Genomic DNA, 55,038 nt, shown 5'->3' with positions numbered 1-55,038 from the left:
AGCGCGGCAACAGCCTCGCCACCGCCGTGGCAGCGGCTTCGGAGGAGGCGTCCGCCAACGTGCAGTCGGTGTCGTCTGCAAGTGAAGAGCTGACCTCCTCAGTCTCCGAGATCAGCCGCCAGGTGCAGGAATCGGCGCGCGTCGCCGACGTCGCCGTCGGGCAGGCCCAGCGCACCAATGCGCGCGTCGCCGAGCTGACCAAGGCCGCTTCCCGCATCGGCGACGTCGTCGAACTGATCAACACCATCGCCGCGCAGACCAACCTCCTGGCGCTCAACGCGACGATCGAGGCGGCGCGGGCGGGCGAAGCCGGCAAGGGCTTTGCGGTGGTCGCGACCGAAGTGAAGGCTCTTGCAGAGCAGACCGCGAAAGCCACCGGCGAAATCGGTCAGCACATCGGCGCGATCCAGTCCGCGACAGACGAATCCGTCGGCGCGATCAAGGAGATCGGCGACACCATCGCGCGGATGTCGGAGATCTCGTCGACCATCGCTGCTGCGGTGGAGGAACAGGGCGCCGCCACGCAGGAGATCTCCCGCAACATCCAGCACGCCGCGCAAGGTACTTCCGCGGTTTCGTCGAACATCGCCGACGTCCAGCGCGGCTCCGGCGAGACCGGGGCTGCCTCGGCGCAGGTGCATTCGGCCGCGCAGTCGCTGTCGCAGGAGAGCAACCGGCTCAAGAGCGAGGTCGCGCGCTTCCTGGAATCGGTGCGGGCGGCCTGAGGCGGCCGCCGCCCGGTGAATGTGGCGGCGCGTCGTGTTTCGCGTCGCAGCACGGCTGCGGAGAAAATAGCGTCCGAAGAGGCCGACCCGTAGTTTTACGTAGGCTCCTGTTAACGCCTGCTTGCAATTATGGGGCGCAATCTTACGGGATAAGAACCAGCCAGCATTGTTGAACTGACCTCCGCCCGGTCGTCCGTCGTGACGCCTGCGGCGCGGGTGACGTGCGTGCTGCCAGGATATCATCGGGATTTGTGTGATGTCGAAGTTGTCGATCGTCTTCAAGCTTCTGGCCGTGTTATCGGTCCTCGTGCTGTCACTCGCCGGCGTCGGCGTGACGGCGATCGGCACCATGCAGAACATCAATGCTCATACCGTCGAGATCGCGGAGAGCTGGCTGCCGAGCGTGCGTGCGCTCGGCTCAATGCGCGCCGACATCAACGAGCTGCGCGTCGCGCTGCGTCTGCACCTGATGCAGGACACCGCCGAAGGCAAGGAAGCCGCCGAGAAGCGCCTCGGCTCGTTGCGTGAGCGCATCGAGAAGACGCGCAAGGTCTACGAGCCGCTGATCACGGCCGCCGAAGAGCGCGCGCTCTATGAGCAATGGAGCAGGGCGTGGGGCGAATATCTGAACGGCGTGCAGGAGACCATGGCGCTGTCGCGCAAGAGCGTCGGCCGCTTCCCGACCGACGCCAACGAGATGTTGCAGACCAAGGTCGCCAAGATGGCTCAGGCCGCCGATCCCCTGCTTCAGAAGGGCATCGAGCTCAATAACCAGGGTGCCGAGCTGGAGACCAAGCAGGCGGCCGACAGTTACGCCACGATCTTCCGCGTCCTGGTCGGCATCATCGTGCTCTCGGTCGTGATCGCGATCGGCGCCGCCTATTATCTCGTGCGCGACGTCTCTCGCGGCATCGCCTCGATCATTCGTCCGATGCAGTCGCTCGGCGAAGGAGACCTCTCGGCCGAAGTGCCGCATCGCGGCGAGAAGACCGAGATCGGCTCGATGGCGGATGCGCTTCAGATCTTCAAGGAGGCACTGATCGCCAAGAAGGCCGCCGATGAGGCGGCTGCTCGCGACGCCGAGGCCAAAATCGAACGCGGCCGCCGCGTCGATGCCATCACGCGCAATTTCGAGGCCATGATCGGCGAGGTCGTCGAGACCGTGTCGTCGGCCTCGACCGAGCTCGAGGCCTCCGCGGCCACGCTGAGCGGCACGGCGCAGCGCGGCCAGGAACTCGCAACCGTCGTTGCGGCAGCATCGGAGGAAGCCTCCACCAACGTCCAGGCGGTGGCGTCCGCCTCGGAAGAGCTGTCGTCCTCGATCACCGAGATCAGCCGCCGCGTGCAGGATTCGGCACGGATGGCCGCGGAAGCCGTCGAGCAGGCGGCGCGGACCAACGATCGCGTCAACGCGCTGTCGCAGGCGGCCTCCCGCATCGGCGACGTCGTCGAGCTCATCAACACCATCGCCGGCCAGACCAACCTCCTGGCGCTCAATGCGACCATCGAAGCGGCGCGCGCAGGCGAAGCCGGTCGCGGCTTTGCCGTCGTCGCCTCCGAGGTCAAGGCGTTGGCCGAGCAGACCGCGAAGGCCACCGGCGAGATCGGCGCGCAGGTTTCCGGCATCCAGTCGGCCACACAGGAATCCGTCAGCGCCATCCAGGAGATCGGCGGCACCATCGAGCGGTTGTCCGAGGTGTCCTCGGCCATCGCCGCCGCCGTCGAGGAGCAGGGCGCCGCGACGCAAGAGATTTCGCGCAACGTCCAGCAGGCCGCGCTCGGCACGCAGGAAGTCTCGTCCAACATCACCGACGTGCAGCGCGGCGCGATCGACACCGGCTCGGCCTCGGGCGAAGTGCTCTCGGCGGCGAAATCGCTGGCGACCGACAGCACCCGCCTGAAGGTCGAGGTCGCGCAGTTCCTGGAATCGGTCCGCGCGGCCTGATCTTCAGGAGCATGATCCGGAAAAGTGTGAAGCGGTTTTCCGAAAAGATCATGCTCAAATTATTCAGCTGCTCGCCTGCGGAGCCGGCGGCGGTGCGACCTGCCGCCGGAACAGGATGCGCTGGTAGAGCCAGCCGATCGCGACCAGCACGACGCCGAGGCACATGAACGACAGCGCGCGGTAGACGCCTGTCAGTGTCGACATGTCGATGACGAAGGCCTTCAGGATCGTCAGTGCGATGACGGCAGCCGAGGCCAGCCGTGCACGCTCCGAGTTGACGAGAATGCCGACGCCCAGCAACAGCACGCCGAAGGCGAGCCAGCCGATCGAATAAGTGTATTGCTCGGCGCCCGTCGTCCCGCCGGTCGAGAGGATCGGGCCGTGATAGAAGCGGCGGATCTCCAGCGTGACATAGGCGAGCGCGAACACGAGCGCGCCACCGGCGATGGTGTTGGCGTAGACCTTGCCACGCTCGCCGACCACCGCGTAGGACAGCAGCAGCATCAGCACCGCCGGCAGCGCATAGCCGAGCAGCAGCAGGTTGAACACGGCGCCGCCGACGTCGATGCGCCAGATCAGCGGGTTCTCCAGGATCAAGAGGCCGAACACGCTGATGAGCCCGCCGATCGCCGTCAGCACGACCGCGCCGACATTGTGCACGATGCTGCGGCTGCGCAGCCGCAAGCGCTCCAGCCCGATCGCCATCGCGAGCGTGACGCAGACTTGCAGCGCGAATTCGAGCAGCGACGGCGGCGAGGTCATCCGGCCGTTGGTCGCAAAGTGCCGGATCTCCATGAAGGCGAGCAGGGCGGTGAAGAGGATCGCCGCGGTCTCGACCATGCGCAGCGGCGCATCGTCGGCGCGGCGGCGCAGGAAGATGCTCGCGGCCCAGAACGAGGCCGCCGGCAGGCCATAGCCCCAGAGCAGCCAGTTGAAAATCGGCGTGGTCCCGACGGCGTCGCCGACGATGCGCGGATCATAGCCGATGCGCGCGGTGACGATGCCGGCGAAGATGGCGGCGAGCCAGCGCAGGAACGGGATCGGCCGCTGCATCGAGATCCAGGCGGTGCCGAGCGACATCAGCGCCAGCGCGATCGTCAGCCAGCCCTTCTCCAGCGCGAAGGTCAGCGCCAGCGCCAGCGCTCCGAGCGTGCCGGTCGCGAACAGGGCCGTGGAGACGGCGACGCCCGGCCGGGTTTCGCGGCGCGTGAGCGCTTCGGTCGCAGCACCAAAGGCGGCTGCGAGCAGCACCGCGAGGATCGCGAACGGGATCGAGCGGTCGAGATGGGCGATGCGGGCGTAGAGCGCGATGAGGATCGCGATCGGCGTGGCGACGGCTGCGGCCGACCACACCACGGGAATGATTGCCGAGTTCGAGCGGCCCTGCGCGAGGAAGCCGGCAACGCCGAAACCGATGGCGAAGATCGCGGCCATCAGCAGATGCAGCGTCACGGAGCTGTCGATCGCGGTCGGTCCGATACCGGACATCGCGCCGCCCGGCAGCACCAGCATGTCGGGATTAGCGCGCACCGCCCATTCGGCGAACACGATGAAGACGGTCGCTGCCGCCGCGCCGAGCGCGCCGGTGGCCGCCGGCGCACGCCAGGCGACGAGAAGCGTCGCGCCAACGAGAAGCGTGAACGCGATCAGGGCCAGATCCGCATGTGCGCTCGACAGTACGATCAGCATGGCGCCGAACAGGTAGGCGCCGAGCGAGCTCGACGAGACCGGCTCGATCTCGCCGTCCTCGATGCTGGGGCCGAACATGAAGCCGCAGACGACGAGCAGCGCGGCGAGCACGAAGCCTGCGATGACGTGGAAGGCATGCGGCGCGACTTGCAACTCTTCGCTATCCAGACCCGGGAAGATCCAGAGCACGGCAAAGGCGATCGTCGTGACCGCGAGCCAGCGCCACAGCCGGATGCGCGCGAGGCCGAAGCTCGCGGCGGTGACGATGGCGAGATAGATGTAGAGCGCCCAGTAGTCCGGCTTGCCGCTGGAGACGAGGAGCGGCGTCACGAAGGCGCCGACCACGCCGAGGCCGGCCAGCGCCGGCCCATGCAGCAGCGCCGCGGCGAGCGTGCACATGGCCACGATGCCGAGCAGCACGAAGGCGGTCGCGGGCACGAGGAAGCCGTAGAGCGCATAGGCGGCATAGATGGTCGCGAACGCCACCGCCGTACCCGCGGCGGTGAGAATCGCCGGGATGTTGGCGATCGGCAGCGCCTGGATGTTGGAAATGCTCTCCTTGCGCCGCGACCACTCGCCGGCCCCGAGCAGCGCAGCTGCGAACAGGCCACCCAGGAACACGCGCACGCCGGGGCCGAGCAGGCCGGCCTCGATCGAATAGCGCACCATGAAGAAGCCGCCGAGCGCGAGCGCAAGGCCGCCGATCCACACCACCCAGCGGGTGCCGAGCTGCTCCTCGAAGCCGGGCGCAGCGGCCGGCACGGGAGGTGGTGCGGCAGCCGCAGGGCCCGCTTCGAGCGGCGGCGGTGAAAGCTCTTCGGTGACGAGTGGAGGCGGTGCCGCTTCGGCTTCGGGTGCAAGCGGCGGCGGCTCGGCGGCCGTCGTCGCGGGCGCAGGCGCTGGCTCCTGCACCGGCATGAGCGGCGGCGGCTGCACCTGCCGCTGCGCGTAGAACATCTCCTCGAGCGAATTCAGTCGCCGGCGCAGCTCGGCCGCCTGGCTGGAGGCCTTGATCGCGATCAGGAAGGCGGCGATCGCAATGATCCACGCAAAGACGTCAAACGGGCCGTCGAACATAAAGCCTCCAGGCGACCGGCGGGCAGGGGCCGGTCACGTAGTATGTCGGGTTAGCGCCGGGAGCGCACGCGCAAGCCCGGCGCGGGCCGCTCCTGGAGCACGTCGCGGCGGAAGCGATAGAGTGCCGCCGGCCGTCCGCCCGTCTGTGTCGACATCACCCCGGTCGGTTCGACCAGGGCTTCCATTTCGACCAGGCGGCGGAAATTCTGCTTGTGCAGGTGCCGGCCGGAGATTGCCTCGACCGTATGCTGCAGTTCGGTAAGTGTGAATTCGGGCGGCAAAAGTTCAAAGACGACAGGACGATACTTCAGTTTTGCACGCAGCCGCGCGATCGCCGTGGCGAGAATCCGGCGGTGATCGAACTGCATCGAGGTCCCGAGCGGGGGAAGCGTCTTGCGCGCTAATGCCGCAGGGCGGCCGTCGCGCCGCGCCTCCTCGACCAGCCCGGCCTCATACAACAGCTCGTAGCGGTCGAGCACGCGCTCCTCGTCCCAGGCCGCCCCGTCGAGGCCGAAATAGAACCGCACGCGATCCTTGCGCGGGAGTGCGCGCGTCGTGTCCGGGGTCTCCTCCGCCGCCCATTCGGTCAGCGCCGGAATGATGTCGCGGGCGATGATCGCGGGCGGCTCCTCGCGCCGGTCTTCCCAGGGAAAGAAGCGATACCATGGCGCGAAGCTCGCCGCATTGGCTGCAAGCTCGCCGTCGACCGCGCGCGTCAAGGCGAGATAGCCGATCGACACCATATGCGCGCCGGTGTCGCCGGCCTCGGCATGGCGGCCGCGATCACCGAATGTGTAGAGCTGCTCGACATAGCCGAGCCGCAAGCCCGCCTGTTCCTCGACCCAGGCGCGCAGGCCGATGTCGAAGGTGCGATGCGCGAGCGCGTCGAACGGGCCGAACGGCAGACCGGCAAGCCCGTCACTGCCGCGCGCGGTGAGGATGAGGGGCTCATGCCCCTCGATCGCGACGATCGCCGCGGTCAGGCCGATCTCGATCGGCGTCAGCAGCTTATCGCTCATGCGATGATGATCGAGGAAGTTGCCACAAACTCGTCATGCCCGGGCTTGTCCCGGGCATCCACGTTCTTCGTGTCGCGAGAAAGTTCGTGGATGGCCGGGACAAGCCCGGCCATGACGACGTGGATGCGCCTGCGCATCAAAGTGAGCGCGGCGTTGCGGCTGCTATCCGACTCTCGCCTCATTCGAGCTCGATCACGAAGGGACGGCCTTCGACCATCATCGCGCCCGGGCCGATCTCGTCGAGCGCGCGCAGCATGCGGCCGTTGCGTCCCAGGGCGCGGTCGGCAAGGCCGACGATGCGCCGGTTCGGCGAGGCGATCGGCGAGGCCGCGCGGATCTTCCTGGCGATCTCGAGCTCGTCGCGGTTCGGATTGAGCGCGCAGACCGCCGCGAACGCGCTCGCGGTGGAGCGGCTGATGCCGGCATAGCAATGCACCACCAGCGGCGCGCTACGGTCCCAGCCGCGCACGAAGTTCAGCACCTGATCGATATGGGTCTCGGACGGTGCGGTAAAACCATCCATCTCCTCGGTGATGTCGTCCATCGACACCTTGAGATGGTTGGCGGGCAGCACGGACACCGGCCGCGCCACCTGCTCGACATTGGCCATCACGGTCAGCACGTGGCTGGCCCTGGTGAGGCGGACGGTTTCGGGAAGCGCGGCGAGGGAACAGACGTGGATCATGGCGGACCTTTTTGCCGCGATTATAGCCGGTGCCGTAGGGTGGGCAAAGCGAAGCCTCACCGTCGTCCCGGACAAGCGCAGCGAAGCGGAGCGCTGATCCGGGACCCATAACCCCCAGGAGCGGTTTGACGAAGACTCGTGGTTGCCAGTTTTGCGCCGCAACCGCACCCCGTGGTTATGGGTCCCTGCTTTCGCAGGGACGACACCGGAGTTACGGGCGCCACCGATTCACGACAATGCCTACGCAAACACCGCGCCAAACCGCTCCAGAAACTGCTTCTCGGCTCGCGCCGCCGTCCAGGGCGTAAGGTAGTCGCGCCGGACGCTGTCGGAGAGGCCGGGATCCTTGCCGAACAGGCGCCGCGCCTCGCTCTCGCTGAAGCCGGCAAGCTCGGTCGCTTCCAGATAGGCTGCCCCGCGATCGGCGGCCTTGATCGCCAGCGTGACCTCCTCAGGCAGCACCGGCGGCAGGCCGAAGCGGATGTGGATGGCGCCGAGCAGGCGTTTCTCCACCGCCTTGTAATGGCCGTCGAGCACCGCCTTGAACGGCGAGATCATGTCGCCGATGACATATTCGGGCGCATCATGCAGCAGCGCCGCGAGCCGCATGCGCTGGTCGACCCGCGGCATCTCGTGCCGCATCACGGTCTCCACCAGCAGCGTGTGCTGGGCGACCGAGAAGATGTGCGTGCCAACGGTCTGCCCGTTCCAGCGCGCGACGCGCGCCAGCCCGTGCGCGATGTCGGCGATCTCGACGTCGAGCGGGGAGGGATCGAGCAGATCGAGCCGCCGGCCCGACAGCATGCGCTGCCAGGCGCGGGACGCCACGTCGCGTGCAGTCTTCTTGGCCGTCATTTGACCTTGAGGCGCGGCTGGCGCTGCGTCTTGCTGCAGCTGGCGTGACAGTGGCAGTCGACGAGGTGGTCGTTGACCATGCCCGTCGCCTGCATGAAGGCATAGACGATGGTCGGGCCGACGAACTTGAAGCCGCGCGAGGACAGCTCCTTCGAGATTTGCACCGACAATGGCGTCGAGGCCGGCACGCTCGCGGTGGTCTTGAAATGATTGACGAGCGGCTTTCCGCCCATGAAATCCCACAGCAGCTGCGAGAAGCCCGGGCCTTTCTCCATGATATCGAGATAAGACTTCGCGCTCGCGATCGTGCCGTCGATCTTGGCGCGGTTGCGTACGATGCCGGCATCGTTCATCAGCGCGTGGACCTTCTTGGCATTGTAGCGCGCGATCTTTTCCGGCTGGAAATCGTCGAAGGCTTTGCGGAAATTGTCGCGCTTGCGCAGGATCGTGATCCAGGACAGGCCGGCCTGGAAACCGTCGAGGATCAGCTTTTCGTACAGCGCGCGGTCGTCATATTCCGGCACGCCCCATTCGGTGTCGTGATAGGCAACGTAGAACGGGTCATCGCCCGGCCAGGGGCAGCGGGTCTTTCCGTCGGGATGCAGGCGAGGGGCTCGGCTCATGCGGTGGGCTGCTTCGCAGGAATACGGACGACGTCAGGTTCTGCCAGCTTCAAGGCGAGGCCGCCTGCGGTGAGGGGTTGGCCGGCATCGAGCGCGTCGGCGACACGGTCGATGCGCACCAGGGCAATGCCCTTGCCGCCGGATGTCGAGCCGATGGTGCCGACCGGCTTGTCGCCGGCGAGAATGGTCGCGCCGGCTTCGGGCGAGGGACCGTCGAGCAGTACCTTCACGCTGCGGGTGCGCGCGGTGCCGCGATGCTGCATGCGCGAGACGACCTCCTGGCCGACATAGCAACCCTTGTCGAAATCGACGCCGGCAAGGCGGTCCATGTTGGTCTCGTGCGGGAACGCATCGCTGTACATGAAATCGAGCCCGCCGCGCGGCACGCCGAGCGCGATGCGGTGCGCCTCGTAGTCGGCCGCATCGACCAGCTCGGCGCCGATGAGGTCGGAGAGCTTCTGCTTGAGATCTTCGGGGATCAGGATGCGATAGCCGAGCGTTTCGTTGCGTGGATCGGCGAAGGCAAGATCGGGCTGCGCCGCAGGCTGGCCGTCCCAGGCGGCGAGCACGCCGAAATCGAGGTTTTCCACCGTGACCTTGGCGCGCAGCTTGTAGAATTTCAGCTTGGTGGCGAAGCTCTCGGCCAGCGCCTTCGGGCAGTCGATCAGGAACCCGCCGCCGTGACCCGCGGGGACTTCCGTAATCAGGAAATCCACGATGATCTTGCCCTGCGGCGTCAGCAACGCGCCGAATCGCCCCAGCCCCGGTTTCAGCCTGTCGAGGTCGGTCGTGACCAGGCCGTTGAGGAAGTTGCGCGCATCCTCGCCCGCGACCTTGACCACGCCCCGGTCGGGAAGAAACGCTGATTTCATGCGAAAATCTCTTGCGACATGTTGCTCCGGAACGTAAGCCCGCGAGGCATAAACGACAAGACCTCGAGCCCTGCGCTTGGGGATGACAAGGGCCTTCAGCCATGACCCAGCGTTTCGATGTGATCCTCAAAGGCGGCACCGTCGTCAACCAGGACGGCGAGAATGTTCGCGATATCGGCATCACCGGCGGCCGCATCGCCGAGCTGGGGCCGTTGTCGCAGGCCTCGGCCGCGGAGGTCATCGACTGCAAGGGCCTGCACATCCTGCCCGGCGTGATGGACACGCAGGTGCATTTCCGCGAGCCCGGGCTGGAGCAGAAGGAAGACCTCGAGACCGGTTCGCGCAGCGCCGTGATGGGCGGCGTCACCGCCGTGTTCGAGATGCCGAACACCTCGCCGCTCACCGTGACTGAAGCCACCTTCACCGACAAGGTAAAGCGCGCCCATCACCGCATGCATTGCGATTTCGCCTTCTTCATCGGTGGCACCCGCGAGAACGTGCAGGACCTTCCGGTACTGGAGCGCGCGCCGGGCTGTGCCGGCGTCAAGGTGTTCATCGGCTCCTCGACCGGTGCGCTGCTGGTGGAGGACGATGAGAGCCTGCGTCGCATCTTCCAGGTGATTCGCCGCCGCGCGGCCTTCCATGCCGAGGACGAATACCGACTCAACGACCGCAAGTCGCTGCGCATCGAGGGCGATCCGCGCTCGCATCCGGTGTGGCGCGACGAGACCGCGGCGCTGATGGCGACGCAACGCCTCGTCAAGCTCGCCCACGAGACCGGCAAGCGCATCCACGTGCTGCACATCTCGACCAAGGAAGAGATCGAGTTTTTGCGCGACCACAAGGACGTCGCCTCCTGCGAGGCGACGCCGCACCATCTCACGCTGGTTGCGCCCGAGTGCTACGAGCGGCTCGGCACGCTGGCTCAGATGAACCCGCCCGTGCGCGGCGCCGATCACCGCGCCGGCATCTGGCGCGGCATCGAGCAGGGCATCATCGACGTGCTCGGCTCCGACCACGCCCCGCATACGATGGAGGAGAAGCAGAAGACCTATCCGGCTTCGCCCTCCGGCATGACCGGCGTGCAGACGCTGGTGCCCCTGATGCTCGATCACGTCAACGCGGGCCGGCTTTCTCTGGCGCGCTTCGTCGATCTCACCAGCGCCGGCCCCGCGCGCCTCTACAACATGGCCTGCAAGGGCCGCATCGCCGCCGGCTACGATGCCGATTTCACCATCGTCGATTTGAAGCGCAGCGAGACCATCACCAACAAATGGGTGGCGTCGAAAGCCGGCTGGACGCCTTATGACGGCGTCCGAGTCACCGGCTGGCCCGTCGGCACCTTCATCCGCGGCCGCCGCGTGATGTGGCAGGGGGAGCTGGTGACGGCCTCGCAGGGCGAGCCGGTGCGGTTTCTGGAGACGCTGAAGCAGTAGGAGTAGGTCAAGCCTCTCCCTCTGCTGTCATGCCCCGGCTTGACCGGGGCATCCGCGGCGATAGTTGGCTGATACGGCTGCTGCCTCTGGAACACTGGATTGCCCGCCTTCGCGGGAAATGACAGTGTGCCACGACGCACAAGCTCAAATTGGGAGAGGTCCAATGTCCCAGCCAGCCGCTCTCATATCGACCGAGCAGCTCGCCGCCATGCTCGGCGATCCCAACCTGCGCCTCTACGACTGCACGACCTACAACGAGCCTGTTCCGCCCGGCAGCGACGTGCCGTACCGCGCAGTCCCCGGCGACAAGACGTTCGCGGCCGGCCACATTCCGGGCGCCGATTTCCTCGACCTGCAGGGCGAGTTCTCAGACGCTTCAGCGCAGCAGTTCTTCATGATGCCCGATGTCGCCCAGCTGGAGGCCGCCTTCGGCCGCCACGGCCTCGATGCGAGCAAGACCATCGTGCTCTACAGCATCGGCACGATGATGTGGGCGACGCGGTTCTGGTGGATGCTGCGCTCGCTCGGCGTCGATGCCCATGTGCTCGACGGCGGTCTCGACAAATGGAAGGAAGAGGGGCGGCCGATTGAGACAGGCGCGCCGAGGGGATATCCGGCCACCGCCTTCAAGGCCGCGCCGCGCGCGGGCTTCTTCGTCGGCAAGACGACGGTGAAGGCGCGGATCGGCGATCCCTCGACGGTCATCGTCAACGCGCTCGGGCCGCAGTTTCATCGCGGCCTCGAGCCGAGCCGCTACGGCCGGCCCGGCCGCGTTCCCGGCAGCGTCAACGTATCAGCCGCAACGCTCGTCAACGCCGACAAGACGCTGACCAGCCTGGCGGACGCCGAAGCGAAATTCACGGCCCAGGGTGTCACGCGCGACAAGAATGTAATCTGCTATTGCGGCGGCGGCATCTCGGCGACGATCGACCTGTTCCTGCTGACGCAGCTCGGCTACGACAGACTGACGCTCTACGACGCCTCGATGGGCGAATGGGCGAGGGATCCGGCGCTGCCGATCGAAACGGACTAGGTTTGGGAAAAGTCTGGAACCTTTTCCCCCGGCCGGCATCCAATGTCCGGAACCAATGGAGATAAGGTGCCCGCCATGCCAGGGACCGCAGCCGGCCTGTCCGCCGGCCTCAGTACGTCGGAATCCGAGCTGATCGAGCGCGCGCGGCGCCGTGACGAGGCTGCGCTCCGCGAGATCATGCAGGCCAACAACCGCAGGCTCTATCGCCTCGCCCGCGGCATCCTGCGCAGCGACAGCGAGGCCGAGGACGTGGTGCAGGAAACCTACGTCCGCGCCTTCACACATCTCGACGGTTTTCTGGGTGAAGCCGCGCTGTCGACCTGGTTGTCGCGCATTGCGATCAACGACGCGCTCGGACGCTTGCGCAGTCGGAAGCCGCAGGTCGAGCTGGGATCGGTGCCGGAGGCAACGCTGGAAGCACAGATCATCCAGTTTCCCCTTTCGTCCGCCGCAACCGATCCGGAAAAATCCATGGCCCAACGCGAGATCCAGCGCGTCGTCGAACACGCGGTCGATGAATTGCCCGACGTCTACCGCATGGTCTTCATCGCGCGGGTGATGGAGGCCATGAGCATGGAGGAGACGGCCGGGCTGCTCGGCATCAAGCCGGAGACCGTCAAGACGCGGCTGCACCGTGCGCGTACCCTGCTGCGCGAGAACGTCGAGAAGAAGATCGGCCCCGTCGTGATGGACGCGTTTCCGTTCGCCGGACAGCGCTGCGAGCGCCTCACCGAGGCGGTGCTCAGGCGCCTTGGCGTCGGGGCGTAATTTTTCGGGGAACGTTTGCTCGAAACTCGCATCCAATCCCTGTGAAGCAACGCGCCGGCCAGCGTCCGGCACCACAGGAGTATCGAGCCATGTTCACCCGACGGAGCGCGGCGATCGCCGCGGCAATTCTGTTGTCTGGCCCCGCGCTGCTGCAAAGCGCCGGCGCAGCCGACAAGCCCACCGATCCCCAGATCGCCCACATCGCCTACACCGCCGGCGTGATCGACATCAACGCCGCCAAGCAGGCGCAGAAGAAGGCACAGAACAAGGACGTCAAGGCGTTTGCCGAGGACATGCTGCGCGACCACGAGGCGGTCAACAAGCAGGCGCTCGCGCTGGTCAAGAAGCTGAACGTCACCCCTGAAGACAACGACACCAGCAAGTCGCTGTCGAAGCAGGCGAGCGACAAGCTGGCCGAGCTCGACAAGCTGGACGGCGCCGCCTTCGACAAGGCCTATGTCGCCAACGAGGTCGCCTACCACAAGGCGGTCAACGGCGCGCTGGAGACCCAGCTGATTCCGTCCGCCAACAATGCCGAGCTGAAGAGCCTGCTGCAGACCGGCCTGAAGATCTTCCAGGGACATCAGCAACACGCCGAGCACGTTGCGGCCGAGCTGAAATAGGGGAGGCAATGATGCCGGAGCGACTGGCTTCGATCGCCATAGCACTTGTCCTTGCGGCGATGGTCGCCCCGGCGCGCGCCGCGACCATCGAGATCACGATGGAGAACCTCGAGATATCTCCGGCCGATGTGTCGGCCAAGGTCGGCGACACCATCAATTGGATCAACAAGGACGTCTTCGCCCACACCGCCACGGCGAAGAATGGCGATTTCGACGTGACATTGCCGCCGAAGAAATCGGCGACATCGGTTCTGAAGAAGGCCGGAGTGATCGACTATTACTGCCGCTATCATCCCAACATGAAAGCGACGCTCAAGGTCGAGCCGTGAGGGGAGGGAGCAGGTTCCTGATCGCCGCGGGAACATCTCCCGGCCGCCGCGAGACTAATGCTTGTCCGCGGCAAGCGGCTTCCGTGCGATAAACGCGGCAGACTTCGCGAAGGCTTTCGCCAAATCCGTTCGCAAAGTCATTCATCCGTTGACTGGCCCCGCCCGCGTGGCGGGGTCATTTTCGTGACGAGGGATTACTGCCTTGCGAGCGTGACCGAGAACTCGCCGTTGCGGATGCGGCCGGGAAAACCCTCGACGAACTTGGCGACCGCGTCCTCGCCGTAGGTGCCGACGAGTTCGGCGAAGGCCGCAAACAGGCTCGCCTGTGCAAGGCAGTCGCCGTCGACGCCCTCATGGCGCGCTTCGGCCCAGGCCTCGTTGAGATAACTCAGTGCGGCCTGCTTCTGCTCGTGATCGGGCAGCGGCGCGCGGTCGGGGGCGTAGGAAATCGGCTGGCTCATGAAACTCGATCGGGGCTGGGGCGCGATCCACGGCGATGCGCTGTGCGAGAGGTGTAGCACGCGCATTAACGACCGCTAGGCCACATCTTTAAGAACGGTTAACGGCTGTGTACAAAGTCGATGACAGGGTTCCAGCCACGCTGTCATTCCGGGGCGCGCGTAGCGCGAACCCGGAATGACAGTGGAGAGAACCTAGTTCGCGTAGCGCGCCGTGAGATCCCGCGAGATCTTCGAGCCTTCCTCGATGTAGCGGCGGATCGCGACGGTGGCGGCGGGCGTGCAGCTCCGATAGGTCTGCTGAAAGCCGTTATAGCCGCGGTTGAAGCCGGCGATCATGCGGGTGCGGCGCTCCCCGGAGGGGGTTTCGGCATCGATCAGCGCCTGCATCTCGTTGCGCCATTTGTTGCCCTCGTTGGACCCGCAGATGCCGCGCAGATAGTGCAGGCCGCCGAGAATCTCGGCCAGCCGCTGCAAATCGGCGTCGAACGGCGCCGCCACGTCCTGGGCCCTCGTGGGCCCGGAGGCGCAGGCGAGAATCAGGGCAAAAATGGCCAGAAATCGCGTCGACATCGGCGGGGTGTATGCCCCGTCGGGGCCGGGGAAGCAAGGTGAGCCACACGGGCGGTGCACTCCCTCCTCCGCTCGCGGGAGAGGTGGAGCTCGCGGCGCCAGCTAGGCTCCAATCAGCCGCGCAGCGGACTGAATGACCTCTTCCAATCCTCCGGTCAGCTTGAGGTCTCCGAGGTCCGCCAGAGCGTCGGGGGCGATCCAGCGGTAGTCGTCGAGCTCGTCGTTCAGGACCGGCTCCCGGGCCACCCAGCGGGCGGCAAACGACATGATCAGATAATGGCCGGCGCCGGCCGCCGCCGGCAGCACCTCGCGCCAGCCGGCGAGGCCGACGATCGCGATGTCGAGCCCGGTCTCCTCGTCGACTTCGCGGCTCAGGGCCTGGTGCAGCGATTCGCCGAATTCGACCCGGCCGCCCGGTAGCGAATAGAAGCCCTTGGCGGGCGAACGGGCGCGGCGGGTCAGCAGCACCTTGCCGTCGCGGAAAATGGCGGCGCTGACGGCGAGCTGGGGATGGGTGGGCTGGACGACGGCAACCACAGCTCAGTTCGCCATGATGGTGTCGACGTCGGCTTCCGCCCCGCCATTGATGATGCCGCCGCAGGCGGCGATCAGCGGCTTGACCCAGAGCGTGGCCTGCTCGGCGAGGCGGACGCGGGTCGTGTCCTTCTCGACCTCGCGCATGGCCGAGCCGACCGCCGTCAGGATCGAGGTCATGGTATCGGTGATGTGGTCGAACTGGGCGCGCACGTTGGGGTTGGCCTTCTCATAGGCCTCGATGGCCAGGTCCCGCGCCTTGAAGTTCGATGCCGTGAAATGCTCGGCATAGGACAGCGGCGACCAGGTCAAGAAATCTTCCGCGCATTCCGGCATGTCCGGAACCATTTCCAGCAGCATCACGGCTTCATTGAAATGGTTGAGATAGTCGGTGGCAAGCCCGGTCCGCGGGCTGATATTGGCCACGCGCAGCCGCTCGGCCCAGTCGGCGGCCTCGGGGCCCGTCTGTGCATGCGTCCGCGCGGGTTGGGAGGCCGTTGAGCTCATCTGCCGCAGTGTTAACGTTCGGGGTTAAAAGGACCTGAACGGACCCTATATAGACACCTTGGGATGTGTGGACGCTTCGTCATAACTTCGGCCCCCGCGGCTTTGCGGCAACTGTTTGGCTACATCGAGCAGCCGAATTTCCCGCCCCGGTACAATGTGGCCCCGACACAACCGATTCCGGTCGTTCTGGCCGAGAACGGCGCGCGGCATTTTCGCCTGATGCGCTGGGGCCTGTTGCCGGGCTGGGTCAAGGACCCCAAGGGCTTTACGCTTTTGATCAATGCGCGCTCCGAGACGGTGCTGGAGAAGCCCGCCTTCAAACGCGCGATTCGCCGGCGGCGCGGCCTGATCCCGGCCGATGGCTATTACGAATGGAAGGTGGCGGACGGCCGCAAGCAGCCCTTCTTCATCCACCGCGCCGACGGTGCGCCGCTCGGCTTTGCCGCATTGTTCGAGACCTGGGCCGGGCCGAACGGTGAGGAAGTTGATACGGTCGCGATCGTCACGGCCGCGGCGGGCGAGGATCTCGCCGCCCTGCATGACCGCGTGCCCGTCACCATCAGCCCGCGCGATTTCGAGCGCTGGCTCGACATCAGGGGCGACGAGGTCGACGCGATCCTGCCGCTGATGACGGCGCCGCGCATCGGCGAATTCGCCTGGCACCCGGTCTCCACCCGGGTCAACCGCGTCGCCAATGACGACGATCAGTTGCTGCTGCCGATCAGCGCGGAGGAGATGGCGGCGGAAGCAGAGGCGGCGAAGCCAAAGAAGGCGGCGCGGAAAGCGGCGGCGTCATCTGATGACGGGCAGGGGTCGTTGTTCTAGCCAAGCTGGCGCCATTCACTCCGCCGTCGTCCCGGACAAGCGCGCCCAAAGCGCGCGCAGATCCGGGACCCATAACCCCAGGGAGAAGTTGTGGCGCGGGCTGATAACCACGAGTCTTCGCCAAACCCAATCCTGTGGCTATGGGTCCCGGATCTGCGCTGACGCTTGTCCGGGACGACGGCCGAGTTTTTTTGTTGGAGCGTCACACAATCTCCCGTGCCTTAAGCGCCGCGATCTCCGCCGCATCAAACCCCAGCTCGCCCAGCACCGCATCGGTATCGGCGCCGAGCTCCGGTGCCATCCGGTCCAGCCTGCCGCCGCCATGGGCGAGCTTGAAGCCGCTGCCGGCAAAGCGCAGCTGTCCGTAGGGCGTATCCAGCTGCTGAATCGCGCCGCGCGCCTTGATTTGCGGATGGTCGATCACCTCCTCGACCTTCCAGATGCTGGCGCAAGGCGCGCCGGCGTCCTCCAGGATCGTTTCCCATTCGCGCGCCGGTTTTGCCGCCAGCGCCGCTTCGATGATGGCGCGCAGCGCGGGTTCGTTCTCGTTGCGGGAAAACCAGTCGGCAAAGCGCGGATCTGACAGCGTGTCCTCGCGGCCAAGCGCAGCCATCAGCGCGCGGTACTGCTTCTCATTGTTGACGGCGAGCAGGATGTGGCCGTCGCCGCACTTGAACAAATTCGCCGTGGTCCTGCGGCTCACCGCCTGATTGCCCGAGAGCTGTTGGCGATGGCCGGCAACCGACCAGTCCGCGATCTGTCCCGACAGAAACGCCATCGTCGCCTCCAGCATGGAGACATCGACGAACTGCCCCTTGCCGGTGCGGTCGCGCTGATACAGCGCGCTCGACACGCCGAACGCGGCGGTGGCGCCCGACAGCACGTCGCACACCGCAAAGCCGGCGCGCGTCGGTCCCGTCTGGGGATGGCCGGTGATGGCCATGATGCCTGACAGCGCCTGCATCTTGCCGTCATAGCCAGGCCGCAGGCGATCCGGGCCGGTCTGGCCGAAGCCGGACACCGCGCAATAGATCAGTTTTGGATTGATCGCGGACAGCGCTTCATAGCCGATGCCGAGCTTGTCCATCACGCCCGGGCGGAAATTCTCCATGACGACGTCGACCTGGCCCGCAAGCTTCTTCACGATCGCGATCGCCTCCGGCTTCTGCAGATCGAGCGTCAGGCTGCGCTTGTTGCCGTTGACGGCTTGGAACGCCGGCGCGAGGCCGCGCTCGGCCCATTCTCGTGAGAGCGGCGTGCGACGCATGTCCTCGCCCTCGCGCCGCTCGACCTTGATGACATCAGCCCCCAGCAGCGCGAGCTGGTAGCTCGCATAGGGGCCGGCCAGCACTTGCGTGAAGTCCAAAATCTTCACGCCCTCGAACGGTCGCGTCACGTCGCTCTCCCCTTTTTGATTATCGTTATCGGAGGACGTCAGGCGGCGCGGTTGCCGCGCGCGATCTCCTTCTGCTTGTCGAATTCGGCGCGGCGGCGCGCCAGCTCTTCCGGCGAAAGCTGGGCGACGTTGTTGTAGTCGAGCTTCCAGGAGGCGTCCTCGCTCCAGCGCAGCGGCGACTGCATCGTGGTCTGCGGACCGCTCGCGCTCTCCAGCAGCTTGAGCGCCAGCTCGAGCGTCTGCGCCTGCGAGGCGACGTCGTGCGGCTTGCCGGCGGAATTGCCGAGCGGGAAGTCGGAGAACAGGAAGCGCGGAACGGCGGCGTGCTCGATGATGTCCTTGGCGCAGCCCATGATCACGGTCGGGATGCCGTTCCGCTCCAGATGCCGCGCCACCAGCGCGGTGGTCTGGTGGCAGACCGGGCAGTTCGGCACCAGCACCGCGACGTCAACCTTGTCCGCAAGGCAGCGCGCCAGGATGTCCGGTGCATCCGTGTCAAGCGTGACGCGATGGCTGCGGTTGGTCGGGGCGCCGAAGAAGCGCGGGGCGACCTCGCCGATGCGGCCGGCGGCGGACGCCTTCAAGAGCTGCGGCAACGGAAACCAGGTGCCGTTGTCGGTCGCCGAGGTGTGCTTGCGGTCGTAGCCGATATGCGAGATGCGCAGATCGTGCTCTTTCGACGTGTCGCCGTCATAGACCTGGTAGAACTTTGCGCCGCCATTATACGCCGCGCCCGGCCCCTGATCGCCCTTGCTGGGATCATACGGCGCAGCGGTCGTGATGATGGTCACGCGCGACTTTGCCAGCGGCTTCTTCAGCGGCTGAAACGGCGCCTCGGTGTAATGCGCCCAGCGATACGCGGTGGTGTAGCCGATCGCCGCGTAATAATCGCGGGTGCGCTGCATGTAGGGGACGGGGGAATCATAGTCGGGCGCAAAGCCGAATTCGTCGTCGCGCGGCGCGGACATGGCGCGTCTCCTGGTTCTTGGTTGGCGACAGACTAGAGATAGTTTTGTGGTTGCTCAACGGGGGCAAGGGGGGCGCAGGCCTGAATTGCAGAATGAGGTGGGGCGGCGCCTCTGACCCTTCACTGGAGGGGGAGGGTAAGCAAGCTCACCTGAACACGTGCAGCGCCACATATTGCAGCAGCATGATCGCCTTGGCGTCGATGATGCGGCCGTCGGCGATCATCGCCAGGGCCTCGTCGATCGAAAGCTCCAGCACCTCGATGTCCTCGCCCTCGTGCTCCAGGCCGCCGCCGTCGCTGACCCGCATCGAAGGCTCGTACTCGGCGACGAAGAAATGCAGCTTCTCGGTGATGGCGCCGGGGCTCATGAAGGCCTCGAACACCTTGTGGACGTGGTGCAGGCGATAGCCGGTCTCCTCCTCGGCCTCGGCGCGGATGCGCTCTTCGGGCTCGGCGTTGTCGAGCACGCCGGCGGCGGCCTCGATCAGGAGATCGTTGTAGCCGCGGATGAAGGCCGGCAGGCGGAACTGGCGCACCAGGATCACGGTACGCCCAGCGCGGTTATACGGCAGCACGGCGGCGGCGTTGTCGCGCTCATAGGTCTCGCGGTGCTGCGTCTGCCACTCGCCGCTGGCGCGCCGGTACTCGAACGTGGTGGTCTTCAGCGTGGTCCAGCCGTCCGAGAGCACGCGGACGTCCTTGATGCGGACGCGGTCGGAAATGGTCATTTGCCTGATCTCAGTTGCTTGGCGTGGCGGAGCGGCCGTCGAGCCACTTCTGGAACATCACGGATGTCGATAGCTCGAAGCCCAGCGAGCCGTAGAACGCATTGGCCTGCGCGTTCTCGCGGCGGACGAGGAGCTGCAGCTTCGAAATTCCGGCGGCGCGCAGCCAGTCCTCGGCCGCGGCCATGATGACGCGGCCACGGCCGCGCTTGCGGCCGTCGGGGTCGACCGCGACGTAATAGACCCAGCCGCGGTGGCCGTCATGGCCGACCATGACGGTCGCAACGATCGCGCCGGCGTCGCGCCCGACCAGCACGGTCGAGTTATCGCGCCGCCGTGCCAGTGCGATGTCGGCATGCGGGTCGTTCCAGGGCCGTGTCAGGCCGCAGCGCTGCCACAGCGCGACGACCTCTTCGACATCGGCATCCCCGATGGCGTCGATCGCAAGCGGAGCCGGCGAGAACGACGCGCTCACAGCACCTTCCCCGGATTCATGATGCCAAGCGGATCGAGCATCGCCTTGATGGCGCGCATCAGCTCGATCGCGGTCTTGTCCTTGACGTCGGGCAGCTCGTCGCGCTTGAGCACGCCGATGCCGTGCTCGGCCGAGATCGATCCGCCCATGCGCAGCACGATCTCGAACACGACGGCGTTCATGTCGTGCCAGCGCGCCAGGAAGTCCGCGGTGTCGGCCCCGATCGGCTGGCTGACATTGTAATGCAGATTGCCGTCGCCGAGATGGCCGAACGGCACCGGCCGCGCGCCCGGGATCAGCTTCACCACGGCGGCGTTGGCTTCCGCGATGAATTCAGGCACCGCGGCGATCGGCACCGAGATGTCGTGCTTGATCGAGCCGCCCTCCGGCTTCTGCGCCGACGACATCTCCTCGCGCAGCTTCCAGAAATTGTTGCGCTGGCTGAGGTTGGCCGCGATCACGGCGTCGTCGACGATCTCCTCTTCCATGGCGCGGGCGAGGATCGTCTCCAGCGGCGTGCGGGCGTCGTCGCCGGGAGACGACAACTCCATCAGCACGTACCAGGGATGCTTCTCGCTGAGCGGATCGCGCACGTCGATGCCGTGCCGCACCGAGAAATCGACCGCCATCTCCGACAATAGTTCAAAACTCGTCAGCGCATTGGCGGCCTCGCTCTGCGCGATGGTCAGCAGCTTGAGCGCCGCCGCCGGCGACTTCAGCCCGACATAGGCGGTCTCGATCGCCCGCGGCTTCGGAAACAGCTTCAGCGTCGCCGCCGTGATGATGCCGAGCGTGCCTTCGGCGCCAATGAAGAGATTGTGCAGATTGTAGCCGGTGTTGTCCTTCTTCAGCTTCGACAGCACGCCCAGCACGCGCCCGTCGGCGAGCACGACTTCCAGCCCCAGCGCCATCTCGCGCGCCACGCCATAGGCGAGCGCCGCGGTGCCGCCGGCATTGGTGGAGAGATTGCCGCCGATGGTGCAGCTGCCTTCGGCGCCGAGCGAGAGCGGAAACAGCCGGTCGACGTCGGACGCCTTCGCTTGCGCGATCTGCAGCACCACGCCGGCTTCGACCGTCATGGTGTTGGAGGCGGTGTCGACTTCGCGGATCTTGTCGAGCCGCCGCAGCGACACCACCACCTCGCCATTATGCGGCGTCTGCCCGCCGACGAGCCCGGTGTTGCCGCCCTGCGGCACCAGGGCGATCTTGTGTTCTGAGGCGAGCTTGCAGATTTCGGAAACCTCCGCCGTCGAGCCCGGGCGCAGCACCAGCGGCGAGCGGCCGTGGAACAGATTGCGCTCCTCGGTGACGTAAGGCTCGATGTCGGCTGCATCGGTGATCGCGTGCTTGTCGCCGACGATCTTGCGGAATTGGTCGATCAGTTCGGGCGCAAGTGGAGGGATCGCAGGCTTATTGATGTTCATTGTCTCGTCTCTACTTCGCTCTTGATCTTTTGCGCATGATCTTATCGGAAAAACCGCTACACACTTTTCGCCAACGCGGCCCTTCGGGTCCGGATCATGCGCTATCTCGCCACCGCAGCCCGGCGCAGCCGGTCATTGATCGCTTCGCCCAGATCGTCTTCGGGGATCGTCATCACCGCGATGGCCCGTGGCCCCTTCGCATCGAGGGCGCGAAGATAGCCGAACAGATTGGCGGCGGCTTCATCGAGATCACCGGTGGGCGACAAATTCATGACAGCGACGGCCGCATCGACGCCAGGCAGGCGCTCAGACCCAAACGCCAGCAGCGCTTCGCCGGGCGCAACGTCCTGCGCGCGAAGCCGCACGCTGGCGCGCGGCGCGTAATGCGAGGCCAGCATGCCCGGTGCCAGCGGCTGGCTGTCGTCGCTCTCGGCCTCCACCGGCAGCCGGGCCAGGGGGGCGCCCAGCACAGCCTCGATCCGCTCGCGCGACAGCCCGCCGGGGCGAAGCAGCATCGGTGCCTCGAGGCAGCCGACAATGGTCGATTCGACGCCGACCGTTACAGGCCCGCCGTCCACGATCAGGTCGATCCGCCCCGACAAGTCGCTCTCGACATGGGCCGCCAACGTCGGCGAGACGTGGCCGGAGATGTTGGCGGACGGCGCCACCACGGCGCCGCCGAAGGCGCGGAGGATCGCCTGCGCCACCTTGTGCGCGGGAATGCGAATCGCGACCGTGTCGAGGCCCGCGGTGGCGAGCTCGGCCACCGCGCAGCCCTCCGTCTTCGGCACCACCAGCGTCAGCGGTCCCGGCCAGAACGCTTCCGCGAGCCTCAACGCGCGCGCGTCGAACCGGCCGATCCGCCGCGCGGCGGCAATGTCCGCCACATGGGCGATCAGCGGATTGAACGCCGGCCGCCCCTTGGCGGCGTAGAGATGGGCGATCGCGGCGGCATTGGCCGCATCCGCCCCGAGCCCGTAGACGGTCTCGGTCGGAAACGCGACCAGCCCGCCGGCGGCCAGCGTGCGGGCCGCGGCCTCGGCGCCGGCCGCGCCGGCCGGTAAAATCAGCGTTTCAAGACCCGTTTTCACAGGGACAAAATTCCTCATGCCGGCCGCTTGCAGTGCGCCGAACCCGCCGCTATAAGCCGCCTTCTTGTCGGAGTGTGGCTCAGCCCGGTAGAGCACTGCGTTCGGGACGCAGGGGTCGCAGGTTCGAATCCTGCCACTCCGACCATTCTTCCAAAAGTCGACGTTTTCCAGAGGCTTGGCGGACCGGCCGCCGGCGCCTCGGGAGCGCCTTTTTGCAACGATTTCGGGATCGGGTCCACGGCCGATTTGGCCGGGCAGGGCGGTCTGTTGCGGCGGCATGGCTTGTTGCAGCCCATGGGCCGGACCCGACCGACCGGACGGCTCGGCATTCCCCCAGCAGCCCCTTTTCCGCGCGGCGTTCCCCTCGGGCGCCGGTCGCGCGATATGCTACCTAGCGATATCGTCCCGGTCCGGAGCCCAGATGCAAACTCCTCGTCCAGCTCTGCTGCGGCACACGCTGACGGGCGCTCTCGCGCTTGCGGCGATCGCGGCGGTGGGCTGGCTGGCCTACGTTCTCGCGCTGGATGCAGGGTTCGCGCGCATGCAGCGGGAGGGCAATGACCGGCTTGCGCTGATTGCAAGCACCTTCGACGCGACCGTCGCGCGCTATCGCTATTTGCCGGCGGTTCTGTCGCTCGCCGATCCCATCCGCGAGCTCTACCGCGATCCCCATGACGCATCGGCGACCGCCGCCGCGAATCGCTACCTCAAATCGCTCAACCAGGGAGCTCGATCGGCCGAGCTGTATGTCCTCGACAGCACCGGTCTCGCTCTGGCGGCGAGCAATTTCGACCAGGATTCGAGTTTCGTCGGGCACAATTACGCGTTCCGCGCCTATTTCGTGGACGCCATGCGCGCCGGCGAGGGCCATTACTACGCCGTCGGCGCCACCACGGGACAGCCCGGCTATTTCCTGTCGCATCGGATCGTGGAGGGCGGCAAAACCCTCGGTGTCGCCGTGGTCAAGATCGATCTCGGTTCGCTCGAGTCCGACTGGGCGCGGGCGGGCGACCTCGTGGCGATGGAGGACGAGAACGGCGTGATCTTCCTCGCCAGCCGCGAGGACTGGAAATATCGTCCGCTGCTCCCGGTGCCGGCGGAGCGGCTCGCAGAGCTGAACGCCGCACAGCAATTCGGTCAGGCGATCGACGCCGCTCCAATCTTCGTGCCCGAGCGCGATCGGCAGCGCATCCAGATCGGTCGCGCGCGCGGTCGCGGTAATGCCGAGCTCGGGGAATACGCCCTTCAGGTCCATCCGCACGACCAGGGCTGGAAGCTGCTCCTGTTCTCGGACGTCGCGGATGCCAAGCGCAGTGCGGCGACCGTCGCGATCGCGAGCGTCCTGGCTCTCGTCGCCGCGCTGCTGGTCGTGCTGGTTGCCTGGCAGCGGCGGCAGGCCGTCAGGGCGAAGCTCGAGGCGCATGACGTTCTCGAGCGGCGCGTGGCCGAGCGCACGGAAGAGCTGCGCCGGACGATGGAAAGCCTGGTGCAGAGCGCCAAGCTCGCGAGCCTCGGCCAGGCGCTTGCCGGCGTCGCGCACGAGATCAACCAGCCGCTCGCGGCGCTGATCACCTATGTCGCGAGCAGTCGCGTCCTGCTCCGCCGCAACGAGGTCGATCGCGCGGCCGCCAACCTCGACCTGATGTCTTCGATCGCCGAGCGCATGATGGCACTGATCGATCACCTGCGCATGTTCGCGCGCAAGGAGACCGGGACGCGCAGCGCCGTAGAGCTCGCGCCTGTCATCGACAATGCGGTCCGCCTGCTGCAATACCGCATCGACCACGAGCATATCGAGGTGGTGCGCGAGGCGCCTGCCGAGCCGCTCCATAGCCTTGCCAATCCGATCCGGCTCGAGCAGGTCGTCGTCAATCTGCTGTCGAATGCGATCGATGCGATGCGCGATTGCGAGCGGCGGGTGCTCCAGGTCCGGCTCGGCCGCCGCGACGACAGCGCTGTGATCGAGGTCGGCGACACCGGCGCCGGCATCGTACCCGAGCACCTCAAATCGCTGTTCGACCCGTTCTTCACCACCAAGGAGATCGGCGAGGGGCTTGGCCTCGGGCTCTCGATCTCGTACGGAATCGTCAGGGAGTTCGGAGGAGATATCTTGGTGGAGAGCGCGCCGGGCAAAGGCTCGACTTTCAAGGTCGTCATTCCGGTCGTGGATGTCGCGCCGGTTTTCCAGCAATCGGAACTGCAGGCATGAGCGGGTCCTTGCTCGTCGTCGACGACGAGGAGATCGTCCGCAATTCGGTGCGGCAGTGGCTGGAGCTGGGCGGGTTCACGGTCCGGGTTGCCGCGGGCGCGGACGAGGCCATGCGCCTCGTGAAGGAAACTCCGCCCGACGCCGTGCTGACCGATTTTCGCATGCCGCAGCGATCCGGGCTCGAGTTGATGCGCGACATTCGCCGCGCCGATCCTGATATTCCCGTCGTGCTCCTGACCGCGCATGGCGACGTGCCTCTGGCGGTCGCTGCGATGCGCGAGGGCGCCTACGATTTCCTGCAGAAGCCTCATGATCCCGAGCTGCTCTCGGCAGTCATGACCCGCGCGATCGAGCGGCGACAGTTGAAATTGCAGCTTCGCCAGCTCTCGGATCGCCTCGCCGCGCCTGGCGAGATCGATGCCCGCCTGATCGGCCTGTCGAAGCCGATGGTCGCGGTGCGCGCCAGCGTGCTCGAGCTCGCCGGTCACGATCGCGACGTGATCGTCACCGGCGAGACCGGAACCGGCAAGGAGGTGGTGGCGCGGGCCCTGCACGATTTCGGTCCGCGCGCGAAGGCGCCTTTCGTTGCCGTGAACTGCGCCGCGATCCCGGCCGAATTGTTCGAAAGCGAATTGTTCGGCCATGAGGCCGGCGCCTTCACCGGCGCACGGGGCGCCCGCATCGGAAAGTTCGAGCACGCGAGCGGCGGCACGCTGTTGCTCGACGAGATCGAAAGCATGCCGCTTCCGTTCCAGGCCAAGATCCTGCGGGCGCTGCAGGAGCGCGCGATCGAGCGGGTCGGGTCCAACAAGCTGCTGCCGGTCGACGTTCGCGTCATCGCGGCAGCCAAGGGTGATCTCGCGGCCGACAGCCGCCAGGGGCGCTTCCGCTCCGACCTTTACTTCCGTCTTGCGGCGGCGGAGGTCCACCTGCCGGCGCTGCGCGAGCGCGGCAATGACGTCCTGCTGCTGTTCGAGCATTTTGCCGCCGCTGCCGCCCAGGGCGCGGGCCGCACGATGTCGCCGCTGCGGGCGGACGATCTCGATGCGCTGCTCGCCCATGACTGGCCTGGCAATGTGCGCGAGCTGAAGAACGTCGCCGAACGCTATGCGCTGGGACTGGTCGCGACCGGTCGCAGCGTCGCCGAGATCCTTCGACGCGGCGAACCGGGAGCGCCGCAGCGGTCGCTCGCCGACCGTGTTGCGGCCTACGAGCGTGCGCTGATCGAGGCCGCCTTGCGCGAGCATGACTGGTCGATTGCCGCCGTCACCGAGGAGCTCGGCGTGCCGCGCCGGACGCTGAACGAGAAGATGGCGAAATACGCGCTGGCGCGGCCCGGCCGCAGGGAGCCCTGAGCCGGCGATTGATCGGCGGAAATCCGCCGATGTCGACATTCGCATCGGCGGATTCTTGCCGACGCTCCCGCCCTCGCGTGGCCGTCCTCCTCAAAACTGTGCAATTTACGGCAATTCCCACCCGTTTTTGCGTGCCGCTCACGATTGGCACGGCCGTTGCTGAAGCAGCGCCGAAACCATCCGGTTTTCCAATAAATCTGCGGAGGACGTCGTGAGTTCACAGGAAGCCTCAATTCAGACTGTCGGAGCGCCCGTCACGGAGCAGCGTGCCGATGTCACCGACATGAAGCGCCGGTTGCGCGCGATCTTCGTCGGCTCGGTCGGCAATCTCGTCGAGTGGTACGATTTCTACGCCTATGCGGCGTTCTCCCTGTATTTCGCCAAGGCGTTCTTCCCTGATGGCGACGAGGTGGTGCAGCAGCTCAATGCGGCGCTGCTGTTTGCTGCGGGCTTCCTGGTGCGCCCGCTCGGCGGCTGGATGTTCGGCCATCTGGCCGATCGCTATGGCCGGCGCAACGCGCTGACGCTGTCCGTCGTGATGATGTGCTTCGGGTCGCTGATCATTGCGGTGACACCGACTTATGCTTCGATCGGTCTGGCCGCTCCCGTCATCCTCGGCCTTGCGCGGGTCCTGCAGGGGCTGAGCCTCGGCGGCGAATACGGCACCAGCGCCACCTATCTCAGTGAGGTCGCCGACGAGAAGAATCGCGGCTTCTACTCCAGCTTCCAATACGTGACCCTGATCGGCGGGCAGCTCTGCGCCATCCTCGTGCTGCTACTCCTGCAGAAGGTGTTTCTCTCGACTGAGGAGATCCGGGCCTGGGGCTGGCGCGTGCCGTTTGCGTTCGGCGCCGTGCTCGCGGTCGTCGCGGCCTTGATGCGGAGCAATCTGCACGAAACCGACGCCTTCAAGAGCAGCCAGGCCGCGGTGAAGAAATCCAGCTCGATCCGCGCGCTGCTGAACTACCCGCGTGAGCTGATGCTCGTGGTGGGGCTGACCATGGGCGGCACGGCGGCGTTCTACACCTACACCACCTATATGCAGAAATTCCTCCGCCTGTCGGTGAAGCTGACCGACGACCAGACCACCATGGTGACAGCGGGAAGCCTCGTCTTCGCGATGGTGCTGCAACCGGTCTACGGTGCGATCTCCGATCGCATCGGGCGCAAATGGCTGCTGATCGGCTTCGGCGTATCCGGCACGTTGTTCACCATTCCCTTGCTGACGACGCTGCAGGCCACGCACGATGCATTTTCCGCCTTCCTGCTGATCGCCGCCGCCTGGATGATCGTGTCGGGCTATACCGCGATCAATGCGGTGGTGAAGGCGGAACTGTTTCCGACCAGCGTACGCGCAACGGGCGTCGGGGTGCCCTATGCGCTGACCGTCTCGATCTTCGGCGGTACCGCCGAATCGATCGCGTTATGGTTCAAGTCGATCGGCCACGAAAGCTGGTTCTACTGGTATCTGACCGGCTGCATCGCGGTTTCGCTGCTGGTCTATCTGACGATGCGCGACACCAAGGCGACGTCCGCGATGGATCGTCACGAATAGGTCGGGGTCCCCGGGCGGGCGGTGGGGTTCCTCACCGCCTTGCCACCACCACCCCCACCAGAAACGCCACCAGCAGCGCCGGCAGCGGCGCTTCGCGCACCATGCCGCGAACGATGTCGGGCCAGTGCTGTTCGGGGACGAGTTTTGGGGACCTGACTTCAGGCGTCGCAGGTATGTCCCAGCTCGACGCGAGTTCGGCGATCTCGCTTTGCGCGAGACGCACGCCGTCACGCACCCGGAAGATCGCAGCCTCCGATTGCTCCCGCGGCGCGAGCGCCGTCAGCGTCGCGATCGCCGTGCGTAGCGTCATCTCGCCAAAACCTTGCAGCCTCACCTGCTCCTCGGGATCGGACGTCATGCGAAATCCCTTACAGCGCGAAATGGCGCGCGAGGGCGAAGGCCGCCGTCGCGCACAGGACCAGCGTGGATACCGCGCCGGCCACGCCGCGCGCGAGATGGGTTCGCGTCAGGTGCCTGGTCATGATCGTGCTCCATGCTCTCATGGAAATGACGGCGAGAGAGGTTGGTTCCTCGCGCGACTGAGAGGGAGCGAACGGGTTTCGCTGGCGCCAACGCCGAATCGCCAGGGGGTGACTACTTCCGCAGCAACTCGCTCAATGCCGCCGTCGCCTCGGCGCAGCGGATGTCGTCGATCTCGCGGGACAGGCTGAGCGCGCTCGCTCTCAGTTCCTCGAGTTTCCAGCTCTCCGGATGCTGGTTTTCGAGTTGACCGAGACGCTTGTTCAGATCGTCCAGTCTCGACTGGAGCTGCCCGATGCTGGCATCTCCATTCACTTTCCAAACGCGTTGTGCACGCATCGTCGTTCCCCTGCTAGTCTCACGGCCTTGTGAGAGCGGTTCGTGGCCGGAATGGGAGTTTGTTTTGTCCGGCTTCAGATCGCGGGGAACCGTTGCAGATTCGCAACGTTTTGAGGCGCGGCCGCCGGCCGCTGCACAATGATACCCACAGGCATGGAATTTGATTGTGCCTCATCGCGACGATGGGTCGAGCCGGCCTGTGCGCGCGGTGCGCTGCTCGATAGGCTCAGGCCCGATGCACTCCGGAAGACGAGGGAATGAGGCGTGGCGAGATTCGTAACTATCGCAGCCGGCCAGCTTGGCCCGATCGCAAGGACCGCGAGCAGGACGGAAGTTGTCGCCCGGCTGATGGCCCTGATGCGCGAGGCGAAAGCCTGCGGCTGCGATCTGATCGTCTATCCCGAGCTTGCGCTGACGACGTTTTTTCCGCGCTGGTATTTTGAGGATCAGGCCGAGATCGACAGTTTTTTCGAGCGCGAGATGCCGGGGCCGGAGACGCGTGCCCTGTTCGATCTCGCCCGCGAGATCGGTATCGGCTTTTATCTCGGCTATGCCGAACTGACGGTCGAGGCCGATGTCGTCAGGCGCTACAACACGTCCATTCTGGTCGACAAGAGCGGCGCGATCGTCTCGAAGTATCGCAAAGTCCATCTGCCCGGCCATACCGAGCCCGAGCCGTGGCGGAAATTTCAGCATCTGGAAAAGCGCTACTTCGAGCCGGGCAGCGGTTTTGGCGTGACCGAGGCCTTCGGCGGCGTGATGGGCATGGCGATCTGCAACGACCGCCGCTGGAGCGAGACCTACCGGGTGATGGGCCTGCAGGGCGTCGAGATGGTGCTGATCGGCTACAACACGCCGGTGCACAATCCGCCCGCGCCCGAGCATGACGATCTCTCGCTGTTCCACAACCATCTGGTGATGCAGGCCGGCGCCTACCAGAACGGCACTTTCGTGGTCGGCGTCGCCAAGGCCGGCGTCGAGGAGGGCGTGGATCACATCGGCGGCAGCTGCATCATCGCGCCCTCGGGCGAGATCATCGCGCGATGCACGACCAAGGGCGACGAGATCGCGCTGGCGCGCTGCGATCTCGACCTCTGCAACTCCTACAAGCGCACCACCTTCAATTTCGACCTTCACCGCCAGCCGCAGGCTTATGGGATGATCGTGGAACGGAAGGGCGTGACGACGACGGCGCATGGGACGCCGGTGTTGCGGAAGGGGTGATCTCCATCCTGACGACCGTGCAGGATGACGGAGCGGTAGAGGGCTGTGTCGCCCTCTGTCAATGCGCCTCCGCCAAAAATATTCCACTTTACCGAAATTCGGTTTCGGCGTATGTGTCGCTTATCCCGGCTTGACCTTGAGGGGCGATCGCGCGTCGTCACGTTTCGCGAGCCGGGTTGCGGTGGACGCGGCAGCGTCGGCACGAGATGGTAGCGGGCAGGGCGGGTAGTCCCTGTGAGCCCGAAACCGCGTGCGGACGAGCGACGCTGAACGCGTACGGCAAAACCGTGTGGTCCTGGCCGTCGTTGCTACGGTCAAGTCCTGCGAAGGTGCGAGCGAGCCCAACCGGGCAGACTGCATCATCCAATTCGCGGGAGCGAGGGAGGCCAGAAGGAAAGTTCGGCTCCCGGGAGATCACGGCATAAGCCGTCCGACCATCGCGCAGGGAAGGCCGAGTGATCGGCACCACCTGTATGCTGCTGTGCGGTTCTTTCTGCGTGTGCATTTCGCGCAGCGGACCGCGGGTGCGAGCCAGCACCCGGCCTTCCCTGCGCCCTCTTGGATTGGAGGGTGGAGAGACCAAGCAAAGCTCGGGCGAATTAGGCCGCGAGGACGCGAAGGCGTGTCTGTGAGCTGAGCTGCGTGCCACAAACTCGATATCGTAGATATCGTAGGGTGGGCAAAGCGCAGCGTGCCCACGTCTTGTTGCTTATGGAGAGAGATCATGGGCACGGCGCTATGCGCCTTTGCCCACCCTACGGCACTGCGCGCTTGGAGAACGAGCCATCGCCTCATACACCGTCATTGCTTCGTCGCTAGAGCTCGTCGCGATGACGGTGGAGAGGGCTAGCGCCACACTCCGCTCGCGTGCCCCGGACGCAGCGCAGCGCTCGGGCGATGCGAAGCATCGTCCGGGGCGGTGCGCTGCAGAGCCGGGGCCCATCCATCCGCGTCGTGCCGTGCGGCCTTCTGGGTCCCGGCTCTGCGCTGCAACGCTTCGCGTTGCGACTTGTCCGGGACACGAGACCTGGGCGCCTGCTCATCCCGCCACGCGATCCGCCCCATCACGACCACGTGCCTTGATTAGGAAACAATCATTCCCTATTATCCCGCAATGCAAAAAGCTGCCCGCCGATCGCCGTCTGCCCCCCGTCCGCCCGGTCGTCCCCGGGAATTCGACATGGACACGGCGCTGGACCGCGCCGTGCGGGTGTTTCGTGAGCGCGGCTATCATGCGACCTCCATCGGCGACCTTACCGCGGCGATGCGGCTGGCGACGGGGAGCATCTACAAGGCATTTCGCGACAAGCATGCGGTGTTCCTGGCTGCCTTCGAGCGCTATACGGCGCTGCGCCAGGAGCAGACCCGCGGCGCCGCCGCGCACGGCAAAAACGGCCGTGAGCGACTGCGCCATGTGCTGCTGTCCTATGTCGCGCAGTCCCAGGGCGCCGAGGGACGGCGCGGCTGCCTCGTGGTCGGCAGTGCGGTCGAATTGTCGGCGGTCGATTCCGTCGTCGCCGCCCGCGTCGCCGCGCAGCTCGAGACCAACGAAGATTTCATCGCCGGCCTCATTCGCGAGGGGCAGGCCGACGGCTCGATTCCCGGTCATGTCGCCGCCGACGACACCGCGCGGTTGATGATCTGCATCACGCAGGGCCTGCGTGTCGTCGGCAAGGCGCGTCTGCCGCTCGACGCAGCCCGCCTCGTCGGCGTCGCGATGAAACTGCTCGCCTGAATTTGTGTCCTATTAGGGAACGATCATTCCCGATTCTTGGAGACTATGCGTCATGACGATGAATGCCACGATCGAGACCGCGCCCGAACCGGATGCGGTGTCGCAGCGCCTGACCTTCGTGCTTGCCGCGGCCTGCGGCATGATCGCGGCCAACATCTACTACGCGCAGCCGCTGATCGCCCCGATCAGCGCCGCGCTCGGCCTGTCGCACGCAGCTAGCGGGCTGATCGTCACCATGACGCAGATCGGCTACGGCACCGGGCTGCTGCTGATCGTGCCGCTCGGCGATCTCGTCGAGAACCGTATCCTGATCTGCTCCGTCATCACGCTCGGCGCGGCGGCGCTGCTCGCCGCCGCGTTCGCCACCCATGCGTTGCCGTTCCTGATCGCCGCGCTGTTCATCGGCCTCGGTTCGGTCGCGGTTCAGATCATCATTCCCTATGCCGCGCATCTGGCGCCGGAAGCCATCCGCGGCCGTGTCGTCGGCAACGTCTCGACCGGCCTGATGCTCGGCATCATGCTGGCGCGTCCGGTGTCGAGCTTCGTCACCTCGGCGCTGTCGTGGCACGCGGTGTTCTTCGCCTCCGCCGCGCTGATGATCGTGCTGACGGCCGTGCTCTGGATGACGCTGCCGAACCGCAAGCCGGTGACGCGGATGCACTATGGCGAACTGTTGCTGTCGATGCCGCATCTGGTGCGGGCGACGCCGCTGCTGCGGCGCCGGGCGCTCTACCAGGCCAGCTTGTTCGGCTGCTTCACCCTGTTCTGGACGGTGGCACCGCTCCAGCTTGCGGACGCGTTCGGCTTCACCCAGCGCGGCATCGCGCTGTTTGCGCTGGCCGGCGTGGCCGGCGTGTTCGCGGCGCCCATCGCCGGACGGCTCGCCGATCGCGGCCATAGCCGCATCGCGACGCTGGTCGCGATGCTGCTCGCGGCCGGGGGCTTCCTCGTGACCTATCTCGGCGCGCCCGGCTCGATGCTGAACCTGGTCTGTCTGGTCGCGGCGGCGATTGCCATCGACGTCGGCGTCCAGGGCAATGTCGTGCTCGGCTTCCGCGCCATCTTCGCGCTCGGGCACGAGCACCGCAGCCGCCTCAACGGCCTCTACATGGCGACGTTCTTCACCGCCGGCGCGGCCGGCTCCGCGGTCGGCGCTTGGGCTTTCGCGCAAGGCGGCTGGACGCTCGCATCGGCCATCGGCCTCGCTCTGCCCGTCATCGGCTTGCTCTATGCGGCGACCGAATAGCCGCCGGCCACAGCAATTGTGCGATGCGGCCGTTTACCGGGCCGCGGGAGGCAGCCGGGTGATGCAATTTGCATCTCGCGATTCCGGTGCTGCTGTAGTACTTTGGTCTCAAGCGGGCCCGGTTAATGGGCGGCAGGGGGAGGCTGATGAGGCGTGCGGGGCTGTTTGGCGTACCGCGGGTACGGCCATGGTCGTGGCAGGCGTTTCTGCTCGGATGCGTCGTTGTCGCCATGTCGGCTGCGTTTCAGGGCATTTGCGTTGCGCTCGGCGCAAAGCTCTATTTTGCAGCGTTCCTGCCCGGCCTGTTCATACTCGGCATCGTTGCGGGCACGCCGGCGGCGGGGTTTGCCGCGCTGTTCACCATTCCCCTGGTGTGGTGGGCGTTCATTCCGCCCTTCTTCGAGTTCAACGCGCTGAGCAACGCAAATACCGATTCCATCAACCTGTTCTGCCTGCTCGCGGTGCTGCTGATTGGCCTCGCCGATCTCTGCCGCGAGACCATGAGGATCGTCAGCCAGGGCGGGTTGAAGTCCCCGGGCGAGAGCGCGGCAACGAATCCGCAATAATTCGCCTTTGCCCGGCCGTGCACGTTGCGTCCGCGCAACAGTCCGGCAACCATCCGCAAGCTTGCCGCGCGCCGCTAACTTTTCGAAAAAGATTTGGCCGCAGTTTCTCCCCCGGGAATGACGAGGGAGTTTTCGGACATGAACGGTCAAGCCATCTTGGAGAATGTGCGCCGCTATCGCGGCATCGCATCGCTTTATCGCCAGACCGCTGCGTTCCGCCCGGGCCAGAGCTGGTCGCTGCTGGAGCAGGCGAGCGATTGGGAAGCGCGGGCGTTGTCGGAGCTGGAAGCCTATTTCGCGTTGCGCGCGGACTACGCCGCTCCGCTCGCAGCCTGATTGTTAACCATCGCTCACGATATGATCGTCAGATCGGGTGCGGGCACCACGAATTGTCCGCCCCAGGCGCGAACCTCCGCCAGCTGGGCGATGATCTCGTCCTTCAGATTCCAGGGCAGGATGAAGACGTAATCGGGCCTGGCCGCGATCAGGGCGGCGGGATCGCGGATCGGCAGATGCGATCCCGGAAGCAGCAGGCCCTGCTTATGCGGATTGCGGTCCACGGTGAACGGAATCAGCTCACGCGTGACGTCGCAATAATTGAGCAGCGTGTTGCCCTTCGCAGGCGCGCCATAGGCCAGCACCGACTTGCCCGCGCGCCGCGCCGCGACGAGAAAGTCGCGGATCGTCTCGCGCTTGGCCGCCACCTTGGCCTGGAAATCACGATAGCTCGCCGGCTGGTCGAGCCCTGCCAGGGTCTCGCGCCGGCGCAAGCTCTCGAGTGTGGGCGAAGGGCTCCGAGGCGCAGCCTCGGCGCAGACATGCAGGCGCAGCGAGCCACCATGGGTCGGCAACTCGTCCACGTCGAAGACGCGCAACGCGTGTGCGCGAAACACCTTCTCGAGGGTCGCGAGCGAGAAGTACGACAGATGCTCGTGATAGATCGTGTCAAACTGGATGCCTTCGATCAGGTGCAGCAGATGCGGAAGCTCCAGCGTCGCGCGCCCGGTCTCGGGCAGCAGAATCCGCAGGCCCGCGACGAAATCGTTGATATCAGGGACGTGCGGCAGCACGTTGTTGGCGACGATCAGCTCGGGCCTATGACCTTCGGCGCGCAGCGCGGTCGCGACGTCGCGGCCGAAATAGCAGATCCGGGTCGGAATCCCCTTGGCGATCGCAGCGGCCGCCGGACCGCTGGCCGGCTCGATGCCGAGCGCACGGATGCCGGCGCGCAGGAAATATTGCAGCAGATATCCATCGTTGCTGGCGATCTCGATCACCTCGGACGCTGCGCCGAGCTTCGCACGGACGATCATGTCGGCGGCATAGCTCTCCGCATGAAGCAGCCAGCTCTCGGAATAGGACGAATAATAGAGATACTGCTCGAAGATGTTGGCCGCCGGCTCGAATTGTGGAAGCTGGACCAGTCCGCAGGCACCGCACGCACGGGCATGCAGCGGATAGGTCGGCTCGGTCGCCTCCGCCCGCTCGGGCGGCAGATAAGAATTCGCCAAAGGCGACAGGCCGAGATCGACGAAGGTCTCGTCGAGCTCCCGCGCGCAGAAGCGGCATCGGTGCCTGTCCATGAACGGATCGTCCCGTTGTGCCGTCGTGCCGCGGCTGTTAGTGAATTCTCTCAAGCCACGGAAATTCCGACAACGTTGCGCATGATGCAACCCAAAAGACGTTTCGGTGAACCGACGTTCGCAGCGGCGGCGTCGCGGTGCGGGGGCCCGGGATGAAGTTCACTGCATTGGCGCTGCCAGGCGTGGTTGAAGTCGGGATCGAGCCGGAGACCGACGCGCGCGGATTCTTCGCCCGGCTGTTCGATGCTGAGGCCTTCGCGGCGCAGGGCCTGCCGACGCATTTCGCGCAGCACAGCCTCTCGCATAACGAGCGCGCCGGCACGTTGCGCGGCCTGCACTACCAGGCCGGCCGGCCGGAGGCCAAGCTGGTGCGGTGCGTTGCCGGCCGCGCCTTCGACGTGATCGTCGATCTGCGCCGGTCGCTGCCAACCTACGGACAATGGTGCTCGGTCGAGCTCGCCGCCGATCGCCGCAATGCCGTGTTCATCCCCGCCGGATGCGCGCACGGCTTCCAGACGCTCACTGAGGGCACCGAGCTGATGTATTGCATCGATGTGCCCTATGACGCGCAAGGCGCGGCCGGCATTCGCTGGGACGATCCATCGCTCGCGATCGACTGGCCGCTTGCCGATCCTATTCTGTCCGCGCGCGACCGCGCGCTGCCGTGTCTCGCATGAGGCGGGTGTTGGTCACGGGCGCGTCCGGATTCGTCGGTCGTGCGCTGTTGCCTGTGCTGACTGGTCGCGGCTTCGAGGTGCACGGCGTCGCGCGCGCGACTCAATCGGCGGTGGCCGGTGTGACATGGCATGCGGCCGATCTCCTCACCGAAGCCGGCCGCGCACATGCGCTGTCGGCATCGCGGCCGACGCATCTCGTTCATCTCGCATGGGAGGTGCGGCCGGGCCGCTATCGCGAGGATCCCGTCAACCGGTTGTGGGCCGAGGCGAGCATTGACCTGTTGTCACGTGCGCGAGCCCGCGGCACCCAGCGCATCCTCGGCATCGGAAGCTGCCTCGAATACGGACCGCAGAGCGGCCCGTGCGAGGAGCAGGTAAGTCAATGCCGTCCCACGACACTGTACGGACAAGCCAAGCTCGCGACGGCCGAAGCCTATTTAGCGGCGGGAGCCGCATGGGGCCGCGTGTTTGTCCCGTTCGGGCCGCACGAGCCCGAGGCGCGCCTGATCCCCTCGCTGATCCGGAGCCTTCGCGCGGGACAGCATTTCGATTGCTCGCATGGCGGGCAGCTGCGCGATTTCGTCTATGTCGATGACCTCGCGCAGATGATCGCCGCCGTGCTCGACAGCGAGCTCTCCGGCGTCGTCAATCTCGCCAGCGGCGAAGTGCGCAGCCTGCGCAGCGTGATCGAGCATGTCGCAGGTCTCCTCAAGGCACGCCATCTGGTCAGGTTCGGCGCCCTCGATGCAACGGGCGTCGACGCCGAGCCGATCATTGCCGCCGACGTCCACCGCCTCCGCGACGTGATCGCGGGCGTGCCGGTCATCGGATTCGAGGAGGGCGCCGCGCGCGCTCTGGCATGGTGGATCGACCGTCTGCCGGGGAGGGGATGACGTGCGGTCTCCTCGCAACAGGCCGGCGGCAAGCGGGACCCGTGGCAATTACGGAGTTGTCTGGCTGCCCGCCTGTGCTAGCAACGGGCCGACCGAAATCTCCTTCACGTCGGCCGGGGCAAGCGATGACCACGTTCAACCGCATCTTCACGACGGAGCGTCTGCTCCAGATCATCGTGATCCTGGCGGCGACCGTCGCCATGAAGCTGATGAGCTGAGTGCCGGCCGGTTATCGTCCGCCGAACTCGGGCACCTCGGGCAGATAGTTCGACCCCTCCGAGCCCAGAAAATCGAACATCGCCTGCGCCGGCGGCAGCAGCACCTTGTCGCTGCGGCGGATCACGTACCATTGCCGCACGATCGGCAGGCCCGCGACGTCGAGCACGATGAGCCGGCCCTCGGTCAGCTCATGCGCCACGGTGTGGGCCGAGATGAAGGCGATGCCGAGCCCGGCGATCACGGCCTGCTTGATGGTCTCGTTGCTGCTCATCTCCATGCCGATGATCGGCTCGAGATCGGACTTCTGGAACATGCCTTCCATCAGCGTCCGCGTGCCCGAGCCGGGCTCGCGGGTGAGGAAGGTCTCGTGGACGAGGTCGGTCAGGTTGAGGCCGGAATCGTTCTCCAGCCAGTGCCCCTTGCGCGCGACGATGATGTGCGGATTGCGTCCGAGCTGGCGGACGTCGACCGTGACGTCGGCCGGTGGCCGACCCATCACCGCGAAATCGAGGTCGTAGCCGTGCATGGCCTCGCGGATCTCCTCGCGGTTGCCGATGGTGAGCTTGATCTCGATCTTGGGGTACCGCTTGGAGAACGCCGCGATCGCATGCGGCACGAAGTATTTCGCGGTCGAGACCGCGCCGAGATGCACGGTGCCGCCGGTCCGCCCGGCGAGCAGGTCGAGCGCGCCCTGGCAGTCCATGATGGCGGCCTCGACCCGTTCGGCCAGCGTCAAGACCTCCTTGCCCGCCTCCGTCAGCAGCATGCCGTCGCCGGTCCGCTGCACCAGCGGCAGGCCGGCGAGATCCTGAAGCTGCCGGAGTTGCTGGGTCACGGCCGGCTGGGTCAGCCCGAGATGCCCGGACGCCGCCGTCACGCTGCCTTTGGCCGAGAGCGCCGCAAGCGAGCGCAGCTGCCGGATCGTCAGATGCCGGAGCTGGGCCGCCGCATGGCTGGGGCCATTATAAGAAAATTCTTTGACGCTCATTATGAATAGAAATTTTCCTTATTAAGCCGCCCCTGTCAATCTCCTGATGCCGGGACCGACCGTACCGACCTCCAGAGGGGAGGGAACTGGATACGGCGCCGGCAAAGGGGATGCGCAGATGACCGGGCAATTGAGGCTGGACGACCACCTTCAACGGTATTCGGAGACCGCACCTCATGCGCTCGCCGTGGCGGCCGCGGTCGATGCCATCGCGGCAGCGGCCATTGAGATCGCCGACCTGATCGCCACCGGAGATCTCGCGGACGCCTCCGGCCTGACCACCGGCCGCAACAGCGACGGCGACGTCCAGCGCGATCTCGACGTGCAGGCGGACGCGATCCTGCGCCGCTGCCTCAGCAAGCTGCCGGTCGCCGCGCTCGCCTCGGAAGAAATGCGCGAGGCCCAGATCGGCGATCGTGAGGCGAAGATCTGCATCGCGATCGATCCGCTCGACGGCTCCTCCAACATCGACATCAACATGACGGTCGGCACGATCTTCTCGATCCTGCCCGCCCCCGATGATCTCTCGCTCGCCTTCCATCAGCGCGGCTCGGCGCAGCTCGCGGCGGGCTTCGTCACCTACGGGCCGCAGACCTCGCTGGTGCTGACGCTCGGCGAAGGCGTCGACATCTTCACGCTCGATCGCAAGGCGGGTTGCTTCCGCCTCGCGCGCAGCGGCGCGCAGATTGCCGAGGCCTGCGAGGAGTTCGCGATCAACGCGTCGAATCGCCGGCACTGGGATTCGCCGGTGCGTGCCTTCGTCGACGAGTGCCTCGCCGGCGTCGAAGGGCCAGCCAACCACGATTTCAACATGCGCTGGGTCGGCTCGCTGGTCGCCGAAGCCTATCGCATCCTCACCCGTGGCGGCATCTTCCTCTATCCCTCGGACGCGCGTGCCGGCTATGGCGACGGCCGCCTGCGTCTGACTTACGAAGCGCATCCGATGGCCATGATCATCGAGCAGGCCGGCGGCTCCGCCACGACGGGGCGCGAGCGCATCCTCGATCTCTCGGCGCAGAGCCTGCACCAGCGCGTGCCGCTGATCATGGGCTCGAGCAACGAGGTGCGCCGCGTCGAGGAACTGCATTGCGATCCGCTGCTGGTTGCCAGCGTCTCAGCGCCGCTGTTCGCGCGGCGCGGATTCTTCCGGCTGTAAGGAGGGCGTCCGATGTCCAGGAAGCATCCCATCATCTCCATCACCGGCTCCTCCGGCGCCGGCACCACCTCGGTCAAGAAGACCTTCGAGCAGATATTTTTCCGCGAGAAGGTCAACGCGGCCTACATCGAGGGTGACGCCTTCCATCGCTACGACCGCGCCGAGATGCGCGCGCAGATGGCGAAGGAGGCCGATCGCGGCAACAAGCATTTCAGCCATTTCAGCCCCGAGACCAACCTGTTCGAGGAGCTGGAGCGCGCGTTCCGCGATTATGGCGAGACCGGCACCGCGACGACACGGCATTACGTGCATGACGCCGAGGAGTCCGCGCTGCATGGCGCGGCGCCCGGCACCTTCACCGACTGGAAGCGGCTGCCGGAGAATTCGGACCTGTTGTTCTACGAGGGCCTGCACGGCGCGGTCGTCACCGACAAGGTCAATGTCGCGCGCTATGCCGACCTCAAGATCGGCGTCGTGCCGGTCATCAATCTCGAATGGATCCAGAAGCTGCACCGAGACCGCAGTGCGCGGGGTTATTCGACCGAGGCCGTCACCGACACCATCCTGCGGCGGATGCCCGACTACATCCACTACATCTGCCCGCAATTCACCGAGACCGACATCAACTTCCAGCGCGTGCCGACGGTGGACACCTCCAATCCGTTCATCGCGCGCTGGATCCCGACGCCGGACGAGTCGATGGTGGTGATTCGCTTCAAGAACCCGCGCGGCATCGACTTCCCCTATCTGCTCTCGATGCTGCCGCAGAGCTGGATGTCGCGCGCGAACTCGATCGTGTGCCCCGGCGCAAAGCTCGATCTCGCGATGCAGCTGATCCTGACGCCGCTGATCATGCAGCTGATCGAGCGCAAGCGCAGCTTGAAGTGAACGAGGAGAGAATCCAATGAACATCTCGGTTCATGCCGAAGCCGACCTCACGGCGGTCACGCACAATGATCTCGCCAATGCCGTCCGCTTCCTCGCGGTCGACGCCATCGAGACCTCGCAGTCGGGTCATCCCGGCCTGCCCATGGGCATGGCCGATGTCGCAACCGTGCTGTTCTCGCGCTTCCTGAAATTCGACTCGGCGCATCCCAACTGGCCGGACCGCGACCGCTTCGTGCTGTCGGCGGGCCATGGCTCGATGCTGCTCTATGCGTTGCTGCATCTGACCGGCGGCGACGTCAGCCTCGACGACATCAAGGCATTCCGGCAATGGGGCTCGAAGACGCCGGGCCATCCGGAATATGGTCACACGCCGGGCGTCGAGATGACGACGGGGCCACTGGGGCAGGGGATCGCAACCGCGGTCGGCATGGCGCTCGCCGAGCGGATGGCCAACGCGCGACATGGCGACGGCCTCGTCGATCATTTCACCTATGTGATCGCGGGTGACGGCTGCCTGATGGAGGGCCTCAGCCAGGAAGCGCTCTCGCTCGCCGGGCATCTCGGGCTTGGCCGCCTGATCGTGCTGTTCGACGACAACGGGATCTCGATCGACGGGCCCACCTCGCTGGCGACGTCCGACGACCAGCTGGCGCGTTTCGCCGCCTCCGGCTGGTCGGTGCGCAGCATCGACGGCCACGATCCCGAAGCGATTGCGCAGGCGATCGCAGAGGAGCGGGAGACCGCCAAACCGTCGCTGATCGCCTGCCGCACCGTCATCGGCTACGGCGCGCCTGATCGGCAGAGCACGGAGAAAGCCCATGGTGCGCCGCTCGGCACCGAGCAGACCGCGGCCGCGCGCCGGACGCTGGGTTGGGATTATCAGCCCTTCGTGGTGCCTGTCACGGTCCAGAAGGCGTGGCGGATGATCGGGCAACGCGGCCAGGTCGATCGGCTCGCCTGGCTCGATCGCTATGAATGCGCGACGGCCGAGCAGCGCGACATGTTCGTCGAAGGCAAGGCGGTTGCCCTGCCGGCCGCCTACGCGCTGGCCGCGGCGAAGTTGCGCGAACGCTTTGCGTCCGAGCGTCCGAAGCTCGCGACGCGGCAGGCCTCGCAACAGGTGCTCGACGGCATCGCCGGGACGATTGCCGGCCTGGTCGGCGGCTCCGCGGACCTGACGCATTCGAACCTCACGCACGCCAAGCTGCAAGTCCCCGTCAAGCGCGGGACGTTCGCCGGCGACTACATCCACTACGGCATTCGCGAGCACGGCATGGCCGCCGCGATGAACGGCCTCGCTCTGCATGGCGGCTTCATCCCGTACGGTGGCACGTTCCTCGCGTTCTCCGATTATAGCCGGCCCGCGATCCGCCTTGCGGCCCTGATGCGGCTGCGCGTCATCCATGTGATGACCCACGATTCCATCGGCCTCGGCGAGGACGGCCCGACGCACCAGCCTGTCGAGCATCTTGCCGCGTTGCGGATGATCCCGAACCTGCTGGTGTTCCGTCCCGCCGACGCGGTGGAGACGCTGGAAGCCTGGGATTGCGCACTCAATTCCGAAGACCGCCCCTCCGTGCTGTGCCTGTCGCGGCAGGCGTTGCCGACCTTCCGTAGCGATGCGCGCGGCAGAAACCGCGTCGCACACGGCGCCTATCTCGTCGTCTCGCCGGACGGCGGACGCGACGTGACGCTGATCGCAACCGGTTCGGAAGTGTCGATTGCACTGGAAGCCGCCCGCCTGCTTGCGACCGAGCACATTCGTGCGGCCGTGGTGTCCGCGCCTTGCTTCGCCCTGTTTGAGGAGCAGCCGAACGACTACCGCGCCACCGTGCTCGGTACCGCGCCGCGTGTCGGAATCGAGGCGGCCGTGCAGGGCGATTGGGCGCGCTGGCTCGGCGCTGAGGGCGAGTTCGTCGGCATGCGCGGCTTCGGCGCCTCGGCGCCGGCGCCGGTGCTGTACCGCGAATTCGGCATCACACCGCAAAGCATTGCGGAAGCCGCCCGCCGGGCGGTCGCTCGCAAGCGACAATAAGGAGGACTTCTCGTGGCCCGTATCACACTTCGCCAACTGCTCGACCACGCGGCCAGCCATGGCTATGCGGTGCCGGCGTTCAACATCAACAATATGGAGCAGGGCATCGCGATCATGCAGGCGGCGGCCGAGGTCGATGCGCCCGTGATCATCCAGGCCTCGCGCGGCGCGCGCAGCTACGCCGGCGATCTCATGCTCTCGCACATGATCGACGCGCTGGAGCGGACCTATCCGGACATCCCGCTCTGCATGCACCAGGACCACGGCAATGACGAAGCGACCTGCGCGTCCGCCATCGCTCACGGCTTCACCTCCGTCATGATGGACGGCTCGCTCAAGGCCGATGCCAAGACGGCGGCCGATTACGATTACAACGTCGCGATCACCCGCCGCGTCGTCGATCTCGCCCACTGGGTCGGCGCCTCCGTCGAAGGCGAGCTCGGCGTGCTCGGCTCGCTCGAGCACGGCGGTGGCGAGCAGGAGGATGGCCACGGCGTCGAGGGTACGGTCAGCCACGACCAGCTCCTGACCGATCCCGACCAGGCGGTCGACTTCGTTCGTGCCACCAAGGTCGATGCGCTCGCCATCGCGATGGGCACCTCGCACGGCGCCTACAAGTTCAGCCGCAAGCCGGATGGCGACATCCTGGCGATGCGGGTGGTCGAGGAGATCCATCGCCGCTTGCCTAACACGCATCTGGTGATGCACGGCTCCTCGTCGGTGCCGCAGCCGCTGCAGGACATGTTCAACCAGTTCGGCGGCGAGATGCCGCAGACCTGGGGGGTGCCGGTCGAGGAGATCGTCCGCGGCATCAAGAGCGGCGTGCGCAAGGTCAATATCGACACCGACTGCCGCCTCGCGATGACGGCCGTGTTCCGCAAGGTCGCCGCGCAAACGCGTTCCGAGTTCGACCCGCGCAAATTCCTCAAACCGGCGATGGACGCGATGCGCGAGCTCTGTCGCGACCGTTTCGAGCAGTTCGGGACCGCGGGCCATGCCAGCAAGATCAAGGTCATTCCCTTGAGCGAGATGGCGCGGCGCTATCGCGCCGGCGAGCTCGATCCGCGCGTCGATGCCCGCGAGCCCGTTGCGGCCTAGTCAATCGGAAACAACAGAGAAAGCAGCAGGAGAGAGACATGAACGCACATACCGGCACGGTCCGCGGCAAAGAGCGCTATCGCTCGGGCGTCATGGAATACAAGCGCATGGGCTATTGGGAGCCCGACTACACGCCAAAGGACACCGACGTCATCGCGCTGTTTCGCGTCACGCCCCAGGAAGGCGTTGACCCGATCGAAGCGTCCGCGGCCGTCGCCGGTGAATCCTCGACCGCGACCTGGACCGTGGTGTGGACCGATCGCCTGACCGCGGCGGAGAAATATCGCGCGAAATGCTACCGCGTCGATCCGGTGCCGGGCACGCCGGGCTCGTATTTCGCCTACATCGCCTATGACCTCGACCTGTTTGAGCCGGGTTCGATCGCGAACCTCTCGGCCTCGATCATCGGCAACGTGTTCGGCTTCAAGCCGCTCAAGGCGCTGCGGCTGGAAGACATGCGTTTCCCCGTCGCCTATGTGAAGACCTTCCAGGGACCGGCGACCGGCATCGTGGTCGAGCGCGAGCGGCTCGACAAGTTCGGCCGGCCGCTGCTGGGGGCGACCGTGAAGCCGAAGCTCGGGCTTTCAGGCCGCAACTACGGCCGCGTGGTCTACGAGGCGCTGAAGGGCGGCCTCGACTTCACCAAGGACGACGAGAACATCAACTCGCAGCCCTTCATGCACTGGCGCGACCGTTTCCTCTACTGCATGGAGGCCGTGAACCGCGCGCAGGCTGCCTCCGGCGAAGTGAAGGGCACCTACCTGAACATCACCGCCGGCACGATGGAGGACATGTACGAGCGCGCCGAGTTCGCCAAGGAGCTCGGGTCGTGCATCGTCATGATCGACCTCGTGATCGGCTACACCGCGATCCAGTCGATGGCCAAATGGGCGCGGCGCAACGACATGATCCTGCATCTGCACCGCGCCGGTCACTCGACCTATACGCGGCAGAAGAGCCATGGCGTGTCGTTCCGCGTCATCGCCAAATGGATGCGGCTCGCGGGTGTCGATCACATCCATGCCGGCACGGTGGTCGGCAAGCTGGAAGGCGACCCCAACACCACGCGCGGCTATTACGACGTCTGCCGCGAGGACTTCAACCCGACCAAGCTCGAGCATGGCCTGTTCTTCGACCAGAACTGGGCGAGCCTGAACAAGATGATGCCGGTCGCCTCCGGCGGCATCCATGCCGGCCAGATGCATCAGCTGCTCGACCTGCTCGGCGAAGACGTCGTGTTGCAGTTCGGCGGCGGCACCATCGGCCATCCCATGGGCATTGCGGCCGGTGCGATCGCCAACCGCGTGGCGCTGGAAGCGATGATCCTCGCCCGTAACGAGGGGCGCGACTACGTCCACGAAGGTCCGGAGATCCTGGCCAGGGCGGCCGAGACCTGCACGCCGCTGAAGGCTGCGCTCGAGGTCTGGAAGGACGTGACGTTCAACTATCAATCCACCGACACGCCGGACTTCGTGCCGACCGCGCTCGAAACCGTTTGAGGAGACGCAGCATGAAACTCACTCAAGGTTGCTTTTCGTTCCTGCCGGATCTCACCGACGACCAGATCTATAAGCAGGTGCAATATTGCCTCGGCAACGGCTGGGCGGTGAATATCGAATTCACCGACGATCCTCATCCCCGCAACACCTATTGGGAGATGTGGGGCCTGCCGATGTTCGACCTCCAGGACGCCGCCGGCGTGATGATGGAGCTCGCGGAGTGCCGCAGGGTGTATGGCAACAAGTACATCCGCATCAGCGGCTTCGATTCAAGCCATGGCTGGGAATCGGTGCGGATCTCCTTCCTCGTCAATAGGCCTCCGCATGAGGCGGAGTTCGAGCTGGTGCGGCAGGAAGTCGGCGGCCGCGCGATCCGTTACACCACCGTGCGCCGGCCGGCCGCGCACGCGCCAACGTAAGCCATCCGCTTCCGCGCGGAGCTCTCCCTGCTCCGCATCCTTGGCGGACCACTGCTTCGCCGCTCCCCCGCGGCGAAGCTCCTTTTCTTCGAGGTAACGATGCTGGATGTTCCCCACGCAACGACGACTGAGCCCGGCGAGACCCAATTCGATCTCCGCAAGGAAGCCGAAGCGGCCGGGATCACCGACACGCTGCAGCAGCTCGAGCAGGAGCTGATCGGATTGAAGCCGGTGAAGAACCGCGTGCGCCAGATCGCCTCTCTGCTGCTGATCGAACGCATCCGGCAGCGCGCGGGCCTGGCATCGGCTCCGCCGACGCTGCACATGTCGTTCACCGGCAATCCCGGCACCGGCAAGACGACCGTCGCGCTGCGCATGGCCAAGATCCTGTACGGGCTCGGCTTCGTGCGGCGGGGGCAGGTGATCTCGGTGACGCGCGACGATCTCGTCGGGCAATATATCGGCCACACTGCGCCGAAGACCAAGGAGATCCTGAAGAAGGCGATGGGCGGCGTGCTGTTCATCGACGAAGCCTATTATCTGCATCGCCCCGACAACGAACGCGACTACGGTCAGGAGGCCATCGAGATCCTGCTCCAGGTGATGGAGAACCAGCGCGAAGACCTCGTCGTGATCCTCGCCGGCTATGGCGAGCGCATGACGAGCTTTTTCGCGTCCAACCCCGGCTTCCGCTCGCGCATCGCCCATCACATCGAATTCCCTGATTATGCCGAAGCCGAGCTGCTCGTCATTGCCGAGCTGATGCTGAAGGAGCGGGGCTATCGCTTCTCGGCTGCGGCCCGCGAGGCGTTCGAGAAATACATCGCGCTGCGCCGGACCCAGCCGTTCTTCTCCAATGGGCGTTCGATCCGCAACGCCGTCGACCGCATCCGCTTGCGCCAAGCCGATCGCCTGGTGTCCGACCTCGACCGTATGCTCGATGTCGACGATCTCGAAACCATCGATCCCATGGACGTCCTGGCGAGCCGTGTCTTCAGCGGCGCCGCCGATGCGCGGAGTGCAAAGCCATGACCAGAGAGATCATCATCGCTCCCTCGATCCTGGCCGCGGATTTCGCGCGCCTCGGCGAGGAGATCGCCGCAATCGACACGGCCGGCGCCGACTGGATCCATTGCGACGTCATGGACGGACACTTCGTGCCGAACATCAGCTTCGGTGCCGATGTCATCAAGGCGATCCGCCCGACGACGAAGAAGATATTCGACGTGCATCTCATGATCGCGCCTGTCGATCCTTATCTCGAAGCGTTCGCGAAGGCCGGGGCTGACGTCATCACGATTCATGCCGAAGCCGGCGCCCATCTCGACCGCTCGCTGCAGGCGATCCGTGCGCTCGGCAAGAAGGCCGGTGTCAGCCTGTGTCCCGCGACTCCCGAGAGCGCGATCGCCTATGTGCTCGACCGCATCGATCTCGTGCTGGTGATGACGGTCAATCCGGGATTCGGCGGCCAGTCCTTCCTCGAATCCCAGCTCGAGAAGATCGAACGGATCAAAGCGATGATCGGCGACCGGCCGATCCGGCTCGAGGTTGACGGCGGTGTCACGCGCGACAATGCCGCTGCCGTGGCGGCAGCGGGCGCTGATACGCTGGTGGCGGGCTCCGCGGTGTTTCGCGGCAAGAGCGTTGCCGAATATGCCGCGAATATCCAGGCCATCCGCGTCGCCGCCGAGACGGGCCGGGTTCCAAAGCGGCAAGATAATGCCGTGCAGCCGATGCGCCTCGGCGAAGGCGCGCGCACCCGGTAGATTACGGGCGGCCTCACCAGGTGATTGCGCCGACGTGCCGATCGCTTGGAGGGAACCGAAGTTTTCCCGCAGTCCTGCGGAGAATCCGGCGCGAGTCGGCATTAGCTTTCATGCCGGGGTAACCAACGGTGTCGAAGTAGACGTGTGATTAACGGCGACGCAATGCGCCCCTCCACAATCTGTGGTTCAAGGACTGCAGAGAGCGTGGGATGCACATTCAATATCGTCACTGGAATGCTGCCCATGGCTGGCGCGGAGCGGATGCCCTGCGCGAGCCGCCCCAGCTCGTGCTTTATTTCGGCAGCCGCGAGCAACTGGTGGACGGCAAACGTTATCGCGAGCTGCGCGGTCTTTATCCCGAGAGCCATATCGTCGGCTGCAGCACCGGCGGCCAGATCCACGGCGACGACATCTGCGATGACGAAGTCATCGCGGTCGCCTTGCGCTTCGCCCATACGCAAGTGCGGTTGGTGCAGGAGGTCGTCGAGAACCGCGATGCGTCGCGGGCCTGCGGTGCGCGCCTTGCCCGCCAGGCGCTGGCGGCCGATCTGGCGGGTCTGTTTGTCCTGTCCGACGGATTGGCGGTGAACGGGGGCGAACTGCTTGCCGGAATCACCGAGGTTCTGGGGCCGGATTTGCCGGTCACCGGCGGGCTCGCCGGCGACGGCACCCGATTTGAACAGACGATCGTCGGAGCCGACGCCGAGCCGTCGCCGAACCGCGTTGCCGCAATCGCATTCTACGGCGCCTCGTTCCGCTTCGCGCATGGCTGTGCCGGCGGCTGGGACGTGTTCGGCCCGCGTCGCAAGGTGACGAAGTCGGAAGGATCCGTGGTCGTGGAACTCGACGGCGAGCCGCCGCTCGACCTCTACACCCGCTATCTCGGGGAGGAAGAAGCCGAGGCGATGCCGGGTTCGGGTCTGGCATTCCCCTTGCGCATTCACGACGAGGCCGAGCCGGACCGGCAGATCGTGCGCTCGGTGTTCGCGGTGGATCGCAATGCCCGCACCCTGACATTCGCCGCCGACATTCCGGAAGGATGCACGGCGCAATTGATGCGCGCCAATTTCGACAGTCTTGCCGCCGGCGCCGGCGAGGCCGGCCGGCAGGCGCGCAGTGCACTTGCGGAGGGCGTTGACGGCGACAAGCTTGCCATCCTGGTGAGCTGTACCGGCCGCCGCAGGGTGATGGGGCAGCGCACGCAGGACGAGCTGGATGCCGTTGCCGCCGAGCTCGGCGAGGACGTCGTCCGGATCGGGTTCTACTCCTATGGCGAGATCGCTCCGCCGGCCGCGTCCGGCCGCTGCGAGCTGCACAACCAGACCATGACCGTTACCGTCATCGCGGAGGCGGCAGCTTGACCATGCACCGGCTGCTCGCAAGACAGATCCGCCAGTCGACGGACGAGTCCGGACAGGTCGACCTGACCAAGCTCTGCGAGCTCGTCGGTGCGGCCTACGAGGAGGGCGATCGTGATCGCCGCCGCACCGACCGTGCGATGAAGCTGATGATCGAGGAACTCGAACAGACGCACAAGCGCGCCGAACAGGATCTGCTGCGGGCGCGCGAATTCCTCGACAGCATCATCGAGAACATCCCGATCGCGGTGTTTGCCAAGGATGCGAAGGATTCCCGCTACGTCCTGCTCAATCGCGCCGGCGAAGAGTATTACGGAATGCCGCGCGAGGCGATGCTGGGCAAGACTCCGCAGCAGATCTTTCCGGACCATATCGCCCGCGTCGTCAACGAGCAGGATCGCCGCGTCGTCGACAGCGGCGCGCCGATGTTCCTGGAGGGGCATCTGCTCGAGGTCGGCGTGAAGGGCCGCGATCGTCTCGTCAATTCGCGCAAGCTGCTGGTCAGGGACGGCAGCGGCGCGCCGCAATACCTGGTCGGCGTGATCGAGGACGTCACCGAGAGGATCACCAACGAGGCGCGGATCAGCCATCTTGCGCATCATGATGCGTTGACCGACCTGCCGAACCGCAGCGCCTTCAACGCCGTCCTCGGCGAACGGCTGGAGCGGGCGCAGGAGGCGGCGACCAGTTTTGCCGTGCTCAGCCTCGATCTCGACCGCTTCAAGGAAGTCAACGACGTGTTCGGCCACCCCGTCGGCGATCTGCTGATGCGGGCGGCGGCGGACCGGCTTGCCGAGGAAGCCGACGGCGCCTTCGTCGCCCGTATCGGCGGCGACGAGTTCATGATCCTGATGCCCGACGACATCAGCCGCGATGACGTTCTGGCGCTCGCCGAACGCCTGGTCGAGACCATCGGCCAGGAGCTGGAGGTCGACGACTATCTCTCCCATGTCGGCCTCAGCGTCGGCATCGCGTTTTATCCGGACGACGGCGTGAATGCCGCCACGCTGCTCGCCAACGCCGACTCGGCGCTCTACCGTGCCAAGCGCGAGGGCAGGGGCCGGGTGCGCTTCTTCGAATCCGAGATGGACCAGGAGCTGCGCGACCGCAGGCTGTTGCAGCACGACCTGCGACTGGCGCTGGAGCAGAACCAGTTCCTGGTCTACTTCCAGCCGCAGGCGCGGGTGGATGGCGAGGTCATCGGCTTCGAGGCTCTGCTGCGCTGGAACCATCCGACGCGCGGCTTCGTGCCGCCGGACCAGTTCATTCCGCTCGCCGAGGAGAACGGGCTGATCGTCCAGATCGGCGAATGGGTCTTGCGCGAAGCGTGCCGCGAGGCGGCTTCCTGGCCGCGGCCGCTGCAAGTGGCCGTCAACCTGTCGCCGATCCAGTTCCAGGCCGGCGATCTCGAACGTTCGATCCACCAGATCCTGCTGGAGACGGGGCTGACGCCGACGCGGCTTGAGGTCGAGATCACCGAGGGCGTGCTGATCGGCGATTTCACCCGCGCGCTCAATCTGCTGCGGCGGCTGAAGGCGCTCGGCATCCGCATCGCGATGGACGATTTCGGCACCGGCTATTCCTCGCTGTCCTATCTCCAGTCGTTCCCGTTCGACAAGATCAAGATCGATCGCAGCTTCATCTCCAATCTCGAGGCGACGCCGCAATCGGCCGAGATCGTCCGCGCGGTCCTGAGTCTCGCGCACGCCCTGCGTATCCCGGTCATTGCCGAGGGGGTGGAGACGGAAGCGCAGCGTGCCTTCCTGGCGCGGGAGGCCTGCGAGGAGATGCAGGGCTATCTGGTCGGTCGGCCCGCCCTGATTGAGCGCTATCTTGACCTGGTCGGCGTGACCGTGGAGCGCCGGCTCTACGCCTAGCCTTCGGGTCCAAGGCGCGGTTCATTTGGAACTTTGGCCCGGACATATATTTCCTAGCAGCGAGCCGAGGCTAGGCGCAGCAAATCTTTTGCACAACCGCCATCGGCCTGACGCAAATCGGGGCAATAAGCCCAGTGAATGCGAGGGAGGGTCTCATGGAGAACGTACGTCGCTACCGGGCGCTGGCGTCCCTCTGTCGTCAGCAGGCGGCCTACCGGCCGCTTCAGAACTGGGAACTCCTCGGCCAGGCCGAACATTTCGAATATCTCGCCGAGGTCGAGCTCAAGGCGCATTTCGACGCGTGCAATGTGCAGCACGACGAGGGCGACGCCGTACCCGCGACGTGGGAGACCCCGGTCGCGGCGTGATGGCGCCGGGCCGGCCCGGCTCAATGCGACATCAGCGTCGGGACCGTCATGGCCTGCAGCATGGCGCGGGTGACGCCGCCGAGAACGCGCTCCTGCAACCGCGAATGGCCGTAGCCGCCCATCACCAGGAGATCGAGGCCCTCGTCGGCCGCCAGCGACAGGATGGTCGGCTGGATGTCGGCGCGCGTCGCCGACAGGCCGACCGTGCGGGTCGACAGTCCGCGCCGGCCGAGATGTCTTGCCAGACCGTTCGCTGAAGCTTCCTCGGAGACCGCATCGGCCTCGTTGATGGTGATGATCACGATCTCATCGGCGCGCGCCAGGAACGGTGCGGCATCGTGCACGGCGCGGGCCGCGAGGCGGCTGCCGTCCCAGCAGATGCCGATCCGGTTCGCCTTGAAAGCTCCATGGAAGGTGTAGGGCAGGAACAGCACCGGGCCGCCGGCCTGGAACAGGATCTCGCGCGGCACGTCGTTGTCGAACGAGCCCTGCGCCGGATCTGGCTGAAGCACGACGCTGAGGTCGTGCAACCGTGCCATCTCGCCGAGCGAGCCGGCCGCGTCCACCGGGATCGCGCCCAGCGCGCGGCAGCCGTAGGAGATGCCGGCGTTCGCCGCTTCGATGCCAAACACCGCAAGCGCGGCCTCGGCCCGCTCCACCGCGCGCTCGCGTTCCAGTTCGAACACGGCCGCCACCGCGGCGCCGCCCTCCATCACGTAAGCCGCACTGGTCGCGACATAGCCGATCGCGACTGCGTCGAGATGGGCGTTGAACCGCGCCGCGAGCGAAATCGAGCCTTCGATCGCGCAGCGCATGGGGCGTTCGGTGGGGATATGGACGAGAATGTCTTTGTACATGGCGCGCCTCCGATGAACATCATCCGGTGGCCGCATTTTTTCACTGTCCGAAGGACCCGCGTTGAGCTGCATCAAATGCGCAGGGGACGACTTTCCCGGGGGCCCGCGCATTCTTTGCGAAGATTTAATCGGATGGACGGGACGTCGTAAGGTGACGATGGCCATGTTGGAAGCAAGGCGACACCTTATCCAACATGGACATTTCGACATGAACGATCGCGTCAATTCCGACACCACGTCCCGCAAGATCCTGAGGCCGCGCCGGCTTGCGCTGCTCGGCACCGTGGCCGCGCTCGGCGTGGCCGTGCTGGCGGCTGCTCCCGGCTCTTCGCCGTTCGGTCCGAGCTCCTTCATTACCCCGGCCCAGGCCGCCGAATCCGCCGCGACGCCGCCGGGCTTTGGTGACCTCGTCAGTAAGGTCAAACCCGCCGTCATCTCGGTGCGGGTCAAGATCGACCAGGACAACGACAAGAGCGCGATGCTGCAGCAGAACCGGATGGATCAGGACGAGGACACCCCGTTCGACCAGTTCTCGCGGCAGTTCGGCTTCCGTGGCCCGGGCGGCATGAACGGCATGCCGCGCCAGCGCCATCAGATGATCACGGGCGAAGGCTCCGGCTTCTTCATCTCCGCCGACGGCTATGCCGTGACCAACAACCACGTCGTCGACCACGCCGAGTCGGTGCAGGTGACCATGGATGACGGCACGAGCTACACCGCCAAGGTCGTCGGCACCGATCCGAAGACCGATCTCGCGCTGATCAAGGTCGACGGCAAGAAGGACTTCCCGTTCGTCAAATTCTCCGACCAGAAGCCGCGCATCGGCGACTGGGTGGTCGCGGTCGGCAACCCCTTCGGCCTCGGCGGCACCGTGACTGCCGGCATCGTCTCGGCCAGTGGCCGCGACATCGGCAACGGCCCCTATGACGACTTCATCCAGATCGATGCGCCCATCAACAAGGGCAATTCCGGCGGCCCGGCCTTCGACATGAGCGGCAACGTGATCGGCGTGAACACTGCGATCTTCTCGCCCTCCGGCGGCTCGGTCGGCATCGGCTTCGACATTCCGGCCTCGACCGCAAAGCTCGTCGTCGCGCAGCTGAAGGACAAGGGCGCGGTGACCCGTGGCTGGCTCGGCGTGCAAGTGCAGCCGGTCACCGCCGAGATTGCCGACAGCCTCGGACTGAAGGAGGCGCGCGGTGCGATCGTCGACAATCCGCAGGATGGCAGCCCGGCGGCCAAGGCCGGCATCGAGGCGGGCGATGTCATCACCGCCGTCAACGGCACCGCGATCAAGGACTCCCGCGACCTCGCCCGCACGATCGCGACTCTTGCGCCTGGCAGCTCAGTGAAGCTCGACGTCTTCCACAAAGGCGACAGCAAAACGGTGACGCTCGCGCTCGGCGAACTGCCGAACGAACGGCAGGCCAAGGCCGATGTTGGCAAGGACCAGCCGGGATCCGGCACGCCGCGCCTCGGTCTTGCTTTGGCTCCGGCCGGTGACGTCCAGGGCGCTGGCCAGAAGGGCGTTGTCGTCACCGAAGTCGATCCGCAAGGGCCGGCGGCGCAGCGCGGCATCCAGACCGGCGACGTCATCCTCAACGTCGGCGGCAAGGCCGTCGCCAATGTCGGCGATGTCCGTTCCGAGTTGGCGCAGGCCAAATCGTCCGGCAAGCGCAGCGTGTTGTTGCAGGTCAGAAGCGCGCAGGCGACCCGCTTCGTCGCGGTACCACTCGCCTGAGGCGAACGCCGATCGGCATGGATCAAGAAAGGCGGCCCTCGCGGCCGCCTTTTTCGTTCGCCTTCAGGACTCCCGGGAGGCGATCGATAACATTCTCGTTAACGGCAGCGACGATGACGCGGTTCGTCCGAAAAAGCCGTGTTCGCTCATCAAAGTTCCGACTCGTGCAGGTCGCCGGCGGCAACGATGCCACCGGGACCAGTTGCAAGCGTGGAACTTCGAACTTGCCGCCGGTTTCCGGAACTGGCCGCTGGTTCGCATTTGATCGGTGCCGACATGGATCGATTGAAGCTCTCGCTGAGGAGGGCGCTACTCGTGGCGCCATTCGTGCTCTGGGGCGGAAACGCTCTCGGGCGGGACGACGGCCGCTACGCGGACTCACCCCTGAAGCCATGGTTCGACAGCCTGCGCAGCCACCTTGGTCCGTGCTGTTCGGATGCGGATGGTTTTGCCGTCGCCGATCCCGACTGGGAGTCGCATAACGGGCATTATCGCGTGCGTCTCGACGGCGAGTGGATCGAGGTGCCGGACGAAGCCGTCATCACCGAGCCGAACCGCGCCGGCCGCACCATGGTGTGGCCGGTGAAGACCGCGTTCGGCGTTTCGATCCGCTGCTTCATGCCGGGCAGCATGATCTGACACAGGCCAACGTCAGCGCTTGCTGGATTTGCGCTTCGACGATTTCTTGGTTGTCCTCTTCTTGGTCGTCCTCTTCTTGGACGTCTTCTTGGACGTCTTCTTGGAGGTCTTCTTGGCGGCCTTCTTCGGGACCTTCTTCCCCTTCTTGCGTGCCTTCGACAGTCCGATCGCGATCGCCTGCTTGCGACTCTTCACACGTCCGCCACGGCCTTTGCGACCGCTCTTGGCGGTGCCCTTCTTGTAGCGGCGCATCTCGCTCTCGACATCGCTGCCGGCGCTGCGCGAGTAGCTGCGCTTCTTTGCCTTGCGTGCCATGCATGTTCTCCCTTGGCCGGGGAGAACCATTCGACACGGGCATGGTTCCGAAGGACGCGGACAGTGTTCCAGGCGCAGCCTAGAAGGAATTCGCCAGCTCGATCTCGGCTTCCAGCACCTGGATACGACGTGCGGCCTCGCTGAAGGACAGATCGCGCGCATATTGCGCGGGCTGATACGCTTCTTCGCTCAGCCGTTTCAACCTCAGCCCCTGCGTCCGTGTCATCTGCTCGGCGAGGAAAACCCTGGCGTCGTATTTGCCCTGAACCTGCATGTCGCTTCTCCGTCCTGAAATCGTGACTTGACTATATGTTCTTATTTTGTTCTAACAAGCCATGGACAACAGAATTAATGAAATTCGACGTAAAATCAGCGCCTTGAGGGTTGAGATGGCCGGCGTCGAGGCCTCCGTGCGCGATCTCATCAACGGCGACCGCGATTGCGTCCAGCAAGCCCTGGCGCAGATGGATTTGCGCCGGAAGGTCAATTTGCTGATCGGCGAATGGAAGGCTGCCGGCGGCGGCGATGTCCTGCCTGACGTTCGCGACCGGGTGCGCCTTCGTCTCGTGAAGACAGCCGTCGGTCCTGAGCGCGCGAGCACGCGGCGCTGAAACCTTTTGGGGGGCGCCGTGGAGGAGGACCCGGACACTTACCGGATCTTGAGGTTGCGCGCCGAGATTCTCGAATTAGGCTCGGCCATCCGGCAATTGCAGCGTGCGGGGCTCGACGATGCTGCGGCCCAACTTCTGATCGGACGCAAGCGGGCGCAGCTCGTGAAGACGAATGCTGCGAGCCGCCCGCTCAACTCTGAAACGCGTCGCCCGTAACCAGCTGACGCCGGCGCTCGACGATGTGGCGCTCGATTGCCGATCCCGCATCAAGAAAAAAAGCCCCACGTCGCCGCGGGGCTTTTGATGTCATGGTCGGCCTGAGCTCACTTGGTATTGCTCATGCCCTTGCTGCTCTTGTTCGTCATGGTGCCGCCCTGGTCCGAGCCGGGACCGGAGCCGCCCTGGCCGGAAGGATCCGCGCCCTTCGAGGCCTTGGTGTTGGCGCCCGTGGTCTGCGAGGACGACATCGATGATCCGTGTTTGGCCTTGTGCGACTTGGCCTGTGCGGCGAGCGGCGCGGCGGCGAGGCCGGTGGCCAACATTGCGGTGAGAACGAGTTTTGCCGTTGTCATGCGGGGAACTCCCTGAGTTAAATTGACGCAGGCAGCCAACCGCCATTTGCCGAAGGAGTTCCCGACAAACGCATCTGCCGGGCCGCCCGCACGCTTCAAGATTGCTTGTCCTCTGC

At 65.8% G+C, this 55,038-nt stretch carries 59 protein-coding genes and 1 tRNA gene (2 of these 60 cut by a window edge); 34 read left to right on the top strand and 26 right to left on the bottom strand.

The features are described 5' to 3' along the window. Positions 1-725, top strand: partial view of a methyl-accepting chemotaxis protein gene (locus XI03_RS20295; protein WP_271593035.1) — the 3' end only. 1,246 nt of this gene lie to the left of the window's left edge; only the last 725 of its 1,971 coding nucleotides appear in the window; its start codon lies off the left edge, out of view; its stop codon occupies positions 723-725. 256 nt (positions 726-981) lie between these two features. After that, positions 982-2,670 carry a methyl-accepting chemotaxis protein gene (locus tag XI03_RS20290; protein WP_271593034.1) on the top strand — a complete coding sequence of 563 codons (1,689 nt, stop codon included), beginning with the start codon at positions 982-984 and terminating at the stop codon, positions 2,668-2,670. A gap of 63 nt (positions 2,671-2,733) precedes the next feature. Here XI03_RS20290 and XI03_RS20285 read toward each other — a convergent pair whose 3' ends face one another. From XI03_RS20285 to ygfZ, 7 genes are all read right to left on the bottom strand, one after another. After that, the gene (locus XI03_RS20285; RefSeq protein ID WP_271593033.1) at positions 2,734-5,436 is read right to left on the bottom strand and encodes a DUF2339 domain-containing protein; all 2,703 of its coding nucleotides are present in this window, start codon (positions 5,434-5,436) and stop codon (positions 2,734-2,736) included. A gap of 50 nt (positions 5,437-5,486) precedes the next feature. After that, positions 5,487-6,455, bottom strand: a complete 969-nt coding sequence (locus tag XI03_RS20280) for an NUDIX hydrolase (RefSeq protein ID WP_038972109.1) — start codon at positions 6,453-6,455, stop codon at positions 5,487-5,489. Continuing rightward, entirely contained in the window at positions 6,452-6,637 is a 186-nt protein-coding gene (locus tag XI03_RS20275) for a hypothetical protein (RefSeq protein WP_038948266.1), read from the bottom strand. Before XI03_RS20275 ends, XI03_RS20280 begins: the two co-directional genes overlap by 4 nt. Continuing rightward, on the bottom strand, positions 6,634-7,140 hold the full coding sequence (locus XI03_RS20270) for a tyrosine phosphatase family protein (protein ID WP_028141638.1): 507 nt from the start codon (positions 7,138-7,140) through the stop codon (positions 6,634-6,636). The genes XI03_RS20275 and XI03_RS20270 overlap by 4 nt, the downstream gene beginning before the upstream one ends. A 240-nt stretch (positions 7,141-7,380) precedes the next feature. Continuing rightward, a complete protein-coding gene (locus XI03_RS20265; protein ID WP_104465681.1) occupies positions 7,381-7,995 on the bottom strand; it encodes a YfbR-like 5'-deoxynucleotidase in 615 nt (204 codons plus the stop codon). Continuing rightward, positions 7,992-8,618: a DNA-3-methyladenine glycosylase I gene (locus XI03_RS20260; RefSeq protein WP_271593032.1), complete on the bottom strand. Its 627-nt coding sequence runs from the start codon at positions 8,616-8,618 to the stop codon at positions 7,992-7,994. The genes XI03_RS20265 and XI03_RS20260 overlap by 4 nt, the downstream gene beginning before the upstream one ends. Continuing rightward, on the bottom strand, positions 8,615-9,490 hold the full coding sequence (ygfZ, locus tag XI03_RS20255; protein ID WP_271593031.1) for a CAF17-like 4Fe-4S cluster assembly/insertion protein YgfZ: 876 nt from the start codon (positions 9,488-9,490) through the stop codon (positions 8,615-8,617). The genes XI03_RS20260 and ygfZ overlap by 4 nt, the downstream gene beginning before the upstream one ends. Before the next feature lie 101 nt (positions 9,491-9,591). Between ygfZ and XI03_RS20250 the strand changes: the two genes are divergently transcribed. From XI03_RS20250 to XI03_RS20230, 5 genes are all read left to right on the top strand, one after another. Beyond that, positions 9,592-10,926: a dihydroorotase gene (locus XI03_RS20250; protein WP_271593030.1), complete on the top strand. Its 1,335-nt coding sequence runs from the start codon at positions 9,592-9,594 to the stop codon at positions 10,924-10,926. Positions 10,927-11,089: 163 nt separating this feature from the next. Further along, complete coding sequence (locus tag XI03_RS20245; protein WP_271593029.1) at positions 11,090-11,959, top strand: sulfurtransferase; 870 nt, start codon at positions 11,090-11,092, stop codon at positions 11,957-11,959. 75 nt (positions 11,960-12,034) lie between these two features. After that, a complete protein-coding gene (locus tag XI03_RS20240) occupies positions 12,035-12,727 on the top strand; it encodes an RNA polymerase sigma factor (RefSeq protein ID WP_271593028.1) in 693 nt (230 codons plus the stop codon). An 89-nt stretch (positions 12,728-12,816) separates the two neighbouring features. After that, positions 12,817-13,350 (top strand): DUF4142 domain-containing protein, encoded by a 534-nt coding sequence (locus XI03_RS20235; RefSeq protein WP_271593027.1) that lies wholly within the window; start codon positions 12,817-12,819, stop codon positions 13,348-13,350. Positions 13,351-13,358: 8 nt separating this feature from the next. Further along, on the top strand, positions 13,359-13,679 hold the full coding sequence (locus tag XI03_RS20230; RefSeq protein ID WP_028141630.1) for a cupredoxin domain-containing protein: 321 nt from the start codon (positions 13,359-13,361) through the stop codon (positions 13,677-13,679). Between the two features lie 194 nt (positions 13,680-13,873). Here XI03_RS20230 and XI03_RS20225 read toward each other — a convergent pair whose 3' ends face one another. The 4 genes from XI03_RS20225 to XI03_RS20210 form a co-directional block, all read right to left on the bottom strand. Further along, on the bottom strand, positions 13,874-14,140 hold the full coding sequence (locus tag XI03_RS20225) for a hypothetical protein (protein WP_018323382.1): 267 nt from the start codon (positions 14,138-14,140) through the stop codon (positions 13,874-13,876). 192 nt (positions 14,141-14,332) lie between these two features. Further along, positions 14,333-14,710 carry a TIGR02301 family protein gene (locus XI03_RS20220; protein ID WP_028141629.1) on the bottom strand — a complete coding sequence of 126 codons (378 nt, stop codon included), beginning with the start codon at positions 14,708-14,710 and terminating at the stop codon, positions 14,333-14,335. Between the two features lie 102 nt (positions 14,711-14,812). Then, positions 14,813-15,247, bottom strand: a complete 435-nt coding sequence (locus XI03_RS20215; RefSeq protein ID WP_212476684.1) for an NUDIX hydrolase — start codon at positions 15,245-15,247, stop codon at positions 14,813-14,815. A gap of 3 nt (positions 15,248-15,250) precedes the next feature. Next, complete coding sequence (locus tag XI03_RS20210; RefSeq protein WP_271593026.1) at positions 15,251-15,751, bottom strand: hypothetical protein; 501 nt, start codon at positions 15,749-15,751, stop codon at positions 15,251-15,253. A gap of 63 nt (positions 15,752-15,814) precedes the next feature. On the opposite strand from XI03_RS20210, the gene XI03_RS20205 reads away from it, so the two are divergent. Further along, positions 15,815-16,576 carry an SOS response-associated peptidase gene (locus XI03_RS20205; RefSeq protein WP_271593025.1) on the top strand — a complete coding sequence of 254 codons (762 nt, stop codon included), beginning with the start codon at positions 15,815-15,817 and terminating at the stop codon, positions 16,574-16,576. Positions 16,577-16,778: 202 nt separating this feature from the next. Here the strand turns inward: XI03_RS20205 and XI03_RS20200 are convergent, their stop codons facing one another. From XI03_RS20200 to XI03_RS20175, 6 genes are all read right to left on the bottom strand, one after another. After that, positions 16,779-17,972 carry a CaiB/BaiF CoA transferase family protein gene (locus XI03_RS20200; RefSeq protein WP_271593024.1) on the bottom strand — a complete coding sequence of 398 codons (1,194 nt, stop codon included), beginning with the start codon at positions 17,970-17,972 and terminating at the stop codon, positions 16,779-16,781. A gap of 38 nt (positions 17,973-18,010) precedes the next feature. Next, on the bottom strand, positions 18,011-18,940 hold the full coding sequence (locus tag XI03_RS20195; RefSeq protein ID WP_028141624.1) for a glycine reductase: 930 nt from the start codon (positions 18,938-18,940) through the stop codon (positions 18,011-18,013). 145 nt (positions 18,941-19,085) lie between these two features. Next, positions 19,086-19,667 carry an NUDIX domain-containing protein gene (locus XI03_RS20190; RefSeq protein ID WP_028141623.1) on the bottom strand — a complete coding sequence of 194 codons (582 nt, stop codon included), beginning with the start codon at positions 19,665-19,667 and terminating at the stop codon, positions 19,086-19,088. 10 nt (positions 19,668-19,677) lie between these two features. Beyond that, positions 19,678-20,139, bottom strand: a complete 462-nt coding sequence (locus XI03_RS20185) for a GNAT family acetyltransferase (protein WP_028141622.1) — start codon at positions 20,137-20,139, stop codon at positions 19,678-19,680. Beyond that, a complete protein-coding gene (locus tag XI03_RS20180; protein WP_271593023.1) occupies positions 20,136-21,563 on the bottom strand; it encodes an FAD-binding oxidoreductase in 1,428 nt (475 codons plus the stop codon). Before XI03_RS20180 ends, XI03_RS20185 begins: the two co-directional genes overlap by 4 nt. A 101-nt stretch (positions 21,564-21,664) precedes the next feature. Beyond that, positions 21,665-22,654, bottom strand: a complete 990-nt coding sequence (locus XI03_RS20175) for an L-threonylcarbamoyladenylate synthase (protein ID WP_271593022.1) — start codon at positions 22,652-22,654, stop codon at positions 21,665-21,667. A 68-nt stretch (positions 22,655-22,722) separates the two neighbouring features. Between XI03_RS20175 and XI03_RS20170 the strand changes: the two genes are divergently transcribed. The 4 genes from XI03_RS20170 to XI03_RS20155 all read left to right on the top strand — a co-directional run bounded on the left by XI03_RS20170 (position 22,723) and on the right by XI03_RS20155 (position 27,773). Then, a tRNA-Pro gene (locus XI03_RS20170) sits at positions 22,723-22,799 on the top strand. A 276-nt stretch (positions 22,800-23,075) separates the two neighbouring features. Continuing rightward, complete coding sequence (locus XI03_RS20165) at positions 23,076-24,863, top strand: ATP-binding protein (RefSeq protein WP_049806750.1); 1,788 nt, start codon at positions 23,076-23,078, stop codon at positions 24,861-24,863. Continuing rightward, complete coding sequence (locus XI03_RS20160; protein ID WP_038951195.1) at positions 24,860-26,218, top strand: sigma-54-dependent transcriptional regulator; 1,359 nt, start codon at positions 24,860-24,862, stop codon at positions 26,216-26,218. The genes XI03_RS20165 and XI03_RS20160 overlap by 4 nt, the downstream gene beginning before the upstream one ends. 283 nt (positions 26,219-26,501) lie before the next feature. Continuing rightward, positions 26,502-27,773, top strand: a complete 1,272-nt coding sequence (locus tag XI03_RS20155) for an MFS transporter (protein ID WP_028141618.1) — start codon at positions 26,502-26,504, stop codon at positions 27,771-27,773. Positions 27,774-27,804: 31 nt separating this feature from the next. Here the strand turns inward: XI03_RS20155 and XI03_RS20150 are convergent, their stop codons facing one another. Then, the gene (locus tag XI03_RS20150; RefSeq protein WP_038951193.1) at positions 27,805-28,131 is read right to left on the bottom strand and encodes a hypothetical protein; all 327 of its coding nucleotides are present in this window, start codon (positions 28,129-28,131) and stop codon (positions 27,805-27,807) included. Positions 28,132-28,367: 236 nt separating this feature from the next. Further along, the gene (locus XI03_RS20145) at positions 28,368-28,592 is read right to left on the bottom strand and encodes a hypothetical protein (RefSeq protein WP_028141616.1); all 225 of its coding nucleotides are present in this window, start codon (positions 28,590-28,592) and stop codon (positions 28,368-28,370) included. A 264-nt stretch (positions 28,593-28,856) separates the two neighbouring features. Between XI03_RS20145 and XI03_RS20140 the strand changes: the two genes are divergently transcribed. The 5 genes from XI03_RS20140 (at position 28,857) to XI03_RS20120 (ending at position 33,699) form a co-directional block, all read left to right on the top strand. Then, positions 28,857-29,816, top strand: a complete 960-nt coding sequence (locus XI03_RS20140) for an N-carbamoyl-D-amino-acid hydrolase (RefSeq protein WP_271593021.1) — start codon at positions 28,857-28,859, stop codon at positions 29,814-29,816. Positions 29,817-30,996: 1,180 nt separating this feature from the next. Continuing rightward, positions 30,997-31,551, top strand: a complete 555-nt coding sequence (locus XI03_RS20135; protein WP_271593020.1) for a TetR/AcrR family transcriptional regulator — start codon at positions 30,997-30,999, stop codon at positions 31,549-31,551. A gap of 52 nt (positions 31,552-31,603) precedes the next feature. Continuing rightward, positions 31,604-32,797, top strand: a complete 1,194-nt coding sequence (locus XI03_RS20130) for an MFS transporter (protein ID WP_028144075.1) — start codon at positions 31,604-31,606, stop codon at positions 32,795-32,797. A 146-nt stretch (positions 32,798-32,943) separates the two neighbouring features. Then, positions 32,944-33,363, top strand: a complete 420-nt coding sequence (locus tag XI03_RS20125; RefSeq protein ID WP_028144074.1) for a hypothetical protein — start codon at positions 32,944-32,946, stop codon at positions 33,361-33,363. A 138-nt stretch (positions 33,364-33,501) separates the two neighbouring features. Continuing rightward, positions 33,502-33,699, top strand: a complete 198-nt coding sequence (locus XI03_RS20120) for a hypothetical protein (protein ID WP_028144073.1) — start codon at positions 33,502-33,504, stop codon at positions 33,697-33,699. 14 nt (positions 33,700-33,713) lie between these two features. On the opposite strand, the gene XI03_RS20115 is transcribed toward XI03_RS20120, so the two are convergent. Beyond that, positions 33,714-34,946 (bottom strand): class I SAM-dependent methyltransferase, encoded by a 1,233-nt coding sequence (locus XI03_RS20115; protein WP_271593019.1) that lies wholly within the window; start codon positions 34,944-34,946, stop codon positions 33,714-33,716. Between the two features lie 152 nt (positions 34,947-35,098). On the opposite strand from XI03_RS20115, the gene rfbC reads away from it, so the two are divergent. Next, a complete protein-coding gene (gene rfbC / locus XI03_RS20110; RefSeq protein ID WP_271593018.1) occupies positions 35,099-35,623 on the top strand; it encodes a dTDP-4-dehydrorhamnose 3,5-epimerase in 525 nt (174 codons plus the stop codon). After that, positions 35,620-36,516 carry an NAD-dependent epimerase/dehydratase family protein gene (locus tag XI03_RS20105; protein ID WP_271593017.1) on the top strand — a complete coding sequence of 299 codons (897 nt, stop codon included), beginning with the start codon at positions 35,620-35,622 and terminating at the stop codon, positions 36,514-36,516. Before rfbC ends, XI03_RS20105 begins: the two co-directional genes overlap by 4 nt. Positions 36,517-36,745: 229 nt before the next feature. Here the strand turns inward: XI03_RS20105 and XI03_RS20100 are convergent, their stop codons facing one another. Continuing rightward, a complete protein-coding gene (locus XI03_RS20100; protein ID WP_271593016.1) occupies positions 36,746-37,723 on the bottom strand; it encodes a LysR family transcriptional regulator in 978 nt (325 codons plus the stop codon). Between the two features lie 118 nt (positions 37,724-37,841). On the opposite strand from XI03_RS20100, the gene XI03_RS20095 reads away from it, so the two are divergent. The 11 genes from XI03_RS20095 (at position 37,842) to XI03_RS20045 (ending at position 50,187) form a co-directional block, all read left to right on the top strand. Continuing rightward, positions 37,842-38,879: a class 1 fructose-bisphosphatase gene (locus tag XI03_RS20095; RefSeq protein WP_271593015.1), complete on the top strand. Its 1,038-nt coding sequence runs from the start codon at positions 37,842-37,844 to the stop codon at positions 38,877-38,879. A 12-nt stretch (positions 38,880-38,891) separates the two neighbouring features. After that, entirely contained in the window at positions 38,892-39,767 is an 876-nt protein-coding gene (locus XI03_RS20090; protein WP_018321765.1) for a phosphoribulokinase, read from the top strand. Between the two features lie 16 nt (positions 39,768-39,783). Further along, positions 39,784-41,802, top strand: coding sequence for a transketolase (tkt, locus tag XI03_RS20085; protein ID WP_271593014.1), 2,019 nt, complete (start codon positions 39,784-39,786; stop codon positions 41,800-41,802). Positions 41,803-41,814: 12 nt separating this feature from the next. Next, entirely contained in the window at positions 41,815-42,900 is a 1,086-nt protein-coding gene (gene fba / locus XI03_RS20080; RefSeq protein ID WP_028144066.1) for a class II fructose-bisphosphate aldolase, read from the top strand. 38 nt (positions 42,901-42,938) lie between these two features. Next, positions 42,939-44,399, top strand: a complete 1,461-nt coding sequence (locus XI03_RS20075) for a form I ribulose bisphosphate carboxylase large subunit (RefSeq protein WP_028144065.1) — start codon at positions 42,939-42,941, stop codon at positions 44,397-44,399. Positions 44,400-44,410: 11 nt separating this feature from the next. Continuing rightward, positions 44,411-44,818: a ribulose bisphosphate carboxylase small subunit gene (locus XI03_RS20070; RefSeq protein WP_028144064.1), complete on the top strand. Its 408-nt coding sequence runs from the start codon at positions 44,411-44,413 to the stop codon at positions 44,816-44,818. A gap of 99 nt (positions 44,819-44,917) precedes the next feature. Further along, positions 44,918-45,850 carry a CbbX protein gene (cbbX, locus tag XI03_RS20065; protein WP_271593013.1) on the top strand — a complete coding sequence of 311 codons (933 nt, stop codon included), beginning with the start codon at positions 44,918-44,920 and terminating at the stop codon, positions 45,848-45,850. Next, a complete protein-coding gene (rpe, locus tag XI03_RS20060) occupies positions 45,847-46,584 on the top strand; it encodes a ribulose-phosphate 3-epimerase (RefSeq protein ID WP_271593012.1) in 738 nt (245 codons plus the stop codon). The genes cbbX and rpe overlap by 4 nt, the downstream gene beginning before the upstream one ends. Positions 46,585-46,793: 209 nt before the next feature. Next, entirely contained in the window at positions 46,794-47,945 is a 1,152-nt protein-coding gene (locus XI03_RS20055; protein ID WP_271593011.1) for an FIST signal transduction protein, read from the top strand. Positions 47,946-47,947: 2 nt separating this feature from the next. After that, positions 47,948-49,819 carry a putative bifunctional diguanylate cyclase/phosphodiesterase gene (locus XI03_RS20050; RefSeq protein ID WP_271593040.1) on the top strand — a complete coding sequence of 624 codons (1,872 nt, stop codon included), beginning with the start codon at positions 47,948-47,950 and terminating at the stop codon, positions 49,817-49,819. 155 nt (positions 49,820-49,974) lie between these two features. Then, positions 49,975-50,187 carry a hypothetical protein gene (locus XI03_RS20045; protein ID WP_038951145.1) on the top strand — a complete coding sequence of 71 codons (213 nt, stop codon included), beginning with the start codon at positions 49,975-49,977 and terminating at the stop codon, positions 50,185-50,187. Positions 50,188-50,207: 20 nt separating this feature from the next. On the opposite strand, the gene XI03_RS20040 is transcribed toward XI03_RS20045, so the two are convergent. Beyond that, a complete protein-coding gene (locus XI03_RS20040; RefSeq protein ID WP_271593010.1) occupies positions 50,208-51,044 on the bottom strand; it encodes a universal stress protein in 837 nt (278 codons plus the stop codon). Between the two features lie 208 nt (positions 51,045-51,252). Here XI03_RS20040 and XI03_RS20035 point away from each other — a divergent pair, with 208 nt between their 5' ends. Together XI03_RS20035 and XI03_RS20030 are read left to right on the top strand one after the other, a co-directional pair. Next, the gene (locus tag XI03_RS20035; protein WP_212476655.1) at positions 51,253-52,785 is read left to right on the top strand and encodes a Do family serine endopeptidase; all 1,533 of its coding nucleotides are present in this window, start codon (positions 51,253-51,255) and stop codon (positions 52,783-52,785) included. A 276-nt stretch (positions 52,786-53,061) separates the two neighbouring features. Beyond that, on the top strand, positions 53,062-53,424 hold the full coding sequence (locus XI03_RS20030; RefSeq protein ID WP_028144056.1) for a hypothetical protein: 363 nt from the start codon (positions 53,062-53,064) through the stop codon (positions 53,422-53,424). A gap of 12 nt (positions 53,425-53,436) precedes the next feature. Here the strand turns inward: XI03_RS20030 and XI03_RS20025 are convergent, their stop codons facing one another. Together XI03_RS20025 and XI03_RS20020 are read right to left on the bottom strand one after the other, a co-directional pair. After that, positions 53,437-53,739, bottom strand: a complete 303-nt coding sequence (locus XI03_RS20025) for a DUF6496 domain-containing protein (RefSeq protein ID WP_028144055.1) — start codon at positions 53,737-53,739, stop codon at positions 53,437-53,439. Positions 53,740-53,818: 79 nt separating this feature from the next. Beyond that, complete coding sequence (locus XI03_RS20020) at positions 53,819-54,013, bottom strand: DUF3072 domain-containing protein (RefSeq protein ID WP_018321749.1); 195 nt, start codon at positions 54,011-54,013, stop codon at positions 53,819-53,821. 115 nt (positions 54,014-54,128) lie between these two features. On the opposite strand from XI03_RS20020, the gene XI03_RS20015 reads away from it, so the two are divergent. After that, positions 54,129-54,350: a hypothetical protein gene (locus tag XI03_RS20015; protein WP_095426964.1), complete on the top strand. Its 222-nt coding sequence runs from the start codon at positions 54,129-54,131 to the stop codon at positions 54,348-54,350. 18 nt (positions 54,351-54,368) lie between these two features. After that, complete coding sequence (locus tag XI03_RS20010; RefSeq protein ID WP_271593009.1) at positions 54,369-54,566, top strand: hypothetical protein; 198 nt, start codon at positions 54,369-54,371, stop codon at positions 54,564-54,566. 107 nt (positions 54,567-54,673) lie between these two features. Here XI03_RS20010 and XI03_RS20005 read toward each other — a convergent pair whose 3' ends face one another. Further along, the gene (locus XI03_RS20005; protein ID WP_038972655.1) at positions 54,674-54,922 is read right to left on the bottom strand and encodes a hypothetical protein; all 249 of its coding nucleotides are present in this window, start codon (positions 54,920-54,922) and stop codon (positions 54,674-54,676) included. Between the two features lie 95 nt (positions 54,923-55,017). After that, positions 55,018-55,038: the end of a hypothetical protein gene (locus XI03_RS20000; protein WP_028144050.1), read on the bottom strand. The gene runs 237 nt beyond the window's last position; 21 of the gene's 258 nt are visible here — the last part of the coding sequence; its start codon lies off the right edge, out of view; it ends in the stop codon at positions 55,018-55,020.

Origin of the sequence: Bradyrhizobium sp. CCBAU 65884 (assembly GCF_028128835.1) — a bacterium.
Lineage (GTDB): Bacteria > Pseudomonadota > Alphaproteobacteria > Rhizobiales > Xanthobacteraceae > Bradyrhizobium > Bradyrhizobium ottawaense.
The sequence above is the reverse complement of the archived record's forward strand: the minus strand, read 5'-3'. Positions and strand labels throughout refer to the sequence as shown.

What these genes read in the sequence shown, in the direction of transcription:
- XI03_RS20290 (WP_271593034.1), top strand. Translation starts at nt 982, where the DNA reads ATGTCGAAGTTGTCGATCGTCTTCAAGCTTCTGGCCGTGTTATCGGTC.
- XI03_RS20285 (WP_271593033.1), bottom strand. Translation starts at nt 5,436, where the DNA reads ATGTTCGACGGCCCGTTTGACGTCTTTGCGTGGATCATTGCGATCGCC.
- XI03_RS20280 (WP_038972109.1), bottom strand. Translation starts at nt 6,455, where the DNA reads ATGAGCGATAAGCTGCTGACGCCGATCGAGATCGGCCTGACCGCGGCG.
- XI03_RS20275 (WP_038948266.1), bottom strand. Translation starts at nt 6,637, where the DNA reads ATGAGGCGAGAGTCGGATAGCAGCCGCAACGCCGCGCTCACTTTGATG.
- XI03_RS20270 (WP_028141638.1), bottom strand. Translation starts at nt 7,140, where the DNA reads ATGATCCACGTCTGTTCCCTCGCCGCGCTTCCCGAAACCGTCCGCCTC.
- XI03_RS20265 (WP_104465681.1), bottom strand. Translation starts at nt 7,995, where the DNA reads ATGACGGCCAAGAAGACTGCACGCGACGTGGCGTCCCGCGCCTGGCAG.
- XI03_RS20260 (WP_271593032.1), bottom strand. Translation starts at nt 8,618, where the DNA reads ATGAGCCGAGCCCCTCGCCTGCATCCCGACGGAAAGACCCGCTGCCCC.
- ygfZ (WP_271593031.1), bottom strand. Translation starts at nt 9,490, where the DNA reads ATGAAATCAGCGTTTCTTCCCGACCGGGGCGTGGTCAAGGTCGCGGGC.
- XI03_RS20250 (WP_271593030.1), top strand. Translation starts at nt 9,592, where the DNA reads ATGACCCAGCGTTTCGATGTGATCCTCAAAGGCGGCACCGTCGTCAAC.
- XI03_RS20245 (WP_271593029.1), top strand. Translation starts at nt 11,090, where the DNA reads ATGTCCCAGCCAGCCGCTCTCATATCGACCGAGCAGCTCGCCGCCATG.
- XI03_RS20240 (WP_271593028.1), top strand. Translation starts at nt 12,035, where the DNA reads ATGCCAGGGACCGCAGCCGGCCTGTCCGCCGGCCTCAGTACGTCGGAA.
- XI03_RS20235 (WP_271593027.1), top strand. Translation starts at nt 12,817, where the DNA reads ATGTTCACCCGACGGAGCGCGGCGATCGCCGCGGCAATTCTGTTGTCT.
- XI03_RS20230 (WP_028141630.1), top strand. Translation starts at nt 13,359, where the DNA reads ATGATGCCGGAGCGACTGGCTTCGATCGCCATAGCACTTGTCCTTGCG.
- XI03_RS20225 (WP_018323382.1), bottom strand. Translation starts at nt 14,140, where the DNA reads ATGAGCCAGCCGATTTCCTACGCCCCCGACCGCGCGCCGCTGCCCGAT.
- XI03_RS20220 (WP_028141629.1), bottom strand. Translation starts at nt 14,710, where the DNA reads ATGTCGACGCGATTTCTGGCCATTTTTGCCCTGATTCTCGCCTGCGCC.
- XI03_RS20210 (WP_271593026.1), bottom strand. Translation starts at nt 15,751, where the DNA reads ATGAGCTCAACGGCCTCCCAACCCGCGCGGACGCATGCACAGACGGGC.
- XI03_RS20205 (WP_271593025.1), top strand. Translation starts at nt 15,815, where the DNA reads ATGTGTGGACGCTTCGTCATAACTTCGGCCCCCGCGGCTTTGCGGCAA.
- XI03_RS20195 (WP_028141624.1), bottom strand. Translation starts at nt 18,940, where the DNA reads ATGTCCGCGCCGCGCGACGACGAATTCGGCTTTGCGCCCGACTATGAT.
- XI03_RS20190 (WP_028141623.1), bottom strand. Translation starts at nt 19,667, where the DNA reads ATGACCATTTCCGACCGCGTCCGCATCAAGGACGTCCGCGTGCTCTCG.
- XI03_RS20180 (WP_271593023.1), bottom strand. Translation starts at nt 21,563, where the DNA reads ATGAACATCAATAAGCCTGCGATCCCTCCACTTGCGCCCGAACTGATC.
- XI03_RS20165 (WP_049806750.1), top strand. Translation starts at nt 23,076, where the DNA reads ATGCAAACTCCTCGTCCAGCTCTGCTGCGGCACACGCTGACGGGCGCT.
- XI03_RS20160 (WP_038951195.1), top strand. Translation starts at nt 24,860, where the DNA reads ATGAGCGGGTCCTTGCTCGTCGTCGACGACGAGGAGATCGTCCGCAAT.
- XI03_RS20155 (WP_028141618.1), top strand. Translation starts at nt 26,502, where the DNA reads ATGAAGCGCCGGTTGCGCGCGATCTTCGTCGGCTCGGTCGGCAATCTC.
- XI03_RS20150 (WP_038951193.1), bottom strand. Translation starts at nt 28,131, where the DNA reads ATGACGTCCGATCCCGAGGAGCAGGTGAGGCTGCAAGGTTTTGGCGAG.
- XI03_RS20145 (WP_028141616.1), bottom strand. Translation starts at nt 28,592, where the DNA reads ATGCGTGCACAACGCGTTTGGAAAGTGAATGGAGATGCCAGCATCGGG.
- XI03_RS20135 (WP_271593020.1), top strand. Translation starts at nt 30,997, where the DNA reads ATGGACACGGCGCTGGACCGCGCCGTGCGGGTGTTTCGTGAGCGCGGC.
- XI03_RS20130 (WP_028144075.1), top strand. Translation starts at nt 31,604, where the DNA reads ATGACGATGAATGCCACGATCGAGACCGCGCCCGAACCGGATGCGGTG.
- XI03_RS20125 (WP_028144074.1), top strand. Translation starts at nt 32,944, where the DNA reads ATGAGGCGTGCGGGGCTGTTTGGCGTACCGCGGGTACGGCCATGGTCG.
- XI03_RS20120 (WP_028144073.1), top strand. Translation starts at nt 33,502, where the DNA reads ATGAACGGTCAAGCCATCTTGGAGAATGTGCGCCGCTATCGCGGCATC.
- XI03_RS20115 (WP_271593019.1), bottom strand. Translation starts at nt 34,946, where the DNA reads ATGGACAGGCACCGATGCCGCTTCTGCGCGCGGGAGCTCGACGAGACC.
- rfbC (WP_271593018.1), top strand. Translation starts at nt 35,099, where the DNA reads ATGAAGTTCACTGCATTGGCGCTGCCAGGCGTGGTTGAAGTCGGGATC.
- XI03_RS20105 (WP_271593017.1), top strand. Translation starts at nt 35,620, where the DNA reads ATGAGGCGGGTGTTGGTCACGGGCGCGTCCGGATTCGTCGGTCGTGCG.
- XI03_RS20100 (WP_271593016.1), bottom strand. Translation starts at nt 37,723, where the DNA reads ATGAGCGTCAAAGAATTTTCTTATAATGGCCCCAGCCATGCGGCGGCC.
- XI03_RS20095 (WP_271593015.1), top strand. Translation starts at nt 37,842, where the DNA reads ATGACCGGGCAATTGAGGCTGGACGACCACCTTCAACGGTATTCGGAG.
- XI03_RS20090 (WP_018321765.1), top strand. Translation starts at nt 38,892, where the DNA reads ATGTCCAGGAAGCATCCCATCATCTCCATCACCGGCTCCTCCGGCGCC.
- tkt (WP_271593014.1), top strand. Translation starts at nt 39,784, where the DNA reads ATGAACATCTCGGTTCATGCCGAAGCCGACCTCACGGCGGTCACGCAC.
- XI03_RS20075 (WP_028144065.1), top strand. Translation starts at nt 42,939, where the DNA reads ATGAACGCACATACCGGCACGGTCCGCGGCAAAGAGCGCTATCGCTCG.
- XI03_RS20070 (WP_028144064.1), top strand. Translation starts at nt 44,411, where the DNA reads ATGAAACTCACTCAAGGTTGCTTTTCGTTCCTGCCGGATCTCACCGAC.
- cbbX (WP_271593013.1), top strand. Translation starts at nt 44,918, where the DNA reads ATGCTGGATGTTCCCCACGCAACGACGACTGAGCCCGGCGAGACCCAA.
- rpe (WP_271593012.1), top strand. Translation starts at nt 45,847, where the DNA reads ATGACCAGAGAGATCATCATCGCTCCCTCGATCCTGGCCGCGGATTTC.
- XI03_RS20055 (WP_271593011.1), top strand. Translation starts at nt 46,794, where the DNA reads ATGCACATTCAATATCGTCACTGGAATGCTGCCCATGGCTGGCGCGGA.
- XI03_RS20050 (WP_271593040.1), top strand. Translation starts at nt 47,948, where the DNA reads ATGCACCGGCTGCTCGCAAGACAGATCCGCCAGTCGACGGACGAGTCC.
- XI03_RS20045 (WP_038951145.1), top strand. Translation starts at nt 49,975, where the DNA reads ATGGAGAACGTACGTCGCTACCGGGCGCTGGCGTCCCTCTGTCGTCAG.
- XI03_RS20040 (WP_271593010.1), bottom strand. Translation starts at nt 51,044, where the DNA reads ATGTACAAAGACATTCTCGTCCATATCCCCACCGAACGCCCCATGCGC.
- XI03_RS20035 (WP_212476655.1), top strand. Translation starts at nt 51,253, where the DNA reads ATGAACGATCGCGTCAATTCCGACACCACGTCCCGCAAGATCCTGAGG.
- XI03_RS20030 (WP_028144056.1), top strand. Translation starts at nt 53,062, where the DNA reads ATGGATCGATTGAAGCTCTCGCTGAGGAGGGCGCTACTCGTGGCGCCA.
- XI03_RS20025 (WP_028144055.1), bottom strand. Translation starts at nt 53,739, where the DNA reads ATGGCACGCAAGGCAAAGAAGCGCAGCTACTCGCGCAGCGCCGGCAGC.
- XI03_RS20020 (WP_018321749.1), bottom strand. Translation starts at nt 54,013, where the DNA reads ATGCAGGTTCAGGGCAAATACGACGCCAGGGTTTTCCTCGCCGAGCAG.
- XI03_RS20015 (WP_095426964.1), top strand. Translation starts at nt 54,129, where the DNA reads ATGGCCGGCGTCGAGGCCTCCGTGCGCGATCTCATCAACGGCGACCGC.
- XI03_RS20005 (WP_038972655.1), bottom strand. Translation starts at nt 54,922, where the DNA reads ATGACAACGGCAAAACTCGTTCTCACCGCAATGTTGGCCACCGGCCTC.